Here is a 55947-nt window from a genome sequence, read left to right on the forward strand (position 1 = left end):
CTGCAAGGTTTACGGCCGCCGGCTTTAGACAGCCCAACAGACTTGAGACGAAACAGCCCGCAGGCATTAGCGCTCGCCATTAGATAGCCCCCTGCACAGGGGGATATGCCCCACGCGCGCGGATTGCAGCGCCTATCCACCAACTGTTGCCCGCCTCTTCTCGACCGTATGTCATACGAGACACCGATCAATCAGATCGACAGGAGCAGATCAGCCCGCTTCGCATGCAGGCGTCCCACCAGCTCTCGGATCTCGGCCTCGGACCTTCCGGCGATGCGGGCCGCACAGATTGCCCGCACCTCCACGTCAGGCCAGCCCACCGACCTCTGGCCGATCAGCACCGGCTTGGTGAACAGCCCGTCCCGGATTGCGTTGTAGATGCTCGCATGCGAGCGGTGCCCAGTTTCAGCCTTGACGGCTGGCATCCTCAAAATAGCCATAGTTGCCCATCCTTGACCGGCTTTATCTGCCGTTGTTTCGATGGGTTGAACTATTCCTGTTTGCGATCTTCTTCGGAAGTACCTGTGCGCTGCAGCGGCGCGCCGCTGCAATGCATCGGCTAGCTGGGATTTGGTGCTCCTCGTAAAGCTCTGCGTGCTGAAGAAAAAGACATTTCTAGGCCTGCACACTCTTGCTCAGCACAAAGATCCTTGCTTGAATATTTCCCTGATGACCAGACGGCCCGGATCTTCTCTCTCTTTTCGCGGCTTCCGCCGGGCTGCCCATGTCGTTTTTCGGCTGCCTTTTTCGCTCGCCTGGTGGCCTGCAATTGCATGTCGGCTCTCTGGCGGACGTTACGTTCCGCCATGACCAACGCTGCTACGGCAGCGTCTGCTAGATCATTGACTTTTCTTTCTTGGTCCTTGGCAAATTCTTGGACCGCTTCAACGCTTGACCTAGCAGAACGTCTCCGCTCGTGAGCATCCAGGATGTAGTTCGCGAGAATGCTTACAGCCTCCTCTTGCGACAACAGGTCTTTCAACTTGTTCACGACCGCAGCATGCCTCTCCGAGGGCGCCGTCGACTCAATCAACTCCCCGAACAGACCCCCATGTGATTCAGACACATTCATCTCCCCGCTCCAGTGGCACGAAGCGGTACGACTTCCGCGCCCGCCGCCAGCTTGTCCAAGTAGTCTGCCCACCGCTGCATCATGTCGGTACGCTGCTTTAGATAGGTGGTGCGGTTGTAGGCCCGTCCGTTGGCGTCTTTCACGGAATGAGCCAGCTGCGCCTCAATGACCAAAGGATCTAACTCCAGCTGCTCAGCGAGCATCGTGCGCGCTGTCGCCCTGAATCCATGCCATGTCTGGATCTCAGGGGTGTAGCCCATGGAAATCAGGGCAGTGCGCACCGAGTTGTCGGAGATCGGTCGATTGCGGCTGCGCTCCCCGGGGAAGACGTGCACAAGGTTGCCGGTGTAGCCCTTCAAGCCCTTCAGAATCTCGACCGCCTGCCTGGGCAGGGGGACCAGGTGCGGGTCACCGTTTTCCTTGCCATCCTTGGTGCGCTTCATCCTGGCAGAAGGAATCGTCCATAACGCAGCCTCTAGGTCGATCTCTGACCACTCGGCAGCACGCAGCTCCCCAGGACGCTGGAGCAACATGGGGGCCAGTTGCAACGCTGCACGAACAATCGGGCCACCTCTGTAAATCCGGATCGCTCTGATCAGAGCCCCCAACTTCACCGGTTCAGTAATGGCTGCAAAGTGTTTTCCCCGGTAGGGCGTCAGCGCCCCTTTCAGGTCGGCCGTGATGTCCCGAGCTACCCGCCCTGAGGCCACGCCGTATCGCCACACCTGGCGGGCCAACATCAGATCTCGATCGGCCGTTTCAACAGCGCCTCGTTCTTCCACTTTGCGTAGCGTGACCAGCAGTTCCACCGGCTCGATGTCCGCCAGCCGTCGATCACCGATCCAGGGGAAGAGGTCACGCTCCAGTTGCCGCTTGGCCCTGACAGCATGGGCCTCGCTCCACTGGGATTCTTGCTTCTCGTACCACTCCAGCGCCACCACCTTGAAGGTGTCGCCAGCGGGATTGGTCGCCTTGAGTTTCTGCAGCTTTCGGGCCTGCACTGGATCGACACCGGCGGCCTTCTGCTGCTTCGCTGCGTCTCGTGCCCTGCGTGCCGCCGTCAGACTCACCGCGGGGTAGCTGCCCAGCGCCAGCTGCTTTTCCTTGCCGCTCACCCTGTACTTCAGGAACCAGCGCTTTGAACCACTGGCACCGACCTGGAGGTACATCCCCCCGGAGTCGGAAAACCGGACCTGCTTCTTATCCGCCGGGCAGACGGCATTTCGGCACTGAGCATCTGTCAACATTGGATGACCTCCCCACCAAGTCAATACTTGTCGCCACACACATCGGGGGTACAGCCGGCTTCAGCCCGTACCCCCAACACTACGAAAAAGTGAGATTGCACCCCCGCTTGCACCCCCACCCTGCGCTGGCAGTCAGTATATCCCCCTGTACACCAATGCAACCTAAGCCATTGATTTTCAAAAGAAAAAGGCCGCTAACTGTATGTCGTTAGCGGCCTTTATCGGGTCGTATGGTGGAGCTGGGGGGATTTGAACCCCCGTCCGCAAGCCTTGTTCGAGCAGATCTACATGTTTAGCGGTCTGATTTGGATCTCGCTACTGGCATCGCGCAGTCGCACGCTATGCCAGCCGCCAGCACCCTATTTTCTCGTCCGTTGCTAAGGTACCCAGCCCCGGACCAGCCGATGAAATTATCTTTACAGCCGGGAGGCTTGCGCCCCCTTGCCCAGCCCATCGGCCTGCTGTTGTAAAGCTCACTGGCAATTAAGCAGCGAGTGCGAAACGTTCGTCGTTTGCAGTTAGGTTTTTTGAATCAGTTTTACGAGCACATTCAGCTCGACATGCACCACATCGCGTCCGAACCCACGTCGAAACCAATGCAGCCCCAAGGTTTCTATTTTAGGCCTGTTCGAGCAATTGCAAGAGCTCGCCCGGAGAATTGATCAAAGCGTGGGCGCCCCAGCTGGCCACATCGGATTTCTGGCCCAGGTAGCCGTAGGTGGCGGCCACCGTGCCCATGCCGGCCGCCAGGCCCGCCACGATATCGCGCTCGTCGTCGCCCACGTACAGGCAACGCTGCGGGTCCAGGTCCAGGCGGCGCGCAGCCTCGAACAAAGGCGCCGGGTGCGGTTTGGGGTGCGGCGTGGTGTCGCCGCCAATGATGGCCCGTGCGCTGGCAAACAGGGGCATGGCGCCCGTCAGCGGCAGGGCAAAGCGCTCGATCTTGTTGGTCACCACGCCCCAGGCCAGTTCTCGCTGCAACAGCGCCTCGATCAACTCGGCCACGCCGGCAAAAGCGTAGGTACGCACCGTCATGCAGCGCTCATAGTTGGCCATGAACTCCTCGCGCAGGTCGTTGTAGCCCGGATCTTCCGGCGTCAGGCCGAAGGCCACGCCGATCATGCCGCGCGCGCCGGCGCCGGCCATCGGCCGGTACATCTCGGCCGGCAGCGACGGCAGGCCACGGGTGGTGCGCATCTGGTCGGCAGCGGCGCCCAGGTCAGGCGCGCTATCGATCAGGGTGCCGTCCAGGTCAAAAAAGACGGCCTCGATGCCGGCAAAAGACCTCATCACAGTTCAGGCTTGCGGGTGGCCAGCAGGTAGTTGACGCTGGTGTCGGCGCTGAGCCAGTAGCGCCGGGTCAGCGGGTTGTATTCCATGCCGCGCGTGGGCCCCAGTTCCAGGCTGGCCTGGCGGCAAAAACGGGCCAGTTCGCTGGGGCGGATCATCTTGGCGTACTCGTGGGTGCCACGCGGCAGCAGCTTGAGGATGTACTCGGCGCCGACGATGGCAAACAGGAAAGACTTGGGGTTGCGGTTGATGGTGGAGAAAAACACCCAGCCACCGGGCTTGACCAGCGTGGCGCAGGCCTGGACCACGGACGCCGGGTCCGGCACGTGCTCCAGCATCTCCATGCAGGTCACCACATCAAAACTGCCGGGCTGCTCGACCGCCAGTGCCTCGGCACTGATCTCTCGGTAGTTCACATTGGGTGTACCGGCTTCCAGGGCATGCAGCTGTGCCACCTTGAGGGCCTTGGTCGACAGGTCGATGCCCGTGACCTGCGCGCCCTTGCGCGCCATGGAATCGGACAGGATGCCGCCGCCACAGCCAATATCGAGCACCTGCTGGTCGGCCAGCGGCACCAGGCCGTTGATCCAGTCCAGGCGCAGCGGGTTGATCTGGTGCAGGGGGCGGAATTCGCTCTCGGGGTCCCACCAGCGGTGGGCCAGCTCGGAAAACTTGGCAAGTTCGGCCGGATCGGCATTCACGGTAATCGTCATGGGTCGATTATCCGACAGCTCGCAAAGATCCATGCTCCAGAAACGACAAACCCCGCCGAAGCGGGGTTTGTTTCAAGTCATCAGCAGATTACTTGTTGGCGCGGGTGCCGACCACTTCGATTTCCACGCGACGGTTCTTGGCGCGGCCTTCGGTCGTGCGGTTGTCGGCCACGGGCTGCTTCTCGCCTTTGCCTTCGGTGTAGACGCGGTTCTTGTCGATGCCCTTGGAGGTCAGATAGGCCTTCACGGCTTCGGCGCGACGCACCGACAGCTTCTGGTTGTACTCGTCGGTACCGATGGAGTCGGCGTGACCCACAGCGATGATGACTTCCAGGTTGATGCCCTTGACCTTCTCGGCCAGATCATCCAGCTTGGCCTTGGCGTCAGCCTTGATGACGGACTTGTCGAAGTCGAAGAAGGTGTCGGCGGCGTAGGTCACCTTGACGGCAGCGGCGGGCGGCGGGGCAGCCGGACGCGGAGCAGCAGCCGGAGCGGGTGCCGGAGCAGGGGCCGGAGCGGGTGCCGGAGCAGCCGGGGCAGCCTGCGGTGCCGGGGTGGGTTCGGGGGTGGAAGCACAACCGGCCATCACCAGTGCGACTGCAGCGAACAGGGCTGCCACGGAATTCAGTTTTTTCATGGTTCTCCTCTAACGGATTGGGGCCTGAGCGGCACGGCGGTTAAATGGAAGGCATTCACTGTGATGAGCGCCACCCGACTGTCTTGTGCATTGTGCCATATCAAACCCGGTGGTCAACCGGCGAGACGCGACGCGGGCGCATGCCTGCTGGGCTTGCCGATGGTCTGTTGCAGCAATGCGACATGGCCGGCACTTTAGAATCCTGGATTGCCCACGCCCGAGCTCATCTCTCCCATGACCCAATTCGCCAAGGAAACCCTGCCCGTCAGCCTCGAAGAGGAGATGCGCCGCAGCTACCTGGATTACGCCATGAGCGTGATCGTCGGGCGGGCCCTGCCCGATGCCCGCGATGGTCTCAAGCCGGTGCACCGGCGCGTGCTCTTCGCGATGCACGAGCTCAACAACGACTGGAACCGCGCCTACAAGAAATCGGCGCGTATCGTGGGCGACGTCATCGGTAAATACCACCCGCACGGTGACCAGTCGGTCTACGACACCATCGTGCGCATGGCGCAGGACTTCTCCATGCGCCACATGCTGGTGGACGGCCAGGGCAACTTCGGCTCGGTGGACGGCGACAGCGCGGCGGCCATGCGTTACACCGAAATCCGCCTGGCCAAGATCGCCCACGAGATGATCGCCGACCTGGACAAGGAGACGGTGGACTTCGGCCCCAACTACGACGGCTCGGAAAAAGAGCCGCTGGTCCTGCCCAGCAAGCTGCCCAACCTGCTGGTCAACGGCTCGGGCGGCATTGCCGTGGGCATGGCCACCAACATCCCGCCGCACAACCTCAACGAGGTCGTCGATGCCTGCCTGCACCTGCTGCGCAACCCGGACGCCTCCATCGACGAGCTGATGGAGATCGTGCCGGCGCCCGACTTCCCCACCGCCGGCATCATCTACGGCATGCAGGGTGTCAAGGACGGCTACCGCACCGGCCGCGGCCGCGTGGTGATGCGCGCCAAATGCCACTTCGAGGACATCGACAAGGGCCAGCGCCAGTCGATCATCGTCGACGAGCTGCCCTACCAGGTCAACAAGAAGACCCTGCTTGAGCGCATTGCCGAGCTGGTGCACGAGAAGAAGATCGAAGGCATCAGCCACATCCAGGACGAATCCGACAAGTCCGGCATGCGCGTGGTGATCGAGCTCAAGCGCGGCGAAGTTCCCGAGGTGGTCCTCAACAACCTGTACAAGCAGACCCAGCTGCAGGACACCTTCGGCATGAACATGGTGGCCCTGATCAACGGCCAGCCCAAGCTGTGCAACCTGAAGGACCTGATCGAGGTCTTCCTGGACCACCGCCGCGAAGTTGTGAGCCGCCGCACGGTGTTCAACCTGCGCAAGGCGCGCGACCGCGGCCACGTGCTCGAAGGCCTGGCCGTGGCGCTGGCCAACATCGACGATTTCATCGCCATCATCCGCAACGCCCCCACACCGCCGGTGGCCAAGGCCGAGCTGATGGCCAAGCCATGGGACAGCAAACTGGTGCGCGAGATGCTCACCCGTACCCGCGCCGACGGCGGCGTGGTCAATGCCGACGACTACCGCCCCGAAGGCCTGGAAAAGAACTACGGCATGGGCAACGACGGCCTGTACCGCCTGTCCGACACCCAGGCCCAGGAAATCCTGCAAATGCGCCTGCAGCGCCTGACCGGCCTGGAGCAGGACAAGATCGTGACCGAGTACAAGGATGTCATGGCCGAGATCGAGGACCTGCTCGACATCCTGGCCAAGCCCGAGCGCGTGGCCGTCATCATCGGTGAGGAACTGGGCGCCATCAAGCAGGAATTCGGTCAGGGCAAGCTCGGCGCGCGCCGCAGCCAGGTCGAGCACAACGCCCAGGACCTGGCCACCGAAGACCTGATCACGCCCACCGACATGGTGGTGACGCTCAGCCACGCCGGCTACATCAAGAGCCAGCCTCTGTCCGAGTACCGCGCCCAGAAGCGCGGCGGCCGCGGCAAGCAGGCCACGGCGACCAAGGAAGACGACTGGATCGACCAGCTCTTCATCGCCAACACGCACGACTACATCCTGTGCTTCTCCAACCGCGGCCGACTTTACTGGCTCAAGGTCTGGGAAGTGCCCGCCGGCTCGCGCGGTTCGCGTGGCCGCCCCATCGTCAACATGTTCCCGCTGCAAGAGGGCGAGAAGATCAACGTGGTGCTGCCGCTGACCGGTGACAACCGCAGCTTCCCGGCCGATCACTATGTCTTCATGGCCACTTCCATGGGCACGGTCAAGAAGACCTCGTTGGACGAATTCTCCAATCCGCGCAAGGCCGGCATCATCGCCGTTGACCTGGACCCGGGCGACTTCCTGATCGGCGCGGCGCTCACCGACGGCCAGCACGACGTGATGCTCTTCAGCGATGGCGGCAAGGCCGTGCGCTTCGACGAGAACGACGTGCGCCCCATGGGCCGCAATGCACGCGGCGTGCGCGGCATGATGCTGGACGACGGCCAGGGCGTGATCGCCATGCTGGTAGCCGAAGACGAACAGCAAAGCGTGCTGACCGCCACCGAGAACGGCTACGGCAAGCGCACCAGCATCACCGAGTACACGCGCCACGGCCGCGGCACCAAGGGCATGATCGCCATCCAGCAGAGTGAGCGCAACGGCAAGGTCGTCGCCGCCACCCTGGTGCATGCCGACGACGAGATCATGCTGATCACCGACAAGGGCGTGCTGGTGCGCACCCGCGTTTCCGAAATCCGCGAACTCGGCCGCGCCACCCAGGGCGTGACCCTGATCGGCATGGACGAAGGCGCCAAACTCAGCGGCCTGCAGCGCATCGTGGAAAACGACGCGAATGGCGCCGAAGGCGCCGAGGGCGAGACCGGCGACGCGGAAGACGCCAGCTGATGCAGCGCCCCTACAACTTCTCGGCCGGCCCGGCCACCATCGCGCCCGAGGTGCTGCAGCAGGCCGCCAGCGAAATGCTGGACTGGCACGGCAGCGGCATGGGCGTGATGGAGATGAGCCACCGCGGCAAGGAGTTCATCAGCATCTATGAGCAGGCCCAGGCCGACCTGCGTGAGTTGCTGGCCGTCCCGAAGAACTTCCACATCCTCTTCATGCAGGGCGGCGGCCTGGCCGAAAACGCCATCGTGCCGCTCAACCTCTCGCGCGGCGGCACGGTCGATTTCGTGCTCACCGGCACCTGGAGCCAGAAGTCCATCAAGGAAGCACGCAAATACTGCAAGGTGAACGTGGCGGCCACCGACGAGGCCAACGGGTTCACCCACCTGCCCGCTCCGGCCAGCTGGAAATTGAGCCCGGATGCCAGCTACGTGCACCTCTGCTCCAACGAGACCATCCACGGCGTCGAATTCCACGAGCTGCCCGACCTGAAGGCGCTGGGCTCGAAGGCGCCGCTGGTGATCGACTTCTCCTCCCAGGTCGCCTCGCGCCCGGTGGACTGGTCGCGCGTGGGCCTGGCCTTTGGCGGCGCGCAGAAAAACATCGGCCCGGCCGGCCTGACCCTGGTCATCGTGCGCGAGGACCTGCTGGGCCACGCCCAACCGGCTTGCCCCAGCGCCTTCGACTACAAGACCGTGGCCGACAACGAGTCCATGTTCAACACCCCGCCGACCTACGCCATCTACATGGCCGGCCTGATCTTCCAGTGGCTGAAAAAGCTGGGTGGCGTGCCGGCCATCGAGGCGCGCAACATGACCAAGGCACGGCTGCTTTACGAGGCGATCGACAGCTCGCAGTTCTACGTGAACCGGGTGGCGAAAGACTGCCGCTCGCGCATGAACGTGCCCTTTTTCCTGCGCGACGAGTCGCGCAACGACGCTTTTCTCGCCGGCGCCAAGGCCGCCGGCCTCTTGCAGCTCAAGGGCCACAAGTCGGTCGGCGGCATGCGCGCCAGCATCTACAACGCCATGCCGCTCGAGGGCGTGCAGACCCTGGTCGAGTACATGCGAGAATTTGAGCGCACGCAAAGCTGACCATGGCCAAGACACTCCCCGAACTGCGCACCCAGATCGACGCCCTGGACCAGGAGCTGCTCGCCCTGCTGAACCGGCGCGCCGCCCTGGCCCATGAAGTGGGCGAGATCAAGAAGGTCGAAGGCTCGCCCGTCTTTCGCCCCGAGCGCGAAACCCAGGTCATCACCAGCCTGCAGGCCGGCAACCCGGGGCCGCTCAAGCGCGACAGCGTGGCCACCATCTGGCGCGAGATCATGTCGGCCTGCCGCGCCCTGGAAGCACCGCAGCGCGTGGCCTACCTCGGCCCGGCCGGCACCTTCAGCGAACAGGCGGCCGAGCAGTTCTTCGGCTCCAGCATCGAACGCATGCCCTGTGGCAGCATCGACGAGGTCTTCCGCGCCACGGCCGCCGGCAGTGCCCAGTTCGGTGTGGTGCCCATGGAGAACTCCACCGAGGGCATGGTGTCGCGCTCGCTCGACCTCTTCCTGGCCTCGCCCCTGCACGTGATCGGCGAGACCAGCCTGCTGGTACGCCACAACCTGCTGCGCCAGAGTGATACGCTCGAAGGCATTACAGCGGTCTACGCCCATCCGCAGGCCCTGGCCCAGTGCCAGAACTGGCTCAACACCCATCTGCCCCATGCCGAGCGCCACGCCGCGGCCAGCAACGCCGAAGGCGCGCGCCTGGCCACAACCAACCCGGCCTGGGCCGGCATCGCCAGCGAACGCGCAGGCAGCGAGTTCGGCCTGCACGTGGTGGCCCACGCCATCCAGGACGACGCCTACAACCGCACCCGTTTTGCCGTGGTCTGCCTGCCGCAGACCCTGCCCACGCCGGAAGCCTCGGGCAAGGACTGCGTGAGCCTGATCGTCTCGGTCCCCAACCGCCCGGGTGCAGTGCACGATTTGCTGGTTCCCTTGAAAAAACACGGCGTGTCCATGACGCGCTTCGAGTCGCGTCCGGCGCGCTCCGGCCAATGGGAATACTATTTCTACATCGACATCCAGGGCCACACCTCGCAGCCCCATGTCGTCGCCGCTTTGCAGGAACTGCAGGCCCTCTGCGCTTTCTACAAAGTCCTTGGCACCTACCCGGTATCTGAATAATGAGCCCCCACGTTCATCACTTCGTGTATTCACTGCCCCCCGAGGGGGCGCAAGCCTCCCTTGGGGCGGCCCTGCGAGAGTCTTATGTTTGAACAGTTGGGTCTGATCGGTTGCGGCCTCATGGGCGGTTCCTTTGCACTGGCGCTGAAACGCGCCGGCCTGGTCAAGCGCGTGGTCGGCTACAGCAAGTCGCCCTCCACCACTGAGCGCGCCCGCAGCCTGGGCGTCATCGACGTTGAAGCCCCCTCGGCCCTGCTGGCCGTCTCGGGCGCCGACATCGTGCTGATCGCCGTGCCGGTCTCGGCCACCGAGGCCACCTTCAAGGCCATCAAGCACCTGGTCACGCCGCAGATGCTCATCATGGACGTGGGCTCGACCAAACGCGACGTGGTCGATGCCGCGCGCCGCGCGCTGCGTGAACAGATCGGCTCTTTCGTGCCGGCCCATCCCATCGCCGGCAAGGAAGTCTCGGGCGTCGAGCATGCCGACCCCGACCTGTACTCCGGCAAGCAGATCATCCTGACCCCCATCGAGCGCACCCACGCCCCCCAGGTGCAGCAGGCCATCGACGTCTGGTCCGCCCTGGGCTGCAATGTGCTCAAGATGACGCCCGAGTCGCACGATGCAGCCTTTGCCTCGGTGAGCCACCTGCCGCACCTGATCGCCTTCGCGCTGATGAACTCCATCACCGGCCAGAACCAGGGCAAGGACTTCCTGTCCCTGGCCGGTCCGGGCTTCCGCGACTTCACGCGCATCGCTGCCAGCGACCCGCACATGTGGCGCGACATCATGATCTCCAACCGCGAGGAATTGCTGACCCAGTCCAAGCTCTTCCAGCGCAATCTGCAGGCGCTCGAACTCATGATCTCCAACGGCAACGCCGACGCGCTCGAAGAGCTGATCGGCCAGGCCAGCCAGGCCCGCGCCAACTGGAGCATGAACAAGAACCGCCGCTGAGACGCCCTCCTCCGCGCCGATGTATTCCACCGCCTTTCTCGACCTGCCGCCGCTGACGGGCGCGCACGGCCGGGTGCTACTGCCCGGCTCCAAGAGCATTTCCAACCGCGTGCTGCTGCTCTCGGCCCTGTGCCGCGGCCGCACCACCCTGCACGACCTGCTCGACTCCGACGACACCCGCGTCATGCTGGCCGCCCTGCGCCAGCTGGGTTGCGGGGTGCAGCAGGACGGCAGCACGGTCGTCATCGACGGCCTGGACGGCAAGCTGCCCGCCACCGCCCTGAAGTTCTTCATGGGCAATGCCGGCACCGCCATGCGCCCGCTCACCGCTGCGCTGGCCGTGCTGGGCGGTGACTTCGAACTCTCGGGCGTGCCGCGCATGCACGAGCGGCCTATCGGCGACCTGGTCGACGCGCTGCGCCCGCTGGGCTGCGTCATCGATTACCTCGGCAACGAAGGCTACCCGCCGCTGCGCATCGGCCACCCAAGTCTCCAGCTCGATGCCCCGATCAAGGTGCGCGGCGACGTTTCCAGCCAGTTCCTCACCGCCCTGCTGATGGCCCTGCCGCTGGTGGCCATGGATCGAGCCCCCACGCTCGGCACTAACGTGTCCTCGCTGCCCCCCGAGGGGGCTGTCCAGTCTTGGGGCGGCCCGGCGGCTGGACGGGACATCGTGATCGAGGTCGTCGGCGAACTGATCTCCAAGCCCTATATCGAGATCACGCTCAACCTCCTCTCGCGCTATGGCATCACCGTCCAGCGCGAGGGCTGGCAGCGCTTCACCATCCCCGCCGGCAGCCGCTACCTGTCGCCCGGCGTACTGCACGTGGAGGCCGACGCCTCCTCGGCCAGTTATTTCATCGCCCTGGGCGCCATCGCCGCCGATGCAGCCACGCCGGTGCGCATCGAAGGTGTGGGTGAGAGCTCCATCCAGGGCGACATCAGGTTCGTCGACGCTGCCCGCCTGATGGGCGCGCGCGTGACGGGTGGCCCCAACTGGCTCGAAATCTCCAGAGGCGACTGGCCCCTCAAGGCCATCGACCTCGACTGCAACCACATCCCCGACGCCGCCATGACCCTGGCCGTGATGGCGCTGTATGCCGACGGCCCCAGCACCCTGCGCAACATTGCGAGCTGGCGCGTCAAGGAAACCGACCGCATCGCCGCCATGGCCACCGAGCTGCGCAAGCTCGGCGCCACCGTGGAAGAAGGCACGGACTTCATCCGCATCACGCCCCTGGTGAGATCCGGCTGGAAACCGGCCAGCATCCACACCTACGACGACCACCGGGTCGCCATGTGCTTCTCCCTGGCCGCTTTCAACCCAGCCGGGCTGCCGGTGCGCATCCTGGACCCCAAGTGCGTGGCCAAGACTTTCCCGGACTATTTCGAAGCCCTGTTCTCGGTCACCACCCCCGCGGCCGGCGCCGTGCCGGTGCTCTGCGTGGACGGCCCCACGGCCTCGGGCAAGGGCACGCTGGCGGCGCTGCTGGCCGAGCGCCTGGGCTACCACCTGCTGGACTCCGGCGCCCTCTACCGCGTGACCGCGCAAGCCGCCCTGCGCGCCGGGCTGGCGCTGGAGCCGGAGAACGAAGTTGCCATCGCCGCCCTGGCCCAGCGCCTGCCGGTGCGCTTCGAAGGTGAGCGCGTGCTCCTGGACGGAGAAGACGTCAGCGCCATCATCCGCAGCGAACAAGGCGGCATGAACGCCTCCAGGGTCTCGGCCCTGCCGGCCGTGCGCACGGCCCTGGTGGCCCTGCAGCACAGCTTTGCCCGCCTGCCCGGCCTGGTGGCCGACGGCCGCGACATGGGCACAATCATCTTCCCGGACGCCCCCTTGAAGGTGTTTTTGACCGCCAGCGCCGCAAAACGGGCCGAACGGCGTCATAAGCAGTTGATTTCAAAGGGAATTTCGACTACAATTGAAACCCTTCGTGCCGATCTGGAAGCGCGTGATGCCCGGGACATGTCCCGCAGCGTCGCACCTCTCGAACCGGCGCAGGACGCCCGGTTGCTGGACAACTCGGATCTGTCGATAAAAGAGTCGGTGGATCTCGTGCTGGACTGGTGGCAGGGCAAACAGCCGTTCGGACCCGTCTGAGCGACTGAGAGGCCCGCCCGGCTCCCCTCGCGCAGCAAGCGCTTCGGCCGAGTGGTTCAACAACGCAACCCCGCGGATCATCCGCAAAAATCGCCGTCGAAAGCTACCCCCCAGTCGCAATGGTGCGGCTGTCACGCCATGGCCTTCAAGCCATGGACGCCCAGATGGTCTAGGAACTTACATGTCTGAATCTTTTGCCGCCCTGTTTGAAGAATCCCTGACACGCACCGAAATGCGTCCGGGCGAAGTGATCACCGCTGAAGTCGTTCGTCTCGAACACGGCTTCGTCGTCGTGAATGCCGGCCTCAAGTCCGAAGCCTACGTGCCGATCGAGGAATTCAAGAACGACCAGGGCGTGCTCGAAGTCCAAGTGGGCGACTTCGTGTCGGTGGCCATCGGCTCCATCGAAAACGGCTACGGCGACACCATCCTGTCGCGTGACACCGCCAAGCGTCTGGCTTCCTGGATGAGCCTGGAAAAGGCCCTGGAAACCGGCGAATTCGTCACCGGCACCACCAGCGGCAAGGTCAAGGGCGGCCTGACCGTTCTGGTCAACGGCATCCGTGCCTTCCTGCCGGGTTCGCTGGTCGACACCCGTCCGACCAAGGATCTGACCCCCTACGAGAACAAGACCCTGGAATTCAAGGTCATCAAGCTCGACCGCAAGCGCAACAACGTGGTGCTGAGCCGCCGTGCCGTGGTGGAAGCCTCCATGGGCGAAGAGCGCGCCAAGCTCATGCAGAACCTGAAAGAAGGTTCCGTGGTGCAGGGCGTGGTCAAGAACATCACCGAATACGGTGCCTTCGTGGACCTGGGCGGCATCGACGGCCTGCTGCACATCACCGACATGGCTTGGCGCCGTGTGCGTCACCCCTCCGAAGTGGTGACCGCTGGCCAGGAAATCACCGCCAAGATCCTCAAGTTCGACACCGAGAAGAACCGCGTGTCCCTGGGTCTGAAGCAGATGGGCGACGACCCGTGGATGGGCGTTTCGCGCCGCTACCCCACCGCCACCCGCCTGTTCGGCAAGATCACCAACATCGCCGACTACGGCGCGTTCGTGGAACTCGAGCCGGGCATCGAAGGTCTGGTGCACGTCTCCGAAATGGACTGGACCAACAAGAACGTGGCCCCGTCCAAGATCGTGTCGCTGGGTGACGAAGTCGAAGTCATGGTCCTCGAGATCGACGAAGACAAGCGCCGCATCAGCCTGGGCATGAAGCAGTGCAAGGCCAACCCCTGGCAGGAATTCGCGCAGAACACCAAGCGCGGCGACCGCGTCAAGGGCCCGATCAAGTCGATCACCGACTTCGGCGTGTTCGTCGGCCTGGCTGCCGGCATCGACGGCCTGGTGCACCTGTCCGACCTGTCCTGGAACGAGCCGGGCGAAGCCGCCGTGCGCAACTACAAGAAGGGCCAGGAAGTGGAAGCACTCGTGCTGGCCGTCGACGTGGACCGCGAGCGCATCTCCCTGGGCATCAAACAGCTCGACCAGGACCCCTTCACCACCTTCGTGTCGGTGAACGACAAGGGCGCCTCCGTGACCGGCAAGGTCAAGACTGTCGACGCCCGTGGCGCCGAGATCGACCTGGGCCAGGACATCCTGGGTTACCTGCGCGCCAGCGAAATCTCGCGTGATCGCGTGGAAGACGCCCGCAACGTCCTGAAGGAAGGCGACGAAGTCACCGCCGTGGTGGTCAATGTGGATCGCAAGACCCGCAACATCCAGCTGTCGATCAAGGCCAAGGACCTGGCCGACGAGCAGGGTGCCATGGCCAACCTGAACCAGCAGTCGGCTCGCGAAAGCGCCGGCACCACCAGCCTGGGCGCCCTGCTGCGCGCCAAGCTGGACACGTCCGAGAAGTGATGTGCATGGGGCACGCCGCTGCTGAGCGGCGGCGTGCCCCTGCCAAACACGCGAACGTCACCCTGACATGACCCGCTCCGACCTGGTTGAAGAACTGGCGGCCCGTTTCGGGCAGCTGACCCACCGCGACGCCGAGTTCGCGGTCAAGGCCATCCTGGACGCGATGAACGATGCGCTGGTGCGTGGGCACCGCATCGAGATCCGCGGCTTCGGCAGCTTCTCCATCAACCGCCGGCCACCGCGCATGGGGCGCAACCCCCGCAGCGGCGAAAGCGTGGCCATTCCCGAAAAGCGCGTCCCCCACTTCAAGCCGGGCAAGGCCCTGCGCGAAGCGGTGGACCAGCGCACCAGCGAAATGCAGGCGAACGAACCCAAAAGTTGAACGCGCTACTCGCTAGAATGCCCTCACCCGGGGGACATCGATGAAACAACTGACATGGCTGCTGAAGTGGATACTGAGGGCAGCCATTTTTTTTGCCCTGCTCGCCTTTGCTCTGAACAATCAGCAGAACATCAGCGTGCACCTCTTCTTCGGCCACGTCTGGCAGTCACCGCTGGTGCTGGTACTGCTGGCCGCCTTTGCCCTGGGCCTGGCCGCCGGCGTGCTGGCCATGCTGCCGCGCTGGCTCAAGCAGCGTCGCGCCGCACGGCAGTTGCGCCGCCAGGCGCTTGCCGACAGCGAACTCGCCCTCACCACCATTCAACCGCCCCATGAATCTTGATCTGAGCTGGATCCTGCTCGGCCTGCCCGCCGCCTTCATCCTGGGCTGGCTGGCCTCGCGGCTAGACCTGCGCCAGTTGCGTATCGAGAACCGGCGCAACCCCAAGGCCTATTTCCGCGGCCTGAACTTCCTGCTCAACGAGCAGCAGGACCAGGCCATCGACGCCTTCATCGAGGCCGTGCAGCAGGACCCCGACACCTCCGAGCTGCACTTCGCGCTGGGCAACCTGTTCCGCCGCCGCGGCGAATACGAGCGCGCGGTGCGCGTGCACGAGCACCTGCTCTCGCGTGGCGACCTGTCCGAGGCCGATCGCCAGCGTGCCCAGCATGCCCTGGCGCTGGACTATCTCAAGGCCGGCCTGCTGGACCGCGCCGAGGATGCCCTCATCAAGCTCGAAGGCACGCCCTTCGAGGCCCAGGCCCGCCTGGCGCGCCTGGCCAACTACGAACGCTCGCGCGACTGGCCGCAGGCCGCCGAGATCGCCCGCCGGCTCGAAGACGCCGAGCACGGCAGCTTCAGCAGCCGCCTGGCCCACTACCTCTGCGAGCAGGCCGCCGCCCACCTGGCGCGTGGCGAAGTCGCTGCCGCACAGGAGGTGCTGGTCCAGGCCATCGATACCGCCCCCAGCGCCCCGCGCGCGCGCATCGAGCTGGCCCACCTCCAGATGGGACAGGGCCAGGCCACCTTGGCCTGCGTCACGCTGGAAGCCGCCCTGTCCGCCTGTCCGCCTGCCACGCCGCTGATCGCTGCCCCGCTGGCCCAGGCCGCCGTGGCCAGCGGCCGCACCGTGACCGTGCTGGCCAGGCTGCAGGAGATCTACGAGCAGACGCCTTCGCTGGACGTGCTCGAAGCCCTGGTGACGCTGCAAGCGGCTGCCGGGAGCAGCAACACCAGCACACGTGACTGGTACGTGCACCACCTCGAGCGCGAACCCTCGCTGGTCGCCGCCGCCAAGTGGATCGCCGGCGAGAAGCTGGAGCACGAACAGTTCCACCCCCAGGTGCAGCGCGCACTGGATCACGCCGTCAAGCCGCTCACGCGCTACCGCTGCGCCGCCTGCGGCTTCGAGGCCAAGCAGCATTTCTGGCAATGCCCGGGCTGCCAGACCTGGGACAGCTATCCCGCGCGCCGCGTCGAAGAGCTCTGAAAAAAACGACCATGACGACCATCACCAAACAACAACTCGCCAAGTCCCGCGTGCTCGTGGTGGGCGACGCCATGATCGACCGCTACTGGTACGGCGCGGTCGACCGCATCAGCCCCGAGGCCCCGGTGCCCGTGGTGCGCGTCACGCGTGAGGAAATGCGCATCGGCGGCGCGGCCAACGTGGCCAGCAACGTCGTCTCGCTCGGCGCCAAGGCCACGCTGCTGACCGTGGTGGGCGACGACGACGCCAGCCACACGCTGGAGAAACTGGTGGCCCAGACCGGCATCACCCCGCACTTCGGACGTGATGCGGCCCTGCAGACCACCGTCAAGCTGCGCGTCATCGGCCGCCAGCAGCAGCTCATCCGCCTCGATTTCGAAAACAGCCCCAAGGGCGAAGTGCTGGCCTCGCAGACCGCCGACTTCATCAAGCTGCTGCCTTCGCACGACGCCGTGCTGTTCTCCGACTACGGCAAGGGCGGCCTGGACCACGTGCACCACATGATCGAGCACGCGCAGGCCGCCGGCAAACCGGTGCTGATCGATCCCAAGGGCTCGGACTACTCGCGCTACAGCGGCGCCACCGTCATCACCCCCAACCGCGCCGAACTGCAGCAGGTGGTGGGCTCGTGGAGCAGCGAAGAAGACCTGCGCGCCAGGTCACGCGCCCTGCTGGAGAAGCTCGGCCTGCAGGCCCTGTTGCTCACGCGCAGCGAGGAAGGCATGACCTTGTATGACGCCGCAGGCGAGATCAGCGTGGCCGCCCAGGCGCGCGAAGTGTTCGACGTCACCGGCGCGGGCGACACCGTCATCGCCACCCTGGCCGCCCTGGTGGGCGCGGGCCTGCCGCTGCGCGATGCCATGCCCCTGGCCAACAAGGCCGGCGGCATCGTCGTGGGCAAGTTCGGCACCGCCACCGTCAGCTACGACGAGCTGTTCGGCACACATTGAAATTCTGAGGACAGAACCATGACACGCGTAGTAGTCACCGGGGCCGCCGGGTTTATCGGCGCCAACATCGTCAAGGGCCTGAATGCCCGCGGCATCGACGACATCATCGTCGTCGACGACCTGAGCCAGGGCGACAAGTTCCGCAACTTCGCCGACCTCAGGATCGCCGACTACGTGGACATGGACGACTTCTATCCCAACTTCGACGAAGGCCACTACGGCCAGGTCGAGGCCGTGTTCCACGAAGGTGCCTGCAGCGACACCATGGAGCAGGACGGCAAGTACATGATGGACAACAACTACACGCTGTCGTGCGAGTTGTTCCAGTCCTGCCAGGCGCAGGGCACACGCCTGCTCTACGCCTCCTCCGCCGCCACCTATGGCAATTCCGAGACTTTCCGCGAGGTGCCCGAGTTCGAGGCCCCGCTCAACGTCTACGGCTACTCCAAGCTGCTGTTCGACCAGCGCATGCGCCGCGAGCTGGGCACGAACTTCGAGAAGGCCAAGACCCAGGTGGCGGGTTTCCGTTATTTCAACGTCTACGGCCCGCGCGAACAGCACAAGGGCCGCATGGCCAGCGTGGCCTTCCACCAGTTCAACCAGTTCCGCGCGGAAGGCAAGGTCAAACTGTTCGGCGAGTACGGCGGTTACAGCCCGGGTCAGCAAATGCGTGACTTCGTTTTCGTCGACGACGTGGTAGCCGTCAACCTCTGGTTCTTCGACCACCCGGGCAAGAGCGGTGTGTTCAACCTCGGCTCCGGCCGTGCCCAGCCCTTCAACGACGTGGCCGTGGGCGTGGTCAACACCCTGCGCGGGCTCAAGGGCGAAGCCGCCCTGCCGCTGGAGCAGATCGCGGCCCAGGGCCTGATCGAGTACATCCCCTTCCCCGACGCGCTGCGCGGCAAGTACCAGTCGTTCACGCAAGCGGATCTGGCCAAGCTGCGCGCTGCCGGCTGCGATCACAATTTCGCCGACGTCCAGACCGGCGTGGCCCAGTACGTGAAGTGGCTGGCCGGTCGGGTCTGATCGTCCTCTTCCATGAAAAAAGCCGGCGGGACCCGCCGGCTTTTTTCATGGGCGCGTTCAGCACCTCATTTGCACTTGAAGACTTCGTAGGAGCGCTTGCCGTATTCGAGGGAGTTGCCCTTGACCACGGTATCGCCGCCCTTGTCGATGGCCTCGTTGCGCGCCATCTGCAGCAGGTTCTCTTCCACCGCCTCGGCGCTGCGTGTGATGGGCCCCAGGGACGACAACACGCTGAGCGTGGAACGCCCCAGCGACTTGCACTTGGTCACTTCCGTGTCCTTGGCCAGCACAACCTGGTCCGCGCCGACACGCTCGCCGATCATCGAGCTGGCACAGCCCGTCAGGCCGGCGGCCACCAGCCCCAGGGCCACGAGGCCCGTCATCTTTTTCGAAAACTGCATAGCTACTCCAATCAAAAGCAGAAAACCGGATGCCTTGAGTCTAGCGTCTCTGCGTGTATCCAAATGCAAAAAACGGGATCAGACGCCCGTGAGCTTGCGATAGGCCTCGCGCGTCGCGGGCGACACCGCGGCAAGCACCTGCGCGTGGCTGGTCTGGTGGCGGGCCTGCAGGCGCGCGGAGGCGACGGCCCTGGAGCGGCAGAACCAGTGGCAGCTGTGCTGCATGAGGAAAAGCTCGGCCGACATCGTGAACGCCTTGTCGCGCAACGGGAGCTGGCCGCGATTCTCGGCCGCCGCCGCGATGCCCTCGGCATGGATGGCCAGCGCGTGGCGCATGTCGAAGGACTGACGTGGAAGGAGCTTGTCGGCGTAGGGGAAGGCAAAGCCCAGGGTGCTGACCTGCGTCTGCCCGTTCCAGACCTTGGAGAAATCGGTGACGAAACGCTGGAACTGGCTGTTCAGCTCGGTCTCGGCCGTGCCCAGCATGCCCCAGATCTGCGCGCGGCGCTCCTCATTGTCCTCACCGAGCGCACGCAGATACCCCTCGGTGACGTTCTCCATCAGCTTCTCGATCTGGTATTGGCTCAGGTAGCCACCCAGCAGGTAGATACGGCGGCGTTGCTCACGCGCCTTGAGAAACTGGTAGCCCGCAATGGGCGCCAGCAGCAGGATCAGATACTCCATGGATAACCCGGAAAAAACAAAGAGGCCAGTGTAGTGGCTGGGCCTGGTGCTCTGTTCAGCGCTCCAGTGCCACCACCCGCTTGTAGAGCAAGCCTCCCGCGTAGAGCGAAAGCCCCACCACCACCAGGCTGCCGATGCGCAGCAGCGGTGCCGCACCGGCCAGGTCATGGAGGATGACCTTGACCAGCGAAGCCGCGAAGATGAAGAGCGAAGACTTGCCCAGGTCCTGGTCGCGGGTGCGGAAGGCCAGCAACAGCGAAGCCAGGGCCAGCGCACCCCAGGCCAGCGAGACCAGCAGCGCGTTGTCGAAGTTGCGCAGCACCACGCCCATCAGGCCGATGTGCGCGGCATAGAGGGCAAAAACAATCCACTGCCGCAACGCCGCATGGCCGCGCCCGAGGAACCAGGCAGCATAGAGTTCGGCCGTGTACAGCAGCGACAGCAAGGTGGTCTGGCCCACGCCGCCGGTGTCATCCAGCAGCACCACACGCACATAGTTCAGGGCCAGCAGACCGCCCAGCAGCAGCTTGAAGGGCAGCATGAGCTGCGCGTCAGCCGCCGGTCGCGTGACGAACAGGGCCGCCGGCGGCAGCACCAGCAGCACGGCCCAGGACGCCCAGCGGTCGGGCAGCAGCTCCAGGTAGACGGCGTGAAACAGCACCAGCGCGCAGTAGGCGCCGACGATAAAGCCGCCGGCTGCCAGCGAGACACCCAGCGCGCGCCGCGCCACCCCGTAAGCCAGCAGCAGCACGGCCGCGCTGCCCAGCGCCACCCAGGGCGCCAGCGCGGGCAGGTGCCGACTCAGGATGGCGTACTGCAGCGCGTAGAACAGCAGCAGCAGGGGCAGGTGCGCCACGCCCTCGGCCTGTGTCATGGGCCGCTCGTGGCGTACCGAGAAAGTGATGGCCGCACTCAGGAAGACCGCGAACTGCAGGGTCTGGAACACCAGGGCCACACCCCACTGGCTGCGTGCCAGCTGCTCCCAGAGCACCTGGAAGGCAACCAGGGCCATGTAGCCGGCCAGCAGATAGGGCCGGCGGTTCCCGATGGCCAGCGCGTAAAGGCAGAACACCACGCTCCAGGCCGTGAAGTAGATGACCAGATCCACCACCGAACCGCTCATGGCCCGCAACAGCAGCGGCGCGGAGTAGGAACCCACCACCGCGAACAGGCCGTAGATCTCGCTGCCGAAGATGCGGCCCAGCCAGAGCGCCAGCAGGCAGTTGCAGATCACCGCCGTGGTGGCAACACCCATCCCGATCAGGTGGTAATAAAGATGGGCACCGTAGATGGCCAAAAAGAACACCACCAGGCCGCCGGCCGGCAGCAGGCTGGCGTAGTTGCTGTCCAGGCGCCGCAGCCTCAAGCCCGCCACGATGAGCCCGACGCCGCCCAGCACGGCCAGGCCCAGCTGGCGCGGCGGCGTCAGCCAGCCCGCGTCGTAGACCAGGCGGATCAGGTAGACCGCGGCCAGCACCAGCAGCGTGGCGCCGGTCCAACCCATGACCTGCGTGACCGTGAGTTCGCTCGCGTCCACCGACTTCTCGAAGAAAGGTGAGGCCGGCGCCAGTTTGGCCTGTGGCTGCGCCGTCGCGGCAGCGTAGGGCTGGGGCTCGGTGTTGCGGAAATGCGGGTCGTCCTCGTCCCGCACCGGGGCAGCGACCGGCACACGCGGCGACAGGTTCAGCACCGCCTCTTCCAGCCGGGCCAGGCGCAGATTCAGCGCACGCAACTGCTCTTCGACATCAGCCATGGTTCCCCCCGCTTCGTGATGACAGCCGCATGCTAACCGCTCGTCCCGGGGGTCAGGCTGCGCTGCCGTAGCCCCCGCCCCCCGGGGTATGGATCTCGAAGACGTCGCCCGGCGCCATCACCGTCTGCCCGATGTGACCCAGTTCCTCGACGCGTCCGTCGGCACGGACCACGCGGTTGATGCCCGGCTGACCACTCTGACCGCCAGCCAGACCGAAGGCCCCGGACTTGCGGCCGTTGGAGAGGATGCCGGCGGTCATGTCTTCCAGGAACATCACACGGCGTACACCGCCGTCGCCGCCGCGCCAGCGGCCCACGCCGCCCGAACCCTGGCGGATCTCGTAGCCCAGCAGGCGCACGGGGAAACGGAACTCCAGCACCTCGGGGTCGGTCAGGCGCGAATTGGTCATGTGCGTCTGCACCACCGAGGTACCGTTGAAGCCCTCACCGGCACCGCTACCGCCCGAGATGGTCTCGTAGTACTGGTAGGTCGCATTGCCGAAGGTGAAGTTGTTCATGGTGCACTGGCTGGCCGCCATCACACCGAGGGCGCCATAGAGCGCGTTGGTGATGCAGCTCGATGTCTCCACATTGCCCGCCACGACGGACGCTGGCGGGTTGGGATTGAGCATGGAGCCCGGAGGGATGATGACCTTGAGCGGCTTGAGACAACCCGCATTGAGCGGGATGTCATCGTCCACCAGGGTGCGGAAGACATAGAGCACCGCCGCCATGCAGACCGCGGTGGGCGCGTTGAAGTTGTTGCCCTGCTGCGCGCTGGTGCCCGTGAAGTCGATCTCGGCGCTGCGGGCCTGGGCATCGACGCGGATGGCCACGCTGATCTGCGCGCCGTTGTCCAGCGGCAGGGTGAACGCGCCATCCTTCAGGCGCGTGATCACACGGCGCACCGACTCCTCGGCGTTGTCCTGCACGTGGCGCATATAAGCCTGCACCACATCCAGACCGAACTGCCCCACCATCTTGCGCAGCTCCTGCACGCCTTTCTCGTTGGCGGCGATCTGCGCCTTGAGGTCGGCCAGGTTCTGCTGCGGGTTTCGTGACGGGTATTCGCCGCTGGCCAGCAAGGCCAGGATCTCGGCCTCGCGCAGCACGCCGCGGTCCACGAGCTTGAAGTTCTGGATCTGCACGCCCTCTTCCTCGATGCGCGTGGAGAAAGGCGGCATGGAGCCCGGTGTCGTGCCACCAATATCTGCGTGGTGCCCTCTGGAGCCGACGTAGAACGTGGGCTCCGTCTTGCCCTCCAGATAGACCGGCGTGATCACCGTCACATCGGGCAGGTGCGTGCCGCCGTGGTAGGGGTCGTTCAGCACGTAGACGTCGCCGGGCTGCATCTTCCCCGTGTTCTCACGGATCACGGTCTTGATGCTTTCACCCATGCTGCCCAGGTGCACCGGCATGTGCGGCGCATTGGCAATCAGGTTGCCTGCGGTATCGAACAGCGCACAGGAGAAATCCAGCCGTTCCTTGATGTTCACCGAATAGGCCGTGTTCTGCAGCTGCAGGCCCATCTGCTCGGCGATGTTCATGAAGAGGTTGTTGAACACCTCCAGCAGCACCGGGTCGGCCGTGGTGCCGGCGGCGTAACGCTGCTCGCGCGGCACCCGGCGGGTCAGCACGAGGTGGTCCAGCGTGGTGAGCTCAGCCTCCCAGCCGGGCTCCACCACCGTGGTGGCGTTCTTCTCGGCAATGATGGCCGGGCCGGGGATGCGGTCGCCCGCACGCAGGTCCTCGCGCACCACCAGCGCCGCCTGATGCCACTGGCCACCCGAATACAAACGCACGGTCTCACGGCTGGGCACGGCGCGCGCCGGGTGCAGGGCGTGGCGCGGCTCGGCCGGCGCGTCGCCGGCCACCACGGCCTCCACCGACACCGCCTCGACGATCAGGCGCTTGCCCTGCATCAGGAAGGCGAAACGCTGGCGATAGGCGGCTTCGAAAGCGGTGGTGATCTCGGGCAATGAACCGAAGGGCACGATCAGCGCCGAGTCGCTGCCCTCGTAGCGCACGTGCACACGCCGCTGCACGCGCAGCGCGGCGGCGCTGAGCTGCTGGCGCTCCAGTTCGCTGCGCGCGGCCTGGGCCAGCGTGTCGAGCCTGTCGGTGATGGTCGGCAGGGCATTCGCCTCCAGCGGCAGTTCCACCGCCTGCTCGCGAATCACATTCTGGTCGGCCAGGCCCATGCCATAGGCCGAGAGCACACCGGCCAGCGGGTGCACCAGCACGCGTGTCATGCCCAGCGCGTCGGCCACCAGGCAAGCGTGCTGGCCACCGGCGCCGCCGAAACACTGCAGGGTGTAGCGTGTCACGTCATAACCCCGCGCCACCGAAATCTTCTTGATGGCATTGGCCATCTGCTGCACGGCAATGCTGACAAAGCCTTCGGCCACATCCTCGGCGCTGCGCCCGGTCTGCACGGCCAGGGCAGCGAATTTTTCGCGCACCACGGCATCGTCCAGCGCCTCGTTGGCCGCCGGGCCGAACACATGCGGAAAATGCGCCGGCTGGATCTTGCCCAGCATCACGTTGGCATCGGTCACGGCCAGCGGGCCGCCGCGCCGGTAGCTGGCCGGCCCCGGGTTGGCGCCGGCGCTCTGCGGCCCCACGCGAAAACGCGCGCCGTCGAACTGCAGGATGGAGCCGCCGCCGGCGGCCACCGTGTGGATGCTCATCATGGGCGCGCGCATGCGCACACCGGCCACCTGCGTCTCGAACTCGCGCTCGAATTCGCCCGCGTAGTGCGAGACGTCGGTGGAGGTGCCGCCCATGTCGAAGCCGATCACCCTCACCATGCCCGCCATCTCCGCCGTGGAACTGTTGAAGGCCAGCTCCGCTGTCCGTGCCATGCCCACGATGCCGCCGGCCGGGCCGCTGAGGATGGCGTCCTTGCCCTGGAAGGCGTGGGCGTCGGTCAGCCCGCCCGAAGACTGCATGAAAAACAGGCGCACGCCCGGCATCTCGGCCGCCACCTGGTCCACGTAACGGCGCAGGATGGGTGAGAGGTAGGCGTCCACCACCGTGGTGTCGCCGCGGCTCACGAACTTCATCATCGGGCTGGTGCCGTGCGAGGTGCTGACCTGGGTGTAGCCGATCTCGCGGGCTATTGCGCAGGCCGCCTGCTCGTGCGCCGTGGTGCGGTAACCGTGCAGGAAGACGATGGCCACGCAACGCAGGCCGGCATCGAATTGCGCCTGCAGGTCGCGGCGCAGCGCCCTCTCGTCCAGCGGCGTCACGAGTTCGCCGCGCGCGCCCACGCGCTCGTTGGCCTCCACCACCGCGCTGTACAGCAGCTCGGGCAGCACGATATGGCGATCGAACAGGCGCGGGCGGTTCTGGTAGGCGATGCGCAGCGCATCGCGAAAACCGCGCGTGGTGACCAGCAGCGTGGGCTCACCCTTGCGCTCCAGCAGCGCATTGGTGGCCACCGTGGTGCCCATCTTCACGCAGTCCACGCGTTCGGGCGTGATGGGCTCGCCTGCCTTCAGCCCCAGCAGGTGCCGGATGCCGGCCACGGCCGCGTCGCGGTACTGACCCGGGTTGTCAGACAGCAGCTTGTGCGTGACCAGGCCGCCATCGGGCCGGCGGCCCACAATGTCGGTAAAGGTACCGCCGCGGTCGATCCAGAACTGCCAGCGGCTGGCGCCGCCCTGTCGCGTCGTGTCTTGCATGGTGAACCCGATGGTAGTGGGTGCCGGCCTCGGGGTATGCCCGAAGCTTGCGAGGCTGATTTGGGCTTATGCTAATTCCACTTTCCCTCAACCCTCCCGGAGTCGCCATGAAATTCAAGCTTTCCCTGGCCTGCGCCGCGCTCGCCCTGTCCGTTTCCGCCCTGGCCCAGACCAAATGGGACCTGGCCGCCGCCTACCCGGCCAGCAACTTCCACAGCGAGAACATGGCCCAGTTCGCCACCGAGGTGGACCAGGCCACCGGCGGCAAGCTCAAGATCACGCTGCATGCGGGCGCCTCCCTGTTCAAGGCACCCGAGATCAAGCGCGCCGTGCAGGGCGGCCAGGCCCAGGCCGGCGAAATCCTGTTGGCCAACTTCCAGAACGAGTGGCAGATCTACGGCGCCGACGGCCTGCCCTTCCTGGCCGACAGCTACGACGCGGCCATGAAGCTCTACAAGGCCCAGCGCCCGATGATCGAGAAGAAGCTGGCCGAGCAAGGCCTGGTGCTGCTGTATTCGGTGGCGTGGCCGCCGCAGGGCATCTACACCAAGAAGCCCATCAACAGCGCGGCCGACCTCAAGGGCGTGAAATGGCGCGCCTACAGCCCGGCCACCGCACGCATAGCCGACCTGGTGGGCGCCCAGCCCGTCACCGTGCAGGCCGCCGAGCTGCAGCAGGCCCTGGCCACCGGCGTGGTGGAGTCCACCATGACCTCGGGCGCCACCGGCGTGGACAGCAAGCTCTACGAGAACCTCAAGTACTACTACGACACCCAGGCCTGGCTGCCCAAGAACATGGTGATCGTGAACAAGAAGGCCTTCGACGCGCTGGACAAGCCCAGCCAGGACGCCGTGCTCAAGGCCGCCGCAACGGCTGAGGCCCGCGGCCTGGCCGCCAGCCAGCGCGTCAACACCGAGACCCTGGCCAAGCTCAAGGCCAACGGCATGCAGGTGCTGGCCCCCTCGGCTCAACTCAAGGCCGACCTCAAGAAGGTGGGCGACACCATGCTCAAGGAATGGCTGGAAAAAGCCGGCCCCGAAGGCAAGGCCCTGGTGGACAGCTACCAGCGCTGATCCCCCGCCATGCCTGACACCCGCCCGGGCGCCGTGCGCCGTTCGCTTGACGGCCTCTACGCCTTCGGCGGTGTCCTGGCCGCGCTGTGCGTGCTGGCCATCCTGCTGCTGATGATCGGCGCCTCGGTGGGGCGCATGGCGAACTGGCGCGTGTCCTGGATCAACGACGTGGTGGCCTGGCTCTGCGCCGCGGCCGCCTTCCTGGGCATGGCCTACAGCTTTCGCAACGGCGACTTCGTACGCGTCACGCTGCTGCTGGAATCGGTGACACCCGCCGTGCGGCGCTGGCTGGAGATCCTCTCGCTCGGCATCGCCTCGGTGGCCATCGCCTACCTGGGCTGGTGGGCCGCGCGTTTCACCTACGACAGCTGGCGGTTCAATGACATCGCCGGCAATATGGTGGCCATCCCCATCTGGATTCCGCAAATGAGCTTCGTGGTCGGCTCCGCCATCCTGGTCATCGCCGTGGTCGATGAATGCGTGGGCGTGCTGCGCGGAGCCAAGCCCAGTTATGTGGCGCGTGTGGAAGAGCGCCACGCCCGCGGTGATTTCTCCGAGGAATTGTGAACATGGGCCTGCTTGAAATCGGGGCCCTGCTGCTCTTCCTCATGCTGCTGATGCTGGCCGGCGGCGTCTGGATCGCCATGACCCTGGCCATCGTGGGCTGGGTGGGCCAGGCCTTCTTCACGAGCACCCAGCCGGGGATGAACCTGTTCTCCTCCTTCTGGGAGACGGCCGCCAGCTGGGAACTGGCCGCCCTGCCGCTGTTCATCTGGATGGGCGAGATCCTTTATCGCACCAAACTCTCGGAGCAGATGTTCGACGGCCTCTCGCCCTGGCTCTCGCGCGTGCCCGGCCGCCTGATGCACACCACCGTGCTGGGCTGCGGCATCTTCGGCTCGGTCTCGGGTTCTTCCGCCGCCACCTGCGCCACCATCGCCAAGGTGGCCCTGCCCGAGCTGGAACGCCGCGGTTACGACCGCAACCTCGCGCTGGGCTCGCTGGCCGCGGCCGGCGGCCTGGGCATCCTGATCCCGCCGTCCATCACCATGGTGGTCTACGCCGTGGCGGCCGACGCCTCGGTCATCCGCCTCTTTCTCGCCGGTTTCCTGCCGGGTTTCCTGCTCATGGCCCTGTTCTCGGGTTACATCATGTGGTGGAGCCTGCGTTACCCGGCCAAGGTGCCACCGGCCGAAGCGCCGACCAGCTTCATGGCCAAGCTGCGCCGCTCGGGCAGCCTCATCCCCTGCGGCCTGCTGATCGTCTTCATCGTCTGGGTGCTGGTGGCCGGCATCGCCACCGCCACCGAATGCGCGGCCTGGGGCGTGGTGGGCTCACTCGCCATCGCCGCGGCCAGCCGCACGCTCACGCTGCGCAATTTCTGGGACGGCCTGGCCGGCGCCACGCGCGTGAGCTGCATGATCATGTTCATCCTGGCCGGCGCCGCCTTCCTCACCAAGACCATGGCCTTCACCGGCATCCCGCGCGAGCTGGCCGAGTTCGTGCACAGCATGAACCTCTCGGCCTACGGCCTGATCGCCGTGCTGGTGGTGGTCTACCTGGTGCTGGGCACCGCGCTCGACGGCATCTCCATGATCGTGCTGACCAGCGCCGTGGTGTTGCCCATGGTGCAGAAGGCGGGTTTCGACCTGGTGTGGTTCGGCATCTTCATCATCATGCTGATCGAGATCGCCGAGATCACGCCGCCCGTGGGCTTCAACCTTTTCGTGTTGCAGAACATGACCGGCGTGGACAGCAACCGCATCGCCCGCGTCACCCTGCCCTTCTTCGCCTGCATGGTCCTGGCCATCGTTCTGATCACCGTCTTCCCGTCCATCGTCACCAGCGTGCCGAACTGGCTGATGGGGGTGGAGCGCTAGGGCGAGCCGACTACGACGGCTTGTGCAGGGCGATGGTCACCAGGGCCGAGGCGTCCTCGATCGCCGTCACGCCATGCAAGGCCCCGCCCGTCAGGAAAAGCAGTTGCCCGGCGCGCAGCACGTGGCTTCGGCCATCGAGGGTGACGTCGAGCACCCCTTCGATGCACTGGATGGTGATTTCACCCGCCACCTGGTGCGGCGGCAGCGACTTGCCGGCCGGCAGCACCAGGCGCATGACTTCCAGCTCCTGCGCCTTGAACAGCGCCACCGTCTTCGCACCCGCCAGGCGCTCGCCCAGGGGTTGGACATCGATGGATTGACCGGCGGAGGCGTGCGGGAGTGCCATGCGGAAGATTATGGGCCGCTGGTGACGACAACGATGCCTGTGAGGTCATGCCAGCCGGGGCGATAAACTCCCCCCATGCTCCCCGTCCTCGCCATCTGCCTCGGCGCCTGCGCCGGTGCTCTTCTGCGCTGGCGCCTGGGCCTGTGGCTCAGCACACCCGGCGCCCTGCTGCCCTGGGGCACGCTGACCGCCAACCTGGTCGGCGGCTACCTCATCGGCGTGTGCGTGGCCGTGTTCCAGGCCCTGCCGCAGCTGGACCCGGCCTGGCGCCTCATGCTGGTCACCGGCTTCCTGGGCGCACTGACCACCTTCTCCAGTTTCTCGGCCGAGGTGGTGGCCATGCTGCAGCAGGCGCGTTATGCGCTGGCGCTGGGCACGGCCGGTCTGCACCTCTTCGGCTCCCTGCTGCTCACCGTGGTGGGCATCAAGAGCGTGGAGCTGGTGCTGGCGCGCTGACGCTGCGCCCGCAGGCCCCTCAAGCCTGCCGGGTGGCGGGCGATTCCAGCAGCGTTCGAATGTATGGCTGCGCCGCCGCGCCATGCGCGCGGTACAGGGTCAGCACCTGTTCACACACGGACTGCCAATGCGCGGCACCCTGGCCGCAGGCCGATGCCAGCGCCTGACCGCCATCACCCGCGCCATATGCCGTGTAGGCCCGCTCCAGCCCGGGCGCCAGTTCGGCGCGCAGGCCTTCGAGGTTGGCGAACCAGAAGTGCAGCGAGGCCCCGTGCTGGCGCTGCAGCAGCGTGGGCAGGGTGACGCGGCAGTCGGCCAGCAGGTCGCGCACGGCGCGCACGTAAAGTTCGGTGCGGCGATCGTTCAGGGCCTGGCGCATGGCGGCCCAGTCGGAGCCCAGCAGGGCGGCCGCCTGGGCTTCGCCCAGTTCGTGCAGGATCAGCGTTTCGGCCTGCAACTGCACCATGCGCGTCACCGCCTGTTCCCCATCAGCCGCATAGCCGTGGGCGTCGAGTGCGCGCTTGAAGGACCCTTCGGAGCGGCGCAGGGTCCAGGCCTCGTATTTTTCCCAGAGCCAGCGCTGCAGCGATTCCTGGCGCAGGTAGATGGTGCCGTCCTGCAGCGCGGCCGGTGGCGAGCTCAGGCCGCGCGCGTACTCATGCCCGCTGGTGCGCACCAGCACGCCATCGCGCGGCTGCGCCGATTCCAGCGCAGCGAGGAAAAAGCTGGCGCGCCCCGGGGCCGTGTAACCGGCGCCATAGACCAGGCCCTGCGGCAGCAGCGCGGCGTTGATGGGCTCCACATCGAAAGGGTCGATGCTGCCGCCGGCCAGCGGCAGTGCGCGCCAGGCCTGGCCCTCCAGGCCGTCCCACAAGGCCTCGCGTGCACTGAGCCAGGCGCCCACGGCTTCGCGCGCCATGGGCTGCAAGGGGGCGATGCCCTGTTCCCAGCGGTAGAACTCGCGCATCTGCAGCAGGTAGATGCACAGCGTCATGTCGGCCGCATGCGCCGCATCGGCGATGTGGCAGTTGGTCTGCACGGCCTCGATCAGGGCGCGGTCCGGGGCATTCATGGCTGGGGCCCCTGCGGGGTCCGGCGGCGGGGCTGCCAGGCCACGATCTGCGCCACGATGTCGGGCCAGGGCAGATCGGTCAGGCTGCCATGCGCATCCCGGGCCTGGCCGATCAGGCGGTGCACATCGACGTGATCGGCCTGCAGCGCCTGCTGCAGGCCGCGCAGGCCGCCGCAGTGCAGGCGCATGACGGTGGCGTGCGTGAGCGGCGTGCCCGGGTGCAGCTTGAGCGGGAAGGTGGCGCGCTCCAGGAAGAGGCGCTCCAGCGTCTCGCAGTTCAGGTGGGCCGGCGCGCTGGGGCAGGCCAGGGTTTCACGCTCGGCCAGCGAGCTGCGCTGCACCAGCTCGCACACGGCGTGGCGGGCCAGCAGCGCGCCCTGGAAGACGCAGGGCAAGGGGCTGCTCTGTGTGCGCATCTCCCGGAAGGCCGTTTCGTCGACCATGCCATCACTCTTCGCCGGGCGGGCCGGGTTCGCGCACCTGGCACAGCAGGTCTTCGGCCATGAGCTCGTTGTCGGCGAAGATGACCTTGATCTTGTCGCGGGTCTTCACGTCCAGGCCCGTGCGCAGGATCTTGGCCTGGGCCGAAGCGGGCGCAAAAGCGCCGTGCTCAGCCAGCTTTTCCAGGCCGGCAAAGGACTTGACGCGGTAGATGTAATAAGGCACTTGGGTTCCTCAAACGTAACGCTTGCTGGCTTTGCGGCGGCCCGGCAGCGCCTTCTGGATGATGACGCCGCGCACGGTGGCGAGGTCGGGCAGCGACAGATCGGGGAAGGCCGGGTTCAGCGCATGCAACTGCCAGGCCTCTCCTCTCTTGCACAGCTGGCGGAAGATCCACTCGCCCTCGTGTTGCGCCAGCACGTAACTGCCATCGCGCAGCGCGCCCTCGGGTTCGATGACGATGATCTCGCCCTCGTTGAACTCGGGCTCCATGCTGGTGCCCAGCACGCGCAACGCGAAAGCCTCGCTGCCGCTACAGGCAGATTCTTCCATCACGGGTTCGCCGGACATCGTCATGCCGTCTCCCCCACCGGCTCCAGCAGCACGTTGCAGTGGATCTGCGCGGTGGGCACGCCGGAAGCACGCAGCTCGGCCTGCAGGGCGGTCACGAACACTTCGGGGCCGGCCAGGTAGAAGTCGCACTCGATGTCAAAGAGGTCGGCGCGCATGGCGCGCGCCAGCTGCGCCGCACCGAAGCTGACGTCGGGCTCGGCCAGCAACTCGTATTCGAAGGGGTCCAGCGCCTCACCCCAGGCACGGCACTGGTTCTCCAGGAAGTGGCCGTCGGGTTTGGTGGACAGCCAGAACAGCGAGAGCGAGGGGGCGGCGTCCAGCGCCAGCGCGTGCTCGATCAGGCTCTTGATCGGGGCGAAGCCCGCGTCGCAGGCGGCAAAGACCAGCGGACGCTGGCTGTCTTCCAGCACGAATTCACCCACCGGCCCCCAGACCGTGACCGCGTCGCCGGGCTTGATGCCATCGGCGAACAGCTGCAAGGCGAAGGGGTCGAGCGGATGGCGCTCGATGAAGAAATGCAGGTTGCGGTCGTCGCAGGGGCAACTGGCCACGGGGTAGAGCGCGTGCACGTCGCTGCCGTCGGGACGGTTCACGCCCAAGGTGACGGACTGTCCCGCCAGGAAGCGCAGGCGGTGGCTGCGCGGCGTCTGCAGATGGAGCAGCCGCGTGCCGGGTGCCAGCTGGGTGACGGCGCGCACGGTGGTGACGATCTGCTGCTGCGGAATGTCCTGCGGGCCGCTGGCCTCCAGCAGCTCCAGCGTGAGTTCGCTGCTGCCCGCGGTATGCGCGCACATCAGCGTGTAGCCCTGGGCTTTTTCGGCTTCGGACATGGGGTAGTCGCAGGGCTGGGTACGCACCACCTGGCCGGAGATCACGCGCACCTTGCACATGCCGCAGGTGCCGTTGCCGCAACCGTAGTTGAGCTTGAGGCCGGCGCGCAGGCCGGCCTGCAGCAGCGTGTCGTGGCCCTCGACGATGAATTCGTGGCCGCTGGGGCGCACCGTCACCTGTGCAGACATGACCTTGAGCATATCGTCCATCACCGTCAGCAAATCGGCCTGTTCGGTCGCCAGCGCCCTGGCCAGACCCTGGTCGACGAAATCCTGCAGCTCGGCCAGCGCCAGGGGCGAGGCACCCTTGCCCTGCAGGGCCTGGATGCGTTCCTGCAGGGCCACCACCAGTTCGTGGTAACGCTGCAGGTAACGACGCACGTCGGCCAGCTCCTGCGTCTGGCTGAACAGGCGCTGCGCCAGCACTTCCTGGCTGGGCAGCAGGCGTTCGCGCAGGCGCCGGCCAAAGGCCTCGTCGCGTATGGTGATGACGCGCTCCAGGATGCCGGTGTCTTCGAGACGGGTCGTGGGGTACAGGCGCAGCAGCTGGTCGGTGGACACCAGGCCTTCGGTGAGGACCAGCGAGCCATCGCGTACCTGTTGCTGCAGCACGCCGCGCGAGACGCCCACGAGCTGGGCGGCGCGCCAGACAGTCAACCAGTGGGTCATACGGCCACCTCCTCTTGCGGCTGCGCCACGTGTTCGTCGCGCACATGGTCCAGATAGCGCGCGCGGTACAGCAGGCGCGGCTGCTGCGGATCGTCGCTGAAGCCGCTGCGCTCGTGCGGCACGTTGTTGGCCACGATGCCCATGCCCGGCTGCAGGAGCAGGCGGAAGATCCAGGGCTGCTCGCCGGCCAGCAGCTGTTCGATGCCGGCCACCGCCGCGCGCGTCGTGGGGTCGTCCTTCCACTCGATGCTGCGCGTGCGTGCGGTGTAGCGCATCTGCAAGCCGCCATCGGGGCGCAGGTAGAACACCGGGCCGCTCTGCGCCGGGCGCGCCACGCCGTTCTCGTCAGCGCGCTCGGGAATGGTCATGGCGTCCGGCGCCATGAGGGCGCGCACCCACCCGGGGTTGGCGTCGCGCAGGGCCAGGTAGACCCTCTCGTGATCCACCAGGCCGCTCACACCGCCCTCGCCGGCGTTGCGCACGCAGTGCAGGATCATGCCCTCGATGCGGCGCGCCTGCGGGTGGTAATAACCATCGGTGTGCCACTTGATGGGCTTGTTGGTGTAGGGGATGAACTCGCCTTTCGGGGCGCCCTCTTCCTCCTGCGCGACTGCAATCGACGAGATGCCGTCCTCGTCGGCCAGCCAGTTGGCATCCAGCTGATGCAGGCCCAGCTGCGCCCCCAGCAGGCGCGGCAATTCCTTGTCTTCCACCGTCACCGGGCTGCGGTAGACCACCATGTTGGCGCGCCCGCAGCGATCCAGCAGCGCGGCACGCTCGGCCGAGGTGAGCCGGCGTGGATCGCCCACGTCGACGATCAGGTCCTCCACGCGCCTGGGGTGTGTGGCCAGCTTGGCGGCGCGCCAGCGCGCGTAGGCTTCGGGCTGATCGAGATCGAAGGGACTGGCGACACGCATATTCATTCTCCGGACATGGAGGCACGGCGCTTGGGGCGCGGCTCGGTGGACAGCACACCGTCCAGGCCGCGCTTGACCATCTCCAGCGCCTCGGGCACCTCGTAAGCCATCACCTGGTCCTTGACCCAGTGGCGGTCCTTCCCGGGCAGGACCGACTCCAGCCGGCTGCCGAGGTAGCGCACGAAGCCGAAGTCCGGGCCCTCGGGGCCATGGCCGAACTCGGCATAACCTTCGGCCAGCTCGTTGGACTGGTCGATGAACTGGTTGCGCCAGCTCTCCTGGCCGGCCGCCGGCTCGCCCAGCCACTCCTGCTCGCTCTCCTCCAGGATCTCGGCCACGCGCACGACCAGGGCGCTGGTGAACTCGGTGCGCTGCTCACCCGGCATGCGCTCGAAGGCCATGCGATCGACCACCTGGCACAGGAAGACCAGCACCTCGCGCATGAAGGCGAAGTACTGCGGCCCGACGTCGATGTCGAACTTCGCCTCGCGCATCTGCTTGACCATGTTCTGCGTCACGCGCCAGGTGATGAAGGCCATGGCGCTGGCGTTCTCCCGCGGCGTCTTGGGGACACCGGACTGGAACCACTGGTTCTTGATGCGCAGGGCCATGGTCTCTTTCTTCAGGCGGACTTCAGTACCCGCCTTTGCCCAGCGGCTGCGGCAGCCCCGCCACCTTGGCCGCCTGCTTGGCCGGACCGAGGGGAAAGAGGTCGTACAGGTACTTGCTGTCCACGCCCTCGCGGATCTCGCCGAAGCCCTTGAGCATGTTGCGGAAGTTGGGCGTATGGCCGTTTTCCTTGTACTCGTCGCGCAGGTAGTTGATGACTTCCCAGTGCGCGTCGGTCAGCTTGATGCCTTCGGCTTCGGCAATCACCTGCACCACTTCCTCGCTGTAGTCCGGTTCGAGCAGATAGCCCTCTTTGTCGGTTTCGAGTTCCGCGCCGTTCACGCTGTAGCCCATTCTTGTGTCTCCTCGATTTGTTGCACAAAAAACTATTCGCCCACCGCCGCCGCCGACTTGTGGGGCACGAAAACGCCGCAGCCCAGCTGCCGGTGCGGCCCCAGGCCCTGCTCCTGCACGCGCAACGAGTCCGCCCGACTGAGGGCGTGCAGCATCAGGCTGAAGGTGGTGAGGGTCTGCCCCTCATGGGGACGGCCGCCACGTTTGCCGCAGACCGTGTGCGTGCGCACCCCCAGGGCCTGCAGCTCGCCGGCCACGGTCTGCATGAAAACCACCTCGTCCTCGCCCGCGGCGGCCACGGCGTAGGCGTAGAGCGTGGCATGCGCCAGCAGCTCACGCTCGTGCGGTTCGCCCAGCTGCACGGGGTGCTCACCGATCAGGAGCGTGCGCCCGGCCAGGAGGCGGGCATCACCCACGCGTGCACGCGGCAGCCGCAACAGCAGACGGGTGCGCTGTGACAACAGGCTCACCGGGCCGGCGCTGGCGCCCTGCACGAGCTTGAGGGGGTGGATGCCGGCACCTGACTCCTGCGCCAGCCAGGGCAACTCCTGCTGCAGCGCAGCATGCAGCGCCTGCATGTAGTCGCGCGGGACAGCCCGGCCCGCCAGCGGGAAGGCCAAGTCGACGACGCTGGCCGGTGGCAGGTCGTCTTCAAAGCTCATGGCGTCTCCGTGTCGCGCGGCTGTTTGTCGGCCCAGGCCAGCAGCGCCCGGCCCCAGGCCTCGGCCGTGTCGGGGTCGATGTCGAAGATGGTGAAGCGGGATTTCTCCCGGATGCGCGTGCGCAGGAAACTCATGCCGCCGGTGTCGAAGTCCACCTGTTGCAGCTCGATTTCCTGACCGCCGAGCGGCACCCTGAATTTGTCCAGCGGGGTGATCTGGGTCATGTCTCCGTCTTTGTTCTGGACCGGACCGCCTGCTGGGCCGCCCCGTCTGTAAGTGCTATTGACGCAATTCCGGGCCGGACCGTCTATAGCCGGGACGGGTGGCGCCATATAACCCTTTTGGGTAGTCCCGCCTACTCAACGAGGGGGATAGCTAAGGCACCACCCCCGCCCCTAGGATGCACCCGAGAGGCACAAAAAGAGACCCCAAGAGTCCGGACCCTGCCCGCAGCGTGTGACCGCCGTCGTCAAACACGGCATCCAGGACTTGCGACAAGTTCTAAGACAGGAGACAAGATCATGGCGAAAAAAATGCACGCCACCCCGATGCTCGACGAGCTCGAGGGCGGCCCGTGGCCCAGTTTCGTGACCGGCCTCAAGCGCCTGGCCAAGGACAAGGACTACATGGTGGACCTCATGGGCCAGCTGGAGACGTCCTACCAGACCCGCAAGGGCTACTGGAAGGGCGGCACGGTCGGCGTGTTCGGTTATGGCGGCGGCGTGATCCCGCGCTTCACCGAACTGAAGGACGAGAGCGGCAAGCCGCAGTTTCCTGACGCGGCCGAGTTCCACACCCTGCGCGTGCAGCCGCCCCCCGGCATGCACTACAACACCGACATCCTGCGCAAGTTCTGCGACATCTGGGAAGAGCACGGCTCGGGCCTGATCGCCTTCCACGGCCAGTCGGGCGACATCATGTTCCAGGGCGCCAAGACCGACAAGGTGCAGGATGCCTTCGACGCGATCAACGAACTGGGTTTCGACCTGGGTGGCGCCGGCCCGGCCGTGCGTACCTCCATGTCCTGCGTGGGTGCCGCGCGCTGCGAGCAGTCCTGCTTCGACGAGGCGCGCGCGCACCGCCAGGTGCTCAACACCTTCACCGACGACATCCACCGTCCGGCCCTGCCCTACAAGTTCAAGTTCAAGTTCTCGGGCTGTTCCAACGACTGCATGAACTCGATCCAGCGCTCGGACATGGCGGTGATCGGCACCTGGCGCGACAACATGCGCACCGACGAGGCGCTGGCACGCAAGTGGTTCGCCAAGCACGGCATGAACGAGCTGGTGAACGACGTCATCAGCCGCTGCCCGACCAAGACCATCATGCTCAAGGAAGTCAAGGACGTCGCCAAGGGCGACAAGATTTCCAGCGTGAAGATCAACGACACCCAGTGCCTGGAGATCGACAACAGCAACTGCGTGCGCTGCATGCACTGCGTCAACGTCATGACCGGCGCACTGGCCCACGGCACCGACACCGGCGCCACCATCCTGGTGGGCGGCAAGCGCACGCTCAAGATCGGCGACCTGATGGGCACCGTGGTGGTGCCCTTCATGCCGCTCAAGACCGATGCCGACTATCAGCAGCTGGTCGAGCTGGGCCAGAAGGTCATCGACTTCTTCGCCGAGAACGCACTGGAGCACGAGCGCACCGGCGAGATGATCGAACGCATCGGCCTGGTCAACTTCCTCGAAGGCATCGGCCTGGAGGTCGACGCCAACATGGTCTCCACCCCGCGCACCAACCCCTATGTGCGCGCCGACGGCTGGGACGATGAAGTGGCCAAGATCAACGCGCGCAAGCAGGCGGCCGGCTGAGCGCCGCCCCCTTTCATTCATCACCTGAACGAACGATCACGGGAAGACCCACATGGCCCAAATGCGTACCCCCATCGAAAGCGGCGTGCCGGACAACAAGCCCTACCTGCACCCGACCCTGCTGAAGAACTACGGCAACTGGAAATACCACGACCGGCCGCGTCCCGGCGTGCTGCACCACGTCTCGCACAGCGGCGACGAGGTCTGGTCGGTGCGTGCCGGCACCCAGCGCCAGATGGACGTCTACACCATCCGCAAGCTCTGCGACATCGCCGACACCTATGCCGAAGGCCATGTGCGCTTCACCATCCGCTCCAACATCGAGTTCATGGTGTCTGACCCGAACAAGGTGGCGCCGCTGATCAATGCGCTGGAGGAAAGCGGTTTCCCCGTGGGCGGCACCGGCAACTCGGTCTCCATGATCGCCCACACCCAGGGCTGGCTGCACTGCGACATCCCGGGCACCGACGCCTCGGGCGTGGTCAAGGCGCTGATGGACGAGCTCTACGACGAGTTCAAGCGCGAGGACATGCCCAACCGCGTGCACCTCTCGACCAGCTGCTGCGAGATCAACTGCGGCGGCCAGGCCGACATCGCCATCATCGTGCAGCACACCAAGCCGCCCAAGATCAACCACGACCTGGTGGCCAACGCCTGCGAGCGCCCGGCCGTGGTGGCCCGCTGCCCGGTGGCCGCCATCCGCCCGGCCCTGGTCAACGGCAAGCCCTCGCTGGAAGTGGACGAGAAGAAATGCATCTGCTGCGGCGCCTGCTACCCGCCCTGCCCGCCCATGCAGATCAACGACCCGGAGCACTCCAAGCTGGCCATCTGGGTCGGCGGCAAGAACTCCAATGCGCGCGGCAAGCCCACCTTCATGAAGATGGTGGCGTCTGGCCTGCCCAACAACGCGCCGCGCTGGCCCGAGGTGTCGGAGATGGTCAAGAAGATCCTCTACACCTACAAGGCCGACGCCCGCCCCTGGGAGCGCCTGTCGGACTGGGTGGAGCGCATCGGCTGGCCGCGTTTCTTCGAGAAGTGCGACCTGCCCTTCACCAAGTACCTGATCGACGACTGGCGTGGTTCGCGCGCCAACCTCAACGCGTCGACCCACATCCGCTTCTGAGCACCACTGCCAAACGATCACGACATGAAATTCGGATTACTCGTCAGCGAAGGGCCCTACACCCACCAGGCCAGCGACAGCGCCTACCAGTTCTGCGTCGCAGCCCTGGCCAGGGGCCATGAAGTCCAGCGCGTCTTTTTCTACCACGATGGCGTGAACAACGCCACGCGGCTGACAGAGCCGCCGCAGGACGACCGCCACATCGTCAACCGCTGGTCCGAGCTGGCGGAGAAGCACAAGGTGGACCTGGTGGTCTGCGTGGCCGCGGCCCTGCGCCGCGGCATCAAGCAGGAGGTGCTGGCCCCGGGCTTTCGCATCTCGGGCCTGGGCCAGCTGGTGGACAGCGGCATCAAGGCCGACCGCCTGGTGACTTTTGGCGACTGACGGGAAAAACAAAATGAAGAAATTCATGTTCATCAACCGCAAGGCCCCCTACGGCACGATCTACGCGCTGGAGAGCCTGGAAGTGGTGCTGATCACCGCCACCTTCGACCAGGACGTGAGCCTGGTCTTCATGGACGACGGCGTCTACGAACTGGCCAAGGGCCAGCAGACCAAGGACATCGGCATCAAGAACTTCTCGCCCAGCTACCGCGCGCTCGAAGGCTACGACGTGGAAAAACTCTATGTCGACGCCGACTCGCTGAAGGCACGCGGCCTGAGCGAGAAGGACCTGCTGGTGCCGGTGGAAGTGCTGGAGACCGCGCAGATGGCCGAGCTGATGGCGCAACAGGACGTGGTCCTGAGTTTTTGAGGAACAGACCATGCTGCACATCGTGAACAAATCCCCCACCGCCGCCCGCTCGCTGGAGAGCTGCCTGCGCATGGCCCTGCCCGGCCATGCCGTGCTGCTGATCGAGGACGGCGTCTACGCCGCCACCGCCGGCAACAGCAGCGAAGCGCAGGTGCGCGCCGCCGCCGGCAAGGTCAAGTTCTTTGCACTCAAACCCGACCTGGAAGCGCGCGGCATGACCACGCGCGCCCTGGACAACGTGACGCTGGTGGACTACGGCGGCTTCGTCGACCTGGTGGCCGAGCACGGCACCTCGAATTCCTGGCTGTGAACGCCAGACCTGTAACGACAGTTTTGACAACCTGAGGAGAACAAGATGGGCATCGAAGTCAACGGCAGCACCTACGAGACCGACGAGGAAGGCTACCTGATCAACCTGGCGGACTGGAACAAGGACATCGCCGAGTACATCGCCGTCGAGGAAAAGGTGGCCCTCACCGACAACCACTGGGAAGTCATCAACTTCCTGCGTGACTACTACAACGAGTACCAGATCGCCCCGGCCGTGCGCGTGCTGACCAAGGCCATCGGCAAGCAGTTCGGCGAGGAGAAGGGCAACAGCAAGTACCTGTACGACCTGTTCCCCTACGGCCCCGCCAAACAGGCCTGCAAGATCGCCGGCCTGCCCAAGCCCACCGGCTGCGTCTAAGACGCACCGATCCTTCTGCTGTGCGCAGCAGGACCGCGTCTGACAGGCCCCCTGCAGACGCTGGTCTTGTGCACCCTGAACAAAACCGATCCGTCCCAGCCACCTGACCACAGAACCCTGCGATGAGCGCTCTCTCGATCTTCTACGCCGTGCTGTTCTACTTCGCCACCGCCGTGCTGGTGCTGGGTCTGGCGCGCAAGATCCGGCAGTACGCGCGCACCCCGGCGCCGCTGAAGATCGCCCTCACACCCGCGCCCATCACCCCGGCCGGTGTGCCCTGGCGCCTGGCACGCGAGGTCGTGTTCTTCGAAAGCCTGTTCCGCGCCAGCAAATGGACCTGGATCTTCGGCTGGCTGTTCCACGCCGCCCTGCTGCTGGTGCTGCTGCGCCACGTGCGCTATTTCCAGGAACCGGTCTGGACCGTCATCACCCTGATCCAGCCCTTCGGTACCTACGCCGGTTTTGCCATGGTGGCGGGCCTGGCCGGCCTGTGGGCGCGGCGTTTCCTGGTGGACCGGGTGCGCTACATCTCCACCCCGTCGGACCACCTGATGCTGGTCCTGCTCATCGCCATCGGCCTGAGCGGCCTGGCCATGCGCTTCGTGCGCCACACCGACATCGTCGCCGTCAAGGCCTTCATGCTCGGCCTGATGCGTTTCGACATCCAGCCGCTGCCGGCCGATCCGGTGCTGCTGGTGCACCTGGGCCTGGTGGCGCTGCTGATGATCATCTTCCCCATCAGCAAGCTGCTGCACGCGCCCGGCCTGTTCTTCAGCCCCACGCGCAACATGGCTGACAACCCGCGCGAAGCGCGCCACGTGGCTGCCTGGGCCAGCGCGCTGGACAAGTAAGAGTACGGAGCACCCATCCACCATGGCCACCGCCGCCTTCGATACCCCGAAGCTCAAGGAATACCCGGTCATCCCGCTGATCCAGGTGGGCGCGACCTCGCACCTCAAGCCTTTCGTTGCCAACGAAGCCATCCAGAAGAACCTGGGTTTCCCCGGCGAGCTGGTGGAGGACTGGCAGGCCAAGGCCATCGCCAAGATGGGCGAGCTGCTGGGCAAGTACCGCTCGCTGCAGGTCTATATGGACGCCTGCGTGCACTGCGGCGCCTGCTCCGACAAGTGCCACTACTTCCTCGGCACCAAAGACCCCAAGAACATGCCGGTGGCGCGCCAGGACCTGCTGCGCCAGGTCTACCGCCGTTACTTCACCCTGGCCGGCAAGTATTTCCCCTGGCTGGTCGGCGCGAAGGACCTCACCAAGGACGTGCTGGACGACTGGTACAGCTACTACTACCAGTGCTCGGAATGCCGGCGCTGCTCGGTGTTCTGCCCCTACGGCATCGACACCGCCGAAGTCACCATGGCCGCGCGCGAGATCATGGACTCCATCGGCATGGGCCAGAAGTACTCCAACGAGATCATCGGCAAGGTGCACCGCATCGGCAACAACCTGGGCATCCCCGGCCCCGCGCTGGAAGACACGCTGGAAGGCCTGGAGGAAGACACCAAGGACGAGACCGGCGTGGACGTGCGCTTCCCGCTGGACGTGAAAGGTGCCGAGGTGCTGCTGGTCACGCCCTCGGCCGATTTCTTCAGTGAACCGCACGTGGACAGCCTGATCGGCTACGCCAAGGTCTTCCACGCCGCCGGCGTGAGCTGGACGCTGTCGACCAAGGCCAGCGAGGCCGGCAACTTCGGCATGTTCATCGGCAACTACGAGCAGCTGCGCAAGATCGCGCTGCGCATCCGCGAAGCCGCGCTGGAGCTGGGTGTCAAGCGCATCGTGGTCGGCGAGTGCGGCCATGCCTGGCGCGTGGCCTACAGCTTCTGGAACACGCTGGTGGGCATAGGTGCCGGCGGCAAGGACCCGTTCGCCATTGAACTGCAGAACCAGCTGGACCACCGCTACAAGCAGCCCATGCACATCTGCGAGTTCACCTACGACCTGATCCAGCGCGGCGCGCTCACCTTCGACAAGGAAAAGAACGACAGCCGCATCATCACCTTCCACGACTCGTGCAACGTGGCGCGCGCCTCGCGCATGGGCGACTTCGCCGGCGGCCAGTTCGTCATCCCGCGCGAGATCATCAAGGCGGTGGCCAACAACTTCCACGACATGGCCCCGGACACCATCTTCGAGTCCACCTTCTGCTGCGGCGGTGGCGGCGGCCTGCTGACCGACGACCTGCTGGAGCTGCGCGTCAAGGGCGCCCTGCCGCGCATGGAAGCGCTCAAGAACGTGGTCGACGAGCACAACGTGAACTTCATGGCCACCATCTGCGCGATCTGCAAGGCGCAGTTCACCAAGGTGCTGCCGCAGTACGGCTTCGACATGAGCATGGTGGGCGGCGTCCACCAGCTGGTGAGCAAGGCCATCCGCCTCGGCGACAAATAACGGTTAACGCGTCCACGCAACGACACCAGGAGACAAGACATGTCAGCCAACCCCGAATCCGTCAGCGTCAAGCCCCTCACCTTCCGGCGCTACAAGGACGGCGACGCCACGCCGCGTCCCTGGCAGCAGCAGATCTTCAACGCCGACCACTCGCACAAGTGCCCGACCTACATCCAGAGCACGCCGCCCTGCCAGGGCAGTTGCCCCTCGGGCGAGGACATCCGCGGCTACCTGAACATCGTGCGCGGCGTCGAGAAGCCGCCGGCCGGCATGAAGTGGCAGGAATACGCCTTCCGCCGCCTGACCGAGGCCAACCCCTTCCCCTCCGTCATGGGCCGCGTCTGCCCGGCGCCCTGTGAATCGGGCTGCAACCGCAACCAGGTGGAAGATTTCGTCGGCATCAACTCGGTCGAGCACTTCCTCGGCGAGTACGCCATCACCAACAAGCTGGCCTTCACCGCACCCGACTTCACCACCGGCAAGAAGGTGGCCGTCATCGGCGGCGGCCCGGCCGGCCTGTCCGTGGCCTACCAGCTCGCCCTCAAGGGCCACGCGGTCACCATCTTCGACGAACGCGAAGAACTCGGCGGCATGATGCGCTACGGCATCCCGGGCTTCCGCACGCCGCGCCACATCCTGGACGCCGAGATCCAGCGCATCCTGGACCTGGGCGTGACCGCGAAAATGAAAACGCGCATCGGCACCGACATCACCATGGAGCAGATCCACAAGGATTTCGACGCGGTGTTCCTGGGCATGGGCGCCCAGTCCGGCCGCCCCCTGCCCGTGGAAGGCGCCGAGGCACCCAACTGCGTGACGGCCACTTCCTTCCTCAAGGCTTTCAACGACGGCCGCCTGCGCCACGTGGGCAAGCGCGTGGTGGTGGTCGGCGGCGGTGACACCTCCATCGACGTGGCCACCGTGGCCCGCCGCCTGGGCCACATCGACAAGATCAACCCCAGCGACCGCCCCGAGCACGCCATCGCCGGCCACGTGGCGCACGACGTCGCATCGGTCTCGGCCAAGCAGGGCGCCGACGTGACGCTGACCTCCATCTTCGCCGTCGACAAGATGCAGGCCTCCAGACACGAGGTCGAGCATGCCCTCTCCGAAGGCATCGCCATCCGCGGCGGCTACGCGCCGGTGTCCGTGGTGCGCGGCCCCGATGGCCGCGCCACCGCCCTGCGCGTGATCCGCTGCGAGGCCAAGGTCGTGGGTGGCAAGCTGGAGATCAAGAACATCGAGGGCTCGGAGGAAGACATTCCGGCCGACCTCATCGTCTCGGCCATCGGCCAGGCGGTGGACTTCACCGGCCTGGAGATGTTCAACAACGGCAAGGGCGCGGTGCCGGCCGACAAGAACTACCAGGTGCAGGGCCATGCCGGCGTGTTTGCCGGCGGCGACATCATTCGCCCGCACCTGCTGACCACGGCCATCGGCCACGGCGCGATTGCCGCCGACGGCATCGACCGCTTCCTCGGCGGCGAGGCGCTGGGGAAGCGCCCCAAGATCGACGTGCACGCCTTCGACCTCAAGCGCAAGATGGTCGAGAAGGGCCTGACCCTCAGCGATGTGCACGAGCCCATCCGCGGCACCGACAGCAGCAACGTGGCCATCCACAACTACGACAACCGCTCCGACCGCTACGTCATCTCGCACAAGGAGCTCTTCCTCGGCCACTTCCCGTTCACGCCACGCAACAAGCGCACCATCACCAACCTCACGGCCGAGGAGGCGCTGGGCAACTTCGACGAACGCCTGCAGGCCCTGGTGGAAGCCCAGGCCCAGTCCGAGGCCAAGCGCTGCATGAGCTGCGGCCAGTGCTTCGAGTGCGACAACTGCGTGGTCTACTGCCCGCAAGTCGCCGTGTTCAAGGTGAAGAAGAACCAGTCCACCACCGGCCGTTATGTGGACACCGATTACGACAAGTGCATCGGTTGCCACATCTGCCACGACGTCTGCCCCACGGGCTACATCCAGATGGGACTGGGTGAATGAAGCTGCGCGTCCTGGCCCTTTTGCTGCTGGCGTGCGGCCTGTCGGCCCAGGCTGCCGACGAGCCCGGCAAGTCCTCGCGCGTGCCCAGGCCCGTCATCGAGGCGGCGAAAGGCGGCCAGTGCGTGGAACCGGCCGACGACATGCGGCGCAACCACATGGCCTACCTCAAGCACCAGCGTGACGACACCATGCACGGCGGCATCCGCGGCGCCAAGTACAGCCTCAAGGCCTGCATCGAGTGCCACGCCAGCCCGGCCACCAACAGCGTGACGGCGGCGCCCACCAACTTCTGCATCAGCTGCCACAGCTACGCCGCGGTCAAGGTGGACTGCTTCGAATGCCACGCCACCCAGCCGGGCAAGGCCACCTCTTCCTTCCACCCGCTGGTCCATCCCACCGGCGCCACCGCCGCACTGAGCCGGCAAGTGCGCCAGCTCGCGACCCAACCTGCCACCAAGCCATGAAACCGGAGCCCTCCTCCCCCTGTTCCTGCGGCTCAGGCGTCGCCTGCCAGGATGAGACCCAGAAGGCGCGCCGCGGCTTCCTGGGCGTGGCCGCCGCCGGCCTGGCCGGCATCCTGCTCGCGCCCGGCGTGCGCCTGATCGAGGTGGCCCAGGCCGCCACGCCCGCCGGGGCCACGGCCGGCGCCAGCCCCAAGGTGCGCTGGGGCATGCTGGTCGACACCACGAAATGCACCCCCGGCTGCAACGCCTGCGTCACCGCCTGCCAGACCGAAAACGGCCTGCCCACCCAGCCCGGGCCGACCGACGCGCAGTGGATCCGCAAGATCGAGATCAAGGAGATCAAGACCGGCAAGGCGCACTCGCTGCCCGTGATGTGCCAGCACTGCGCCGAGCCGCCCTGCGTGGACGTCTGCCCCACCGGCGCCTCCTTCAAGCGCGCCGACGGCATCGTGCTGGTGGACAAGCACATCTGCATCGGCTGCCGCTACTGCGTGATGGCCTGCCCCTACAAGGCGCGCTCCTTCGTGCACGAGCCGCAGACCAACCAGAAACCCGACGTGCCGCGCGGCATGGGCACGGTGGAAGGCTGCACGCTGTGCGTGCACAAGGTGGACAAGGGTGAAAGCCCCGCCTGCGTGCAGGCCTGCGCCGCCGCCGGTTATGGCGCCATCGCCTTCGGCGACCTCAACGACCCCAACAGCGAGATCTCCAAACGCGTGGCGCAGTACAGCACGCGCCAGCTGCGCGAGGACCTGAGCCTCAATACCGGTGTACGTTACCAGGGCCTCTGAGGACGAATCAACATGAAGATCGCACTCCGTCAACTCGAAGGCCGCAGCCCCGGCTACTGGGCCCTCGTGGCCGTGCTGGCCGTGGTCAGCGGCATCGGCCTGCTCGCCGCCTGGACCATGGAACACCACGGCCACATCATCACCGGCATGAACAACCAGATCGTCTGGGGCATTCCGCACGTCTTCGCCGTGTTTCTGGTGGTGGCCGCCTCGGGCGCGCTCAACGTCGCCTCCATGGCCTCGGTCTTCGGCAAGACAGCCTACAAGCCGCTGGCCCCGCTCTCGGCCCTGCTGGCCATCGCCCTGCTGGCCGGTGGCCTGGCCGTGCTCATGCTGGACCTGGGCCGGCCCGATCGCCTGATCGTGGCCATGACCTACTACAACTTCAAGTCCATCTTCGCCTGGAACGTGGTGCTCTACTCGGGCTTCATGGGCATCGTCGTGGCCTACCTCTGGACCATGATGGAGCACCGCATGAACGCGTACTCCACGTACGCCGGCCTGTCCGCCTTCGTCTGGCGCCTGGCTCTCACCACCGGTACCGGCTCCATCTTCGGCTTCCTGATCGGCCGCCAGGCCTTCGGCTCGGCGCTCATGGGGCCCATGTTCATCGTCTACTCCCTGTCCTACGGCCTGGCCATCTTCCTGCTGGTGCTGCTGGCCGTCAGCCGCTGGACGGAGCGCCCGCTGGAAGCCGCCATGCAGGCGCGCCTGACGCGCCTGCTCGCCGTCTTCGTGGCCTGTGCCGCCTACTTCGTGCTGGTCTACCACCTGACCAACCTCTACTTCGCCAAACAGCACGGGCTGGAGCGTTTCCTGCTGCTCGACGGCGGCCTCTACACCCGCTTGTTCTGGCTGGGCCAGCTGGGCCTGGGCAGCCTGCTGCCGCTGGTACTGCTGCTCGCACCCCGCACGCGCAACTCGCGCGCCATGCTGGTGCTGGCCGCGCTCGCCGTCATCGCCGGCGGCCTGGCCCAGATGTACGTCACCATCATCGGCAGCCAGGCCTGGCCGCTGCAGATCTTCCCCGGTTACGAGGTGAGCAGCAGCTTCTACGACGGCGTGGTCGGCAGCTACACCCCCAGCCTGCCCGAGTGGCTGCTGGGCATCGGCGGCATCGGCATGACCGGCATCATCGTCGTGCTGGCGCTCAAGTGGCTGGCCTTCCTGCCCCAGCGGCTGGACCAGTTCCCGCCCGATGCTGTCGCCGGCAACGCCCACTAGGCATCAGGGTCGCACCATGAACCGCCTGCTCGTCTCGGCTGCACACAAGTCGTCGGGCAAGACCACGGTCACCCTGGGCCTGTGCGCCGCGCTCAGCGCGCAGGACCAGCGCGTGCAGCCCTTCAAGAAGGGGCCGGATTACATCGACCCCATGTGGCTGGCCCAGGCCAGCGGCCGGCCCTGCTACAACCTCGACCCCTACCTGATGACGGGCGCGCAGATCCGCGCCCTGTTCGGCCAGCACGCGCAGCACGCCGACCTCAGCATCGTCGAAGGCAACAAGGGCCTGTACGACGGCCTGGCCCTGGACGGCAGCAACAGCAACGCCGCCCTGGCCCATATGCTGGACCTGCCGGTGCTGCTGGTGATCGACGCACGCGGCATGACACGCGGCATCGCGCCGCTGATCCTGGGCTACCAGGCTTTCGACCGGAACCTGCGCATCGCCGGTGTCATCCTCAACCGCCTGGGCGGCAGCCGCCACGAAGCCAAGCTGCGCGCCGTGATCGAGCATTACACCGACGTGCCGGTGCTGGGCGCCATTGCCGAAGACCCGGAGCTGGCCGTGGCCGAGCGCCACCTCGGCCTGATGCCCAGCAACGAACACGCCCAGGCCGCGCAGCAGGTGCAGCGCATCGGTGCGCGCATCGCCGCCCAGGTCGACCTGCAGCGGGTACGCGAACTGGCCGCCAGCGCGCCCCGCTTCCAGCCCGAGCCCGTGGATAACTCCGTTCGCCCTGAGCTTGTCGAAGGGCTTCGACAGGCTCAGGGCGAACGGAAGGACATCGTGCGCATCGCCCTGGCGCGCGACCAGGCTTTCGGTTTCTACTACCCCGACGACCTGCAGGCCCTGGAAGCGGCCGGTGCCGAACTGCTGCCCTTCGACACCCTGCGCGACACCACCCTGCCGCCCGACCTGGACGGCCTGTTCATCGGCGGCGGTTTCCCAGAGCTCTTCCTGCCGCAGTTGCAGGCCAATGCCGCGCTGCGCGCGCAGATCGCCGACGCCATCGAGGCCGGCCTGCCCGTCTACGCCGAATGCGGCGGCCTCATGTACCTGGCGCGTTCCATCACCTGGCAGGGCCAGACCGGCCGCATGGTCGGCGCCCTCCCCGGCGACGTGACCCTGCACACCAAACCGGTGGGCCGCGGCTACGTCAGCCTGGCCGCCAGCGCCGCCATGCCCTGGCCCGGCCTGCAGGGCCGGGAGCTGCGTGGCCACGAATTCCATTACTCCGCCATCGAGGGCCTGCCGGCCGACAGCCTCTACGCCTGGCGGGTGACGCGCGGCCACGGCGTGGACGGCAAAGTTGACGGCCTGGTGCATCGCAACGTGCTGGCCGGCTACGCCCACCTGCGCAGCCTGGGCCCGGAGGGCTGGGCGCCGGCCTTCGTCGATTTCGTGCGCCGCTGCCGCGACGCTGCCGACACGGCTGCCCAGCCGGAAACCGCAGGAGTTGCCCCATGACTGAAACGCCCGACCCCATCGCGAAAGATGTTTTCACCCGCGAACTGCTGGTCAAGGGCCGGCCCGTGCTGACCGACTCCGAAGGTTATCTGCGCAACCTGGGCGACTGGTCCGAGGACTTCGTGCGCGCCCTGGCCGCCCACGAGGAGCTGAAACTGGGCGACGAGCACTGGGCCATCATCCGCTACCTGCGCGAGTACTATGCTGAACATGGTGTCCAGGCCCAGGTGCGCGTCATGATCAAGCATTTCACCGAACTCTGGGGCCCGGAGCGCGGCAACAACCATTACCTGCATGAACTGTTCCCGCGCGGCGGTCCGCAGAAACAGGGCAACCGGCTGGCCGGCCTGTTGCGGACCAAGGGCGAACACTAAGCTAACGAGGAGCCAACACCATGTTCACACTGACCAGCGCCGCAGCGCAACAGATCACACAAGCCGCCCAGGACAGCGGCGCCCAGGCCGCGGTGCTGCGCGTGGCCGCCCGGCGCGAGGCCGACGGCTCCATCGGCTACGGCATGGGCTTCGACGACGTCGGCGACGGCGACACGCGCCTGCAGATCCAGGACGTGCACATCGTCATCGCCCCGCACCATGTGGCGCTGCTGGAGGACACGACCCTCGACTTCGTCGAACTCGAACCCGGCCAGTACAACTTCATCTTCGTCCAGCAGGAGGCGGAGACGGCAGGCAGCAGCGCTGGCGGCTGCGGCACCGGGGGCGGAGGCGGTTGTGGCAGCGGCGGCTGCGGCACGGGGGGCGGTTGCGGCAGCAAGGGAGGTGCCCATTGAAAACCAAACACATCACCGGCGCCGCGCGCGGCCGGGTCTATCTGGTGGGCGCCGGCCCCGGCGACCCCGAGTTGCTGACGCTCAAGGCCGTGCGCCTGCTGGAGCGCGCCGACGCCATCGTCTATGACCACCTGGTCTCCAGCGGCGTGCTGGACTTTGCCCGCGCCGACGCGCAGCGCATCTACGCCGGCAAGCGCCGCAACGAACACACCATGCGCCAGGAGCAGATCAACGCCCTGCTGGTGCAGCTGGCCCGCGAAGGCAAGCAGGTGGTGCGCCTCAAGGGCGGCGACCCCTTCGTCTTCGGCCGCGGCGGCGAGGAAATGCAGGAACTGGCCGCCCACGGCGTGGACTTCGAGGTCGTGCCCGGCATCACCGCAGCCTGCGGCGTGGCCAGCTACGCCGGCATCCCGCTCACGCACCGCGACCACGCCCAGGTGGCCATGTTCGTCACCGGCCACCTGAAAGAAGGCAGCGTCGCCGACCTCGACTGGGCCGCCCTGGTGCGCCCGAAGCAGACTGTGGTGATCTACATGGGCCTCAACGCCCTGCCCGACATCTGCCGCCAGCTCATGGCGCATGGCGCTCCGGCATCGCGCCCGATCGCCGCCGTGCAGCACGGCACCCTGGCCACGCAGCAGGTGCTCACCGGCACCCTGGCCGACCTGCCGGCCAAGGTGGCCGCGAGCAACTTCACTTCACCCAGCCTGCTGATCGTGGGCGACGTGGTCAAGCTGCACGGCACCCTGCACTGGTTCGACCCGGCCACGGGTGACACCAGCAAGCTCTCGCACAACGTGCCGGTGCAGTTGCCGATCAATCCGGCGGCGGCGAACTGAGTCGCTTCAACGTCTGCGGTAAGCGGACGCCGCAGGCGATCCGCGCTTGACTAAATTGTTAGAAGTCAATTGAAAACTCCGCTTCACCCGAAGACACCGAAACATATGGCGCCACCTGTTTAAAGGGAGTACGGACCTCTACAGTTTCTCTGTCGTTAACTTTAATACTGGCAATGCCATTCTTGAAGCGGATATCGATCCGCATAGAGGAGTCCACTGGCACATTGACCAACGATTCAACCTTTACTTCTTTACCGCCAACAACCAGGCGGTAGCCAATCACAAGATAGTCATCCGTTGGCCTGTTGCGGATGGCCAGTACTTGAACGCTGTCGTTGCGATCTGTACCTTGATGAATACCGATATACGAGGCAGCAGGCCACTGAGGCGAACTGTTGAAGGCTAGCAATCTCGCCGTACCGCGAAAGGAAACGTCGCCTGTGGGAGCCGCAAGGGTCTTCGCATTGAACTTTCCAGGCTCGGCGGAGAGACGAAGTGACCCAGCAAATGCCGGTGCACTCGCCAAGACCAGAGACAAAACCAACGAACCCAAGAAACGCATGAATTGACCTCTAACGTCAAAGCTGCCCGGCATGCAGCCAGCGCCGCGAAGCGGCATTCTGCGGCTGCGTGTCCGCGCCGAGCGAAATGTTAGGCATTTTGGTCATTCTTTTCTACATTTGAACAGCCCTTTACAAGAGCTGCTCTCCACTCAAAAAACAAGCCTTGTGTTACGCCCACAGCGATAACGACCACTGGCACAAGCAAGAGGAAGCCGTACCATTCAGGTGGACGGTCAAGGCGATAGCTGGAGCTGGACAGTATGACGACAGGCGTGAGAAGGATGTAGACGAGCAACAAGTACAACCCGCGTTTTATCCATTTCGGACCCTGAGTTATTAATGCCGCATGATCGCCAACGCGTAGTACGCGCAAGGTGGCGATTGCGATTACGAAGCCGATTCCGACATTTACTGCGAAATGGACCCAACTATTGATGCTGAAGACTGGCGGCGCACTGATGGCTGTTGCGAATGCCTTGCCAGGCGACCATCCGACGATCGACCAAGGAAGAAATGTTGCCAAGAGTACGGCGATGCCGAGGCTAAGTAAGCGCATATTGATGCCTAACGTTGGACTTGACCGGCGCACGGGCAAGGCGCGACCGAAGGGAGCAGACGAGCTTGTACGTCCGTGTCGAATGATGGGATGGACTCCCCCGTTTGTTTGCGCGAGAGTTGCGCACTGGTCTTCATTGGCGTGGGGATCAGGTCTTCAAACGAAAGGAGTCCGACATGCATGCTACTACCGTTGCCGTTGATCTTGCAAAGTCCGTCTTTCAACTCGTTGTAGCGGACGAACACTGGCGCATCACCGAGACCCAGCGCCTCACGCGCACCCAGTTCGAACGCTGGTTCGTGAACCGTTCGGTCGGCCTGGTCGTCATGGAATCCTGCGGCTCGGCCCACCATTGGGCACGCTGGCTCAATTCCCTGGGCATCGAGGTGCGCCTGCTGCCGGCCCAGTACACCCGCGCCTATGTGCGGCGCAACAAGACCGATGCCACCGACGCTGCCGCCCTGCTGGAGGCGGCCCGCGCCGCCGATATCCGTCCGGTACGCGTCAAGTCGGTCGAACAGCAGGCCCTGCAGGGCCTGCACCGTATCCGTTCCCTCTGGATGGGCACACGCACTTCACGCATCAACGCCCTGCGCGGCTTCTTGCGTGAATTCGGCATCGCCATCCCCGTGGGGGCTCGCACCGGGGTCGAAGCCATCAGCCGGGTGCTGGCCGACCCCAATACCGCTGTGCCCGAGCTGATCCGGGGTTCGGCCAGGCTGCTGGTGGAGGAGATTCGTCTGCTGGAGGCGCGCATCGCCCAGGTGGAGCGGGAGCTGGCAGCAGCGGCCCGACTGAGCCCGGCCTGCACCACGCTGCTCTCCATTCCTGGCATCGGCCTCTTGACGGCTACTGCGCTGGTGGCGGCGACTTCGGGCGATGTGAGCCACTTCCAGGATGCGCGGCACTTCGCCAGCTGGTTCGGCCTGACGCCCAGGGAGTTCAGCTCGGGCAACAGTCGTTACCTGGGGCGTATCTCCAAGAAGGGGGATCGCTACTTGCGCATGCTGCTCACGCACGGCGCCAGGAGCGTGTTGCGCGCGGCCAAGATGGCCGAGGGCGCGGGCAAGGAGGTGTGCGGGGTACGCCGCTGGGCGCTGGAGGTACAGGGCCGAACCAATCACAACAAGGCTGCTTGCGCGCTGGCCAACAAGCTGGCGCGCATCTGCTATGCCACGCTGCGTGACAAGTCGGCATTCGATGAAAACAGCCGGCTCAGCAAGAAGATGAACCGCCAAGCCTTTGTGATGCCGGCTTGATCCACACACGAGAGAGTTGAAGTTCCCCTGTCTGCCTTTGCGACGAGATTGATCGACCATCATGGCCAACCGGGTTCCTCCCACACCGTCAGACGCCGATAACTCTTCCGGCTCTCATGCAGCCGCTTGTATTGATTGGCGCACCGGTGACGCAGATTCCATGTCGGCACGGGACTACACAGATCCCACAACAGATGCCGGATATACGACTGCAGGCGCTTTACCCGTCGGTCCCCAATCGGTCAGTTTCTTGCACTTGAGGGGGAGTCCATATATGCCATGTTAGAGCTCGAACGCACCGGTGTGGTCCTTCGGCCAGACGACAACGTACCGCTCGGACTTAAGGCGCTTCACGAGGAGCGCCTCCTTCAATACACCTCGGAGCTTAAGGACTGCCTCAACGCGATCAAGCACCGGCTGCCAGGTACCCAATGGCTTTATGAAGATGTTGAATCGGCCTTGACCCGCGTCGTGCCCATCGACCGCAGCGAATGGGTTCCGTTGAGCGAAGGCCAGAACCAGACTTTCTTCGACTGCGACGAGGCGGTCGTAGTCACTGGCTCGCACGAAAGGCAGTTGTACGATCAGCTGAGCGTCGGCCATTGAGCTCTAACTTGATATAGGCCGCAAATCTGTCGGCATAACAAAGTTCATGGTTCCTCCCGTTTATTGATTTAAGTGCCTGAAATATATCGGTTTTCCACCCGTTTTGCCCCATCGGAATAGCCATGAACAAAACCACGAAACCCCGCAAACCTGTCGGATGAACAAAGTCCGCTGCTTATGAACAAGGTCTGCACTGCCCGCGCAAGCTGTTGATTTTCATGGGCTTTCCGGTGATCTGTTGGTTATGTGCAGCATGAACAAAACCGGCAAACCCTGCAGGTCCGGAAGCGAGGGACGGTTTTGCGTCTCTTTGCCAAACGGGAAACAGACAAGTCGCCAAGAGGGTCGGCGCCGCGCCCGGGAGCGGCGACAGGGACGCGCTGTGTGCAGAGCGGCTTACTTGCGCGTCTCGCCGCCCGCCGCCGTGCCGCCCTCGCCCGACGTGCGGTGCTCGAACGCAAACACCGCCGCCTCCACCCGTGAACCGAGATCGAGCTTGGCCATGATGTGGCGCACGTGCAGCTTCACGGTGTTGTGGCTGATCTCCAGGGCCTGGGCGATGACCTTGTTGCTTTTGCCGCGGGCCACGTGCTCCAGCACCTCGCGCTCGCGCTCGGTCAGGCTGTCCACCAGGTCGCGCTTGACCGAGCCCTTCTGGCCCTGCTGCCACATCTGCGCCAGCTTGAGGGCCATGCTGGGGGCCACCACCAGCTCGCCGCGGGCGGCGCGCTGGATGGATTCGATCACGTCGTCGGGCTCCATGTCCTTGAGCAGGTAACCACGCACGCCGGCGCGCAGCGCGCCGGCCAGGTCTTCCTCGGCGGTGCACATGGTGAGGATGACCACCGGGGTCTCGATGCCTTCGGCGCGCAGCGTGCGCAGCACGCTCAGGCCGTCGATGGGCCCCAGTCTCAGATCCAGCAGCACCAGGTCGGGCTGGTGCTGGCGCACCAGGGCCACGGCCTCGTCCGGCTTGCCGGTGTCGCCCAGCACGTCCATGCCGCCACGGCCGCGCAGCAGGTCGGCCAGGCCGCTGCGCAGCACGGCATGGTCATCCACCAGCACCAGGCGCACCACTTGGGTCACGACGCAGCCTCCACGCCGGGCACTGCGGTCCAAGCGCCTTCGGACGGCCGTGCGGCGTTCATGCGCTCCCCACGTGCGCCGTCGGGAACGGCACCGTCAGGCGCACCCGGGTACCGCCGCCCTCGCGCGGGCCGATCTCCACCACGCCGCCCAGGCGCTGGGCGCGCTCGTTCATGATGTCCAGCCCGAAATGCGCACGGCCGTCGGCCTGCAGGGCGGCCACGCCGCGGCCGTCATCCTCGACACGCACATCGAGATGGCTGCCGCGATGGCTCAGCGTCAGCCAGGCCTGTTTTGCCTGGGCGTGGCGGCCGACGTTGGCCAGCGCCTCCTGAATGATGTGGAAAACCTGCACTTCCTGCTCGCTCGTGAGACCGAGGTCGGGCGCTTCGTGCTGCACCTGCAGCGGGATGCCCGCGCGCTGGCGGAATTCGGCGGCCAGGACCTGCACCGCGTGCAACAGGCCCTGCGGGTCCATGGTGACGCGGAAGTTGGTCAGGATCTCGCGCAGGTTGCACTGGATGCTACCCATGGCCTGCTCGACGTCGGCAAAATATTTCTCCGAGAGGCGGTCGTCGTGCGCCTGCATGGCGTCCTGCAACAGGGGCAGGCGCATGTTCACGAAAGCCAGGCTCTGGGCGATGCTGTCGTGCACCTCGCTGGCCAGGAACTTGCGCTCGGTCATCACGGTGCTGGCCAGGGTCTCGCGCTCCAGCCGGGCGTTGTGCAAGGCCAGGCCGAGCAGCTCGCCGATGGAACGCAGCACGGTCTGCACGTCGGCGCCGAGCTCGGCCTCGCTGCAGAAGAACAGGTTGTACAGGCCCAGCAGGCGGCCGCGATGCCGCAGCGGCACGGCCAGCATGCGCTGGCAGTCCCGGTAGAAGCGTGCCTCCGACGGGTGATGACGGGCGCAGGAGCTCATGTCGGCCGTCCAGGCCGGGGCATCGCTGTCGGCGGCCACGCCGCAGGTGCCGCAATGCCGGTCCACCAGGAGTTCGGCGATGCGCACCTCGGGCGGCAGGCCCACGTCGCCCACCATGCGCATGTGCTCACCGTCTTCGGAGAGGATGCGCACCACACCGGCCTGGGCACCGGCCAGGCGCACGATCGGTCCCAGGAACTGCCCCAGCAGGGTTTCCAGTTCCCGGCCCTTGCTCAGTCCGGAAGTGATCTCCGCCAGCAGACTGGCCACCGGCGGCGCATCGACCGCGGTGAGATCCACGGACAGGCCGCCCGCCTGAGGCGCAAGCCTCAGCATGGCGCCCTCCCGGCCGGACGGCTGCTCGTTTTCATCAGGTCTCTCTCTGCACCATGCTGGAGCACGGTATATGGTTATATATTCAGCAATCAGTATATTTACGAATACCCCCGGGGGGAAGGGCTATTGCTGCCTTTGGACCTCAGGTTTTCCCTGACTTGCCGGGGCCGTTTCGCCGTTTCACCCCCGGGCATACCCCATAACCCATTTGGGTGAGGTGTCAATTACCCGTGTCGGTAATAGACGTTTAACCCCGGACTTGAGGTAATCCGGGGATGGCATCCATCCCCCTGCACGACCCGTTAGCCCCCCCGCTGGCCGGGGCCACCACCGAAACCCGCAACACCACTTGCTATATGTGCGCCTGCCGCTGCGGCATCAAGGTGCACCTGCGCAACGGCGAGGTGCGTTACATCGAAGGCAACCCCGACCACCCCCTGAACAAAGGCGCGATCTGCGCCAAGGGCTCCTCGGGCATCATGAAGCAGTACTCCCCGGCGCGCCTGACCAAGCCGCTCAGGCGCAAGGCCGGGTCGGAGCGCGGTGCCGGCGAGTTCGAGGAAATCTCCTGGGAAGAAGCCTTCAGCACGCTGGAAGAACGCCTGCGCCACCTGCGCGCCACCGACCCCAAGAAGTTCGCCCTCTTCACCGGGCGCGACCAGATGCAGGCCCTCACCGGCCTGTTCGCGCGCCAGTTCGGCACGCCCAACTACGCGGCGCACGGCGGCTTCTGCTCGGTCAACATGGCCGCGGGCATGATCTACACCATCGGCGGCTCCTTCTGGGAGTTCGGCGGCCCGGACCTGGACCGCTCCAAACTCTTCATCATGTTCGGCACCGCGGAGGACCACCACTCCAACCCGATGAAGACGGCGCTCTCGAAGTTCAAGCGCAACGGTGGGCGCTTCATCTCGGTCAACCCGGTGCGCACCGGCTACTCGGCCATTGCCGACGAGTGGGTGCCCATCAAGCCCGGCACCGACGGCGCGATGCTGCTGGCGCTGATCCATGAACTGATTGCCCTGGGCCTGTACGACCGCGAGTTCCTGGCGCGCTACACCAACGCCGGCCAGCTG

59 protein-coding genes and 1 other RNA gene (1 of these 60 cut by a window edge) are annotated in these 55947 nt (G+C 65.7%); 34 read left to right on the forward strand and 26 right to left on the reverse strand.

Going from position 1 to position 55947, the window contains the following annotated elements; translation table 11 throughout:
- Positions 1–191 precede the first annotated feature (191 nt).
- The 7 genes from AO057_RS14675 to ompA all read right to left on the reverse strand — a co-directional run bounded on the left by AO057_RS14675 (position 192) and on the right by ompA (position 4959).
- On the reverse strand, positions 192–425 hold the full coding sequence (locus tag AO057_RS14675) for a helix-turn-helix transcriptional regulator (protein WP_240480790.1): 234 nt from the start codon (positions 423–425) through the stop codon (positions 192–194).
- Positions 426–559: 134 nt separating this feature from the next.
- Positions 560–991 carry a hypothetical protein gene (locus tag AO057_RS17875; protein WP_156404566.1) on the reverse strand — a complete coding sequence of 144 codons (432 nt, stop codon included), beginning with the start codon at positions 989–991 and terminating at the stop codon, positions 560–562.
- 77 nt (positions 992–1068) lie between these two features.
- Positions 1069–2319 (reverse strand): tyrosine-type recombinase/integrase, encoded by a 1251-nt coding sequence (locus tag AO057_RS14680; protein WP_057676651.1) that lies wholly within the window; start codon positions 2317–2319, stop codon positions 1069–1071.
- Between the two features lie 231 nt (positions 2320–2550).
- Positions 2551–2925: a transfer-messenger RNA gene (ssrA, locus tag AO057_RS17585) on the reverse strand.
- A gap of 12 nt (positions 2926–2937) precedes the next feature.
- Positions 2938–3609, reverse strand: coding sequence for an HAD-IA family hydrolase (locus AO057_RS14685; RefSeq protein ID WP_057676652.1), 672 nt, complete (start codon positions 3607–3609; stop codon positions 2938–2940).
- Complete coding sequence (gene ubiG, locus AO057_RS14690; protein ID WP_057676653.1) at positions 3609–4322, reverse strand: bifunctional 2-polyprenyl-6-hydroxyphenol methylase/3-demethylubiquinol 3-O-methyltransferase UbiG; 714 nt, start codon at positions 4320–4322, stop codon at positions 3609–3611. Before ubiG ends, AO057_RS14685 begins: the two co-directional genes overlap by 1 nt.
- Positions 4323–4410: 88 nt before the next feature.
- Entirely contained in the window at positions 4411–4959 is a 549-nt protein-coding gene (gene ompA, locus AO057_RS14695) for an outer membrane protein OmpA (protein WP_156404567.1), read from the reverse strand.
- Between the two features lie 234 nt (positions 4960–5193).
- Between ompA and gyrA the strand changes: the two genes are divergently transcribed.
- The 11 genes from gyrA (at position 5194) to rfaD (ending at position 18776) form a co-directional block, all read left to right on the forward strand.
- The gene (gyrA, locus tag AO057_RS14700; RefSeq protein ID WP_057676654.1) at positions 5194–7830 is read left to right on the forward strand and encodes a DNA gyrase subunit A; all 2637 of its coding nucleotides are present in this window, start codon (positions 5194–5196) and stop codon (positions 7828–7830) included.
- A complete protein-coding gene (gene serC / locus AO057_RS14705) occupies positions 7830–8921 on the forward strand; it encodes a 3-phosphoserine/phosphohydroxythreonine transaminase (RefSeq protein WP_057676655.1) in 1092 nt (363 codons plus the stop codon). Before gyrA ends, serC begins: the two co-directional genes overlap by 1 nt.
- 2 nt (positions 8922–8923) lie before the next feature.
- Positions 8924–10006 (forward strand): prephenate dehydratase, encoded by a 1083-nt coding sequence (gene pheA, locus AO057_RS14710; RefSeq protein ID WP_057676656.1) that lies wholly within the window; start codon positions 8924–8926, stop codon positions 10004–10006.
- An 84-nt stretch (positions 10007–10090) separates the two neighbouring features.
- Entirely contained in the window at positions 10091–10963 is an 873-nt protein-coding gene (locus AO057_RS14715; protein WP_057676657.1) for a prephenate dehydrogenase, read from the forward strand.
- A 19-nt stretch (positions 10964–10982) separates the two neighbouring features.
- Positions 10983–13064 (forward strand): bifunctional 3-phosphoshikimate 1-carboxyvinyltransferase/cytidylate kinase, encoded by a 2082-nt coding sequence (locus tag AO057_RS14720; protein ID WP_057676658.1) that lies wholly within the window; start codon positions 10983–10985, stop codon positions 13062–13064.
- 181 nt (positions 13065–13245) lie between these two features.
- The gene (rpsA, locus tag AO057_RS14725; RefSeq protein WP_057676659.1) at positions 13246–14931 is read left to right on the forward strand and encodes a 30S ribosomal protein S1; all 1686 of its coding nucleotides are present in this window, start codon (positions 13246–13248) and stop codon (positions 14929–14931) included.
- A 67-nt stretch (positions 14932–14998) separates the two neighbouring features.
- A complete protein-coding gene (locus AO057_RS14730; RefSeq protein ID WP_057676660.1) occupies positions 14999–15313 on the forward strand; it encodes an integration host factor subunit beta in 315 nt (104 codons plus the stop codon).
- A 40-nt stretch (positions 15314–15353) separates the two neighbouring features.
- Positions 15354–15653 carry a lipopolysaccharide assembly protein LapA domain-containing protein gene (locus AO057_RS14735; RefSeq protein WP_057676661.1) on the forward strand — a complete coding sequence of 100 codons (300 nt, stop codon included), beginning with the start codon at positions 15354–15356 and terminating at the stop codon, positions 15651–15653.
- Entirely contained in the window at positions 15643–16800 is a 1158-nt protein-coding gene (gene lapB, locus AO057_RS14740; RefSeq protein WP_057676662.1) for a lipopolysaccharide assembly protein LapB, read from the forward strand. The genes AO057_RS14735 and lapB overlap by 11 nt, the downstream gene beginning before the upstream one ends.
- An 11-nt stretch (positions 16801–16811) precedes the next feature.
- Positions 16812–17750, forward strand: coding sequence for a D-glycero-beta-D-manno-heptose-7-phosphate kinase (gene rfaE1, locus AO057_RS14745; RefSeq protein WP_057676663.1), 939 nt, complete (start codon positions 16812–16814; stop codon positions 17748–17750).
- An 18-nt stretch (positions 17751–17768) separates the two neighbouring features.
- Positions 17769–18776 (forward strand): ADP-glyceromanno-heptose 6-epimerase, encoded by a 1008-nt coding sequence (gene rfaD, locus AO057_RS14750; protein WP_057676664.1) that lies wholly within the window; start codon positions 17769–17771, stop codon positions 18774–18776.
- Between the two features lie 65 nt (positions 18777–18841).
- On the opposite strand, the gene AO057_RS14755 is transcribed toward rfaD, so the two are convergent.
- The 4 genes from AO057_RS14755 to AO057_RS14770 all read right to left on the reverse strand — a co-directional run bounded on the left by AO057_RS14755 (position 18842) and on the right by AO057_RS14770 (position 25299).
- Positions 18842–19177, reverse strand: coding sequence for a DUF4156 domain-containing protein (locus AO057_RS14755; RefSeq protein WP_057676665.1), 336 nt, complete (start codon positions 19175–19177; stop codon positions 18842–18844).
- A 78-nt stretch (positions 19178–19255) separates the two neighbouring features.
- The gene (locus AO057_RS14760; RefSeq protein WP_057676666.1) at positions 19256–19861 is read right to left on the reverse strand and encodes a hypothetical protein; all 606 of its coding nucleotides are present in this window, start codon (positions 19859–19861) and stop codon (positions 19256–19258) included.
- 55 nt (positions 19862–19916) lie between these two features.
- Complete coding sequence (locus AO057_RS14765; RefSeq protein ID WP_057676667.1) at positions 19917–21614, reverse strand: DUF2339 domain-containing protein; 1698 nt, start codon at positions 21612–21614, stop codon at positions 19917–19919.
- Between the two features lie 52 nt (positions 21615–21666).
- Entirely contained in the window at positions 21667–25299 is a 3633-nt protein-coding gene (locus AO057_RS14770) for a hydantoinase B/oxoprolinase family protein (RefSeq protein WP_057676668.1), read from the reverse strand.
- 107 nt (positions 25300–25406) lie between these two features.
- Between AO057_RS14770 and AO057_RS14775 the strand changes: the two genes are divergently transcribed.
- From AO057_RS14775 to AO057_RS14785, 3 genes are read left to right on the forward strand one after another with little or no spacing between them, the layout of a single operon-like run.
- Positions 25407–26372, forward strand: a complete 966-nt coding sequence (locus AO057_RS14775; RefSeq protein ID WP_057676669.1) for a TRAP transporter substrate-binding protein — start codon at positions 25407–25409, stop codon at positions 26370–26372.
- A 9-nt stretch (positions 26373–26381) separates the two neighbouring features.
- The gene (locus tag AO057_RS14780) at positions 26382–26939 is read left to right on the forward strand and encodes a TRAP transporter small permease (RefSeq protein ID WP_057676670.1); all 558 of its coding nucleotides are present in this window, start codon (positions 26382–26384) and stop codon (positions 26937–26939) included.
- Positions 26940–26941: 2 nt separating this feature from the next.
- Positions 26942–28252, forward strand: a complete 1311-nt coding sequence (locus AO057_RS14785) for a TRAP transporter large permease (RefSeq protein ID WP_057676671.1) — start codon at positions 26942–26944, stop codon at positions 28250–28252.
- 10 nt (positions 28253–28262) lie between these two features.
- On the opposite strand, the gene AO057_RS14790 is transcribed toward AO057_RS14785, so the two are convergent.
- A complete protein-coding gene (locus AO057_RS14790; protein WP_057676672.1) occupies positions 28263–28598 on the reverse strand; it encodes a cupin domain-containing protein in 336 nt (111 codons plus the stop codon).
- 75 nt (positions 28599–28673) lie between these two features.
- Here AO057_RS14790 and crcB point away from each other — a divergent pair, with 75 nt between their 5' ends.
- Positions 28674–29054, forward strand: coding sequence for a fluoride efflux transporter CrcB (gene crcB / locus AO057_RS14795; RefSeq protein ID WP_057676673.1), 381 nt, complete (start codon positions 28674–28676; stop codon positions 29052–29054).
- 19 nt (positions 29055–29073) lie between these two features.
- Here crcB and AO057_RS14800 read toward each other — a convergent pair whose 3' ends face one another.
- From AO057_RS14800 to AO057_RS14845, 10 genes are read right to left on the reverse strand one after another with little or no spacing between them, the layout of a single operon-like run.
- Entirely contained in the window at positions 29074–30126 is a 1053-nt protein-coding gene (locus tag AO057_RS14800) for an Sfum_1244 family protein (RefSeq protein ID WP_057676674.1), read from the reverse strand.
- Complete coding sequence (locus AO057_RS14805; protein ID WP_057676675.1) at positions 30123–30569, reverse strand: hypothetical protein; 447 nt, start codon at positions 30567–30569, stop codon at positions 30123–30125. The genes AO057_RS14800 and AO057_RS14805 overlap by 4 nt, the downstream gene beginning before the upstream one ends.
- A gap of 4 nt (positions 30570–30573) precedes the next feature.
- Complete coding sequence (locus AO057_RS14810; RefSeq protein WP_057676676.1) at positions 30574–30792, reverse strand: hypothetical protein; 219 nt, start codon at positions 30790–30792, stop codon at positions 30574–30576.
- Between the two features lie 9 nt (positions 30793–30801).
- Complete coding sequence (locus tag AO057_RS14815) at positions 30802–31143, reverse strand: S24 family peptidase (protein ID WP_057676677.1); 342 nt, start codon at positions 31141–31143, stop codon at positions 30802–30804.
- Positions 31140–32639: a 2Fe-2S iron-sulfur cluster-binding protein gene (locus tag AO057_RS14820; RefSeq protein ID WP_057676678.1), complete on the reverse strand. Its 1500-nt coding sequence runs from the start codon at positions 32637–32639 to the stop codon at positions 31140–31142. Before AO057_RS14820 ends, AO057_RS14815 begins: the two co-directional genes overlap by 4 nt.
- Positions 32636–33556 carry a TauD/TfdA family dioxygenase gene (locus AO057_RS14825; protein WP_057676679.1) on the reverse strand — a complete coding sequence of 307 codons (921 nt, stop codon included), beginning with the start codon at positions 33554–33556 and terminating at the stop codon, positions 32636–32638. Before AO057_RS14825 ends, AO057_RS14820 begins: the two co-directional genes overlap by 4 nt.
- Before the next feature lie 2 nt (positions 33557–33558).
- Positions 33559–34167 carry a hypothetical protein gene (locus AO057_RS14830; protein ID WP_057676680.1) on the reverse strand — a complete coding sequence of 203 codons (609 nt, stop codon included), beginning with the start codon at positions 34165–34167 and terminating at the stop codon, positions 33559–33561.
- Between the two features lie 22 nt (positions 34168–34189).
- Positions 34190–34519, reverse strand: a complete 330-nt coding sequence (locus AO057_RS14835) for a TusE/DsrC/DsvC family sulfur relay protein (RefSeq protein WP_057676681.1) — start codon at positions 34517–34519, stop codon at positions 34190–34192.
- A 32-nt stretch (positions 34520–34551) separates the two neighbouring features.
- Positions 34552–35181, reverse strand: a complete 630-nt coding sequence (gene cas6, locus AO057_RS14840) for a type I-MYXAN CRISPR-associated protein Cas6/Cmx6 (protein ID WP_057676682.1) — start codon at positions 35179–35181, stop codon at positions 34552–34554.
- Positions 35178–35405, reverse strand: a complete 228-nt coding sequence (locus tag AO057_RS14845) for a DUF6967 family protein (protein WP_057676683.1) — start codon at positions 35403–35405, stop codon at positions 35178–35180. The genes cas6 and AO057_RS14845 overlap by 4 nt, the downstream gene beginning before the upstream one ends.
- A gap of 297 nt (positions 35406–35702) precedes the next feature.
- Here AO057_RS14845 and dsrA point away from each other — a divergent pair, with 297 nt between their 5' ends.
- The 16 genes from dsrA (at position 35703) to cobA (ending at position 49543) form a co-directional block, all read left to right on the forward strand.
- On the forward strand, positions 35703–37001 hold the full coding sequence (gene dsrA / locus AO057_RS14850) for a dissimilatory-type sulfite reductase subunit alpha (protein ID WP_057676684.1): 1299 nt from the start codon (positions 35703–35705) through the stop codon (positions 36999–37001).
- A gap of 52 nt (positions 37002–37053) precedes the next feature.
- Positions 37054–38124: a dissimilatory-type sulfite reductase subunit beta gene (gene dsrB, locus AO057_RS14855; protein WP_057676685.1), complete on the forward strand. Its 1071-nt coding sequence runs from the start codon at positions 37054–37056 to the stop codon at positions 38122–38124.
- Between the two features lie 24 nt (positions 38125–38148).
- Complete coding sequence (gene tusD / locus AO057_RS14860; protein ID WP_057676686.1) at positions 38149–38508, forward strand: sulfurtransferase complex subunit TusD; 360 nt, start codon at positions 38149–38151, stop codon at positions 38506–38508.
- Between the two features lie 13 nt (positions 38509–38521).
- Positions 38522–38878, forward strand: a complete 357-nt coding sequence (tusC, locus tag AO057_RS14865) for a sulfurtransferase complex subunit TusC (protein ID WP_057676687.1) — start codon at positions 38522–38524, stop codon at positions 38876–38878.
- A 10-nt stretch (positions 38879–38888) separates the two neighbouring features.
- Positions 38889–39188 (forward strand): sulfurtransferase complex subunit TusB, encoded by a 300-nt coding sequence (gene tusB, locus AO057_RS14870; protein ID WP_057676688.1) that lies wholly within the window; start codon positions 38889–38891, stop codon positions 39186–39188.
- A gap of 45 nt (positions 39189–39233) precedes the next feature.
- A complete protein-coding gene (locus AO057_RS14875; RefSeq protein ID WP_057676689.1) occupies positions 39234–39566 on the forward strand; it encodes a TusE/DsrC/DsvC family sulfur relay protein in 333 nt (110 codons plus the stop codon).
- Between the two features lie 122 nt (positions 39567–39688).
- On the forward strand, positions 39689–40417 hold the full coding sequence (locus AO057_RS14880; protein ID WP_057676690.1) for a respiratory nitrate reductase subunit gamma: 729 nt from the start codon (positions 39689–39691) through the stop codon (positions 40415–40417).
- A gap of 22 nt (positions 40418–40439) precedes the next feature.
- Positions 40440–41969: a sulfate reduction electron transfer complex DsrMKJOP subunit DsrK gene (dsrK, locus tag AO057_RS14885; protein WP_057676691.1), complete on the forward strand. Its 1530-nt coding sequence runs from the start codon at positions 40440–40442 to the stop codon at positions 41967–41969.
- 39 nt (positions 41970–42008) lie between these two features.
- A complete protein-coding gene (locus AO057_RS14890; RefSeq protein ID WP_057676692.1) occupies positions 42009–43967 on the forward strand; it encodes an NAD(P)-binding protein in 1959 nt (652 codons plus the stop codon).
- On the forward strand, positions 43964–44431 hold the full coding sequence (locus AO057_RS14895) for a hypothetical protein (protein WP_205630040.1): 468 nt from the start codon (positions 43964–43966) through the stop codon (positions 44429–44431). Before AO057_RS14890 ends, AO057_RS14895 begins: the two co-directional genes overlap by 4 nt.
- A complete protein-coding gene (gene dsrO / locus AO057_RS14900; protein WP_082605577.1) occupies positions 44428–45222 on the forward strand; it encodes a sulfate reduction electron transfer complex DsrMKJOP subunit DsrO in 795 nt (264 codons plus the stop codon). The genes AO057_RS14895 and dsrO overlap by 4 nt, the downstream gene beginning before the upstream one ends.
- A 12-nt stretch (positions 45223–45234) precedes the next feature.
- A complete protein-coding gene (gene nrfD, locus AO057_RS14905; protein ID WP_057676693.1) occupies positions 45235–46446 on the forward strand; it encodes an NrfD/PsrC family molybdoenzyme membrane anchor subunit in 1212 nt (403 codons plus the stop codon).
- Between the two features lie 16 nt (positions 46447–46462).
- A complete protein-coding gene (locus AO057_RS14910; RefSeq protein ID WP_057676694.1) occupies positions 46463–47914 on the forward strand; it encodes a cobyrinate a,c-diamide synthase in 1452 nt (483 codons plus the stop codon).
- A complete protein-coding gene (locus AO057_RS14915) occupies positions 47911–48288 on the forward strand; it encodes a TusE/DsrC/DsvC family sulfur relay protein (protein ID WP_057676695.1) in 378 nt (125 codons plus the stop codon). The genes AO057_RS14910 and AO057_RS14915 overlap by 4 nt, the downstream gene beginning before the upstream one ends.
- A 20-nt stretch (positions 48289–48308) precedes the next feature.
- Entirely contained in the window at positions 48309–48704 is a 396-nt protein-coding gene (locus AO057_RS18360; RefSeq protein WP_240480791.1) for a hypothetical protein, read from the forward strand.
- Positions 48701–49543, forward strand: a complete 843-nt coding sequence (gene cobA / locus AO057_RS18365; protein ID WP_057676696.1) for a uroporphyrinogen-III C-methyltransferase — start codon at positions 48701–48703, stop codon at positions 49541–49543. Before AO057_RS18360 ends, cobA begins: the two co-directional genes overlap by 4 nt.
- 58 nt (positions 49544–49601) lie before the next feature.
- Here the strand turns inward: cobA and AO057_RS17880 are convergent, their stop codons facing one another.
- Entirely contained in the window at positions 49602–50105 is a 504-nt protein-coding gene (locus AO057_RS17880) for a hypothetical protein (RefSeq protein WP_156404569.1), read from the reverse strand.
- 89 nt (positions 50106–50194) lie between these two features.
- Complete coding sequence (locus AO057_RS17885; protein ID WP_156404570.1) at positions 50195–50662, reverse strand: hypothetical protein; 468 nt, start codon at positions 50660–50662, stop codon at positions 50195–50197.
- A 176-nt stretch (positions 50663–50838) separates the two neighbouring features.
- Here AO057_RS17885 and AO057_RS14930 point away from each other — a divergent pair, with 176 nt between their 5' ends.
- Together AO057_RS14930 and AO057_RS17890 are read left to right on the forward strand one after the other, a co-directional pair.
- Positions 50839–51921 (forward strand): IS110 family RNA-guided transposase, encoded by a 1083-nt coding sequence (locus AO057_RS14930; protein WP_057676697.1) that lies wholly within the window; start codon positions 50839–50841, stop codon positions 51919–51921.
- A 279-nt stretch (positions 51922–52200) separates the two neighbouring features.
- Positions 52201–52527 carry a hypothetical protein gene (locus AO057_RS17890; RefSeq protein ID WP_057676698.1) on the forward strand — a complete coding sequence of 109 codons (327 nt, stop codon included), beginning with the start codon at positions 52201–52203 and terminating at the stop codon, positions 52525–52527.
- Between the two features lie 396 nt (positions 52528–52923).
- Here AO057_RS17890 and AO057_RS14940 read toward each other — a convergent pair whose 3' ends face one another.
- Positions 52924–53613, reverse strand: coding sequence for a response regulator (locus AO057_RS14940; RefSeq protein ID WP_057676699.1), 690 nt, complete (start codon positions 53611–53613; stop codon positions 52924–52926).
- Between the two features lie 58 nt (positions 53614–53671).
- Positions 53672–54871 carry a GAF domain-containing sensor histidine kinase gene (locus AO057_RS14945; protein WP_057676700.1) on the reverse strand — a complete coding sequence of 400 codons (1200 nt, stop codon included), beginning with the start codon at positions 54869–54871 and terminating at the stop codon, positions 53672–53674.
- Positions 54872–55161: 290 nt separating this feature from the next.
- On the opposite strand from AO057_RS14945, the gene AO057_RS14950 reads away from it, so the two are divergent.
- A protein-coding gene (locus AO057_RS14950) for a molybdopterin oxidoreductase family protein (RefSeq protein ID WP_371258283.1) crosses the window boundary here: on the forward strand, positions 55162–55947 show its 5' end (the start). The gene runs 2106 nt beyond the window's last position; 786 of the gene's 2892 nt are visible here — the first part of the coding sequence; its start codon is at positions 55162–55164; its stop codon lies beyond the right edge, outside the window.

This window comes from Curvibacter sp. PAE-UM, from assembly GCF_001432305.1.
Lineage (GTDB): Bacteria > Pseudomonadota > Gammaproteobacteria > Burkholderiales > Burkholderiaceae_C > Hylemonella.

Coding starts and splice junctions, on each gene's coding strand:
- AO057_RS14675 (WP_240480790.1), bottom strand. CDS start 425: ATGCCAGCCGTCAAGGCTGAAACTGGGCACCGCTCGCATGCGAGCATC.
- AO057_RS14680 (WP_057676651.1), bottom strand. CDS start 2,319: ATGTTGACAGATGCTCAGTGCCGAAATGCCGTCTGCCCGGCGGATAAG.
- AO057_RS14685 (WP_057676652.1), bottom strand. CDS start 3,609: ATGAGGTCTTTTGCCGGCATCGAGGCCGTCTTTTTTGACCTGGACGGC.
- ubiG (WP_057676653.1), bottom strand. CDS start 4,322: ATGACGATTACCGTGAATGCCGATCCGGCCGAACTTGCCAAGTTTTCC.
- ompA (WP_156404567.1), bottom strand. CDS start 4,959: ATGAAAAAACTGAATTCCGTGGCAGCCCTGTTCGCTGCAGTCGCACTG.
- gyrA (WP_057676654.1), top strand. CDS start 5,194: ATGACCCAATTCGCCAAGGAAACCCTGCCCGTCAGCCTCGAAGAGGAG.
- serC (WP_057676655.1), top strand. CDS start 7,830: ATGCAGCGCCCCTACAACTTCTCGGCCGGCCCGGCCACCATCGCGCCC.
- pheA (WP_057676656.1), top strand. CDS start 8,924: ATGGCCAAGACACTCCCCGAACTGCGCACCCAGATCGACGCCCTGGAC.
- AO057_RS14715 (WP_057676657.1), top strand. CDS start 10,091: ATGTTTGAACAGTTGGGTCTGATCGGTTGCGGCCTCATGGGCGGTTCC.
- AO057_RS14720 (WP_057676658.1), top strand. CDS start 10,983: ATGTATTCCACCGCCTTTCTCGACCTGCCGCCGCTGACGGGCGCGCAC.
- rpsA (WP_057676659.1), top strand. CDS start 13,246: ATGTCTGAATCTTTTGCCGCCCTGTTTGAAGAATCCCTGACACGCACC.
- AO057_RS14730 (WP_057676660.1), top strand. CDS start 14,999: ATGACCCGCTCCGACCTGGTTGAAGAACTGGCGGCCCGTTTCGGGCAG.
- AO057_RS14735 (WP_057676661.1), top strand. CDS start 15,354: ATGAAACAACTGACATGGCTGCTGAAGTGGATACTGAGGGCAGCCATT.
- lapB (WP_057676662.1), top strand. CDS start 15,643: ATGAATCTTGATCTGAGCTGGATCCTGCTCGGCCTGCCCGCCGCCTTC.
- rfaE1 (WP_057676663.1), top strand. CDS start 16,812: ATGACGACCATCACCAAACAACAACTCGCCAAGTCCCGCGTGCTCGTG.
- rfaD (WP_057676664.1), top strand. CDS start 17,769: ATGACACGCGTAGTAGTCACCGGGGCCGCCGGGTTTATCGGCGCCAAC.
- AO057_RS14755 (WP_057676665.1), bottom strand. CDS start 19,177: ATGCAGTTTTCGAAAAAGATGACGGGCCTCGTGGCCCTGGGGCTGGTG.
- AO057_RS14760 (WP_057676666.1), bottom strand. CDS start 19,861: ATGGAGTATCTGATCCTGCTGCTGGCGCCCATTGCGGGCTACCAGTTT.
- AO057_RS14765 (WP_057676667.1), bottom strand. CDS start 21,614: ATGGCTGATGTCGAAGAGCAGTTGCGTGCGCTGAATCTGCGCCTGGCC.
- AO057_RS14770 (WP_057676668.1), bottom strand. CDS start 25,299: ATGCAAGACACGACGCGACAGGGCGGCGCCAGCCGCTGGCAGTTCTGG.
- AO057_RS14775 (WP_057676669.1), top strand. CDS start 25,407: ATGAAATTCAAGCTTTCCCTGGCCTGCGCCGCGCTCGCCCTGTCCGTT.
- AO057_RS14780 (WP_057676670.1), top strand. CDS start 26,382: ATGCCTGACACCCGCCCGGGCGCCGTGCGCCGTTCGCTTGACGGCCTC.
- AO057_RS14785 (WP_057676671.1), top strand. CDS start 26,942: ATGGGCCTGCTTGAAATCGGGGCCCTGCTGCTCTTCCTCATGCTGCTG.
- AO057_RS14790 (WP_057676672.1), bottom strand. CDS start 28,598: ATGGCACTCCCGCACGCCTCCGCCGGTCAATCCATCGATGTCCAACCC.
- crcB (WP_057676673.1), top strand. CDS start 28,674: ATGCTCCCCGTCCTCGCCATCTGCCTCGGCGCCTGCGCCGGTGCTCTT.
- AO057_RS14800 (WP_057676674.1), bottom strand. CDS start 30,126: ATGAATGCCCCGGACCGCGCCCTGATCGAGGCCGTGCAGACCAACTGC.
- AO057_RS14805 (WP_057676675.1), bottom strand. CDS start 30,569: ATGGTCGACGAAACGGCCTTCCGGGAGATGCGCACACAGAGCAGCCCC.
- AO057_RS14815 (WP_057676677.1), bottom strand. CDS start 31,143: ATGACGATGTCCGGCGAACCCGTGATGGAAGAATCTGCCTGTAGCGGC.
- AO057_RS14820 (WP_057676678.1), bottom strand. CDS start 32,639: ATGACCCACTGGTTGACTGTCTGGCGCGCCGCCCAGCTCGTGGGCGTC.
- AO057_RS14825 (WP_057676679.1), bottom strand. CDS start 33,556: ATGCGTGTCGCCAGTCCCTTCGATCTCGATCAGCCCGAAGCCTACGCG.
- AO057_RS14830 (WP_057676680.1), bottom strand. CDS start 34,167: ATGGCCCTGCGCATCAAGAACCAGTGGTTCCAGTCCGGTGTCCCCAAG.
- AO057_RS14835 (WP_057676681.1), bottom strand. CDS start 34,519: ATGGGCTACAGCGTGAACGGCGCGGAACTCGAAACCGACAAAGAGGGC.
- cas6 (WP_057676682.1), bottom strand. CDS start 35,181: ATGAGCTTTGAAGACGACCTGCCACCGGCCAGCGTCGTCGACTTGGCC.
- AO057_RS14845 (WP_057676683.1), bottom strand. CDS start 35,405: ATGACCCAGATCACCCCGCTGGACAAATTCAGGGTGCCGCTCGGCGGT.
- dsrA (WP_057676684.1), top strand. CDS start 35,703: ATGGCGAAAAAAATGCACGCCACCCCGATGCTCGACGAGCTCGAGGGC.
- dsrB (WP_057676685.1), top strand. CDS start 37,054: ATGGCCCAAATGCGTACCCCCATCGAAAGCGGCGTGCCGGACAACAAG.
- tusD (WP_057676686.1), top strand. CDS start 38,149: ATGAAATTCGGATTACTCGTCAGCGAAGGGCCCTACACCCACCAGGCC.
- tusC (WP_057676687.1), top strand. CDS start 38,522: ATGAAGAAATTCATGTTCATCAACCGCAAGGCCCCCTACGGCACGATC.
- tusB (WP_057676688.1), top strand. CDS start 38,889: ATGCTGCACATCGTGAACAAATCCCCCACCGCCGCCCGCTCGCTGGAG.
- AO057_RS14875 (WP_057676689.1), top strand. CDS start 39,234: ATGGGCATCGAAGTCAACGGCAGCACCTACGAGACCGACGAGGAAGGC.
- AO057_RS14880 (WP_057676690.1), top strand. CDS start 39,689: ATGAGCGCTCTCTCGATCTTCTACGCCGTGCTGTTCTACTTCGCCACC.
- dsrK (WP_057676691.1), top strand. CDS start 40,440: ATGGCCACCGCCGCCTTCGATACCCCGAAGCTCAAGGAATACCCGGTC.
- AO057_RS14890 (WP_057676692.1), top strand. CDS start 42,009: ATGTCAGCCAACCCCGAATCCGTCAGCGTCAAGCCCCTCACCTTCCGG.
- AO057_RS14895 (WP_205630040.1), top strand. CDS start 43,964: ATGAAGCTGCGCGTCCTGGCCCTTTTGCTGCTGGCGTGCGGCCTGTCG.
- dsrO (WP_082605577.1), top strand. CDS start 44,428: ATGAAACCGGAGCCCTCCTCCCCCTGTTCCTGCGGCTCAGGCGTCGCC.
- nrfD (WP_057676693.1), top strand. CDS start 45,235: ATGAAGATCGCACTCCGTCAACTCGAAGGCCGCAGCCCCGGCTACTGG.
- AO057_RS14910 (WP_057676694.1), top strand. CDS start 46,463: ATGAACCGCCTGCTCGTCTCGGCTGCACACAAGTCGTCGGGCAAGACC.
- AO057_RS14915 (WP_057676695.1), top strand. CDS start 47,911: ATGACTGAAACGCCCGACCCCATCGCGAAAGATGTTTTCACCCGCGAA.
- AO057_RS18360 (WP_240480791.1), top strand. CDS start 48,309: ATGTTCACACTGACCAGCGCCGCAGCGCAACAGATCACACAAGCCGCC.
- AO057_RS17880 (WP_156404569.1), bottom strand. CDS start 50,105: ATGCGTTTCTTGGGTTCGTTGGTTTTGTCTCTGGTCTTGGCGAGTGCA.
- AO057_RS17885 (WP_156404570.1), bottom strand. CDS start 50,662: ATGCGCTTACTTAGCCTCGGCATCGCCGTACTCTTGGCAACATTTCTT.
- AO057_RS14930 (WP_057676697.1), top strand. CDS start 50,839: ATGCATGCTACTACCGTTGCCGTTGATCTTGCAAAGTCCGTCTTTCAA.
- AO057_RS17890 (WP_057676698.1), top strand. CDS start 52,201: ATGTTAGAGCTCGAACGCACCGGTGTGGTCCTTCGGCCAGACGACAAC.
- AO057_RS14945 (WP_057676700.1), bottom strand. CDS start 54,871: ATGCTGAGGCTTGCGCCTCAGGCGGGCGGCCTGTCCGTGGATCTCACC.